Origin of the sequence: Thauera humireducens (genome assembly GCF_001051995.2) — a bacterium.
GTDB classification, from domain to species: Bacteria; Pseudomonadota; Gammaproteobacteria; order Burkholderiales; family Rhodocyclaceae; genus Thauera; species Thauera humireducens.
Map to the genome: position 1 here is coordinate 2,997,348 of NZ_CP014646.1, position 57,671 is coordinate 3,055,018.

Here is a 57,671-nt window from a genome sequence, read left to right on the forward strand (position 1 = left end):
CGCTCGCCGTACCGGCCTTGCGCGTGATCGCGGCAAGGCGCATGGCGAACATCCAGCTTGGCAACACGCACGCCAAGCCGCCCCCTGCGGCAGAGACCGCGCCCCGCATCCCGAAGAGAGCGGCGGAAATCACCACCGCCAGGATCGTTGCGCCCAACTGCAGTAGAACGGCTTTTAGCATCGGTTGTCGCGCCAGCCTGTTGCTGCAGCCGGCGACCGCCCAAAAATCCCGCGAATACTAGGGGTTATCCACAACAAAGTCAAACTTCAGTTGCATTGCAACAATGACCCCCATAGCCGTCGTGTATCTTATACAAGTCGCCAACCGGAAGAGCGCCGGACGAGGCCCCTCGGACTGTTCCGCGGGAGGCTTGGGGGGGCGCCCACGACGCTTACTGACAAGGCATGATCAAGACACGCAAGGCCACGCGCCGGGAGATCCTCGGCTGGAGCATGTTCGACTTCGCGAACCAGGCCTACACCCTGCTGATCGTGACCGTCGTATTCGGCGACGTCTACACGCGACTCGTCGTCGGCGATGCGCCGGATTACCGCGTGGGCAATCTCCTCTGGAGCGCGGCGCTGTGCCTCAGCTACGCCCTGGTGGTCGTTGCCGCGCCGCTGCTGGGTGCCGCGATGGATGGCGGACGGGCGAAGAAGCGCATGCTCTTCGCCAGCTACGTCCTCACCGTGGCAAGTACGGCGCTGCTCTATTTCGTCGGCCCGGGCCACGTCTGGCTCGGCTTCATCCTGATCGTGATTTCGAATGCGGCCTACTCCGCGGGCGAGTCCTTCATTGCCAGCTTCCTGCCGTTTCTCGGCGACAGCGACGAGCTGGGACGGATCTCGGGACTGGGCTGGGCCCTGGGCTATGCCGGCGGACTGGTCTCCGCCGGCTTCGTGCTGCTAGTCCTCGGCGAGGTCGCCGCGGACAACTTCGAGCGCATCCGCTGGGTCGGCCCCTTCGCCGCGGCCTTCTTCCTGCTCGCAGCGATCCCGACCTTCATCTGGGTGCGCGAGCCCGCCATCGGGGACCGCCGTCGCTTCAACGCCGAACTGGTTCGCATCGCCTACAAGCGCGTTGCGACCACGCTTCGCAGCCTTCCGGAATTCCCGGACCTGCGCCGCCTGTTCATCTCGATTCTGTTTGCGATGGCGGGGGTCTACGTCATCGTCGCCTTCTCGTTCATTTACGGCGCGCAGGTCATCGGCTGGAGCGAGGATACGCGGGCGCTGATGTTCGTCGTGGTGCAGATCACCGCCCTGATCGGCGCCCTGGCGTTCGGTGCGCTGCAGTCCCGCCTCGGCGGGCGGCTCACCTACGCGCTGACGCTGACGCTGTGGATCGCCGCCATCCTGGCGATCTATTTCGTCGGCGAACTGACCACGCTGCTCAACCATTCGCTGACCCTCTCGCTGCGCGAGGAACAGGTATTCCTCTTCGCTGGGCTGCTGTCCGGCCTCAGCCTGGGGTCAAGCCAGTCGGTCGGGCGGGCGCTGGTAGGCATGTTCTCGCCCGAGGCCCGCGCAGCCGAACTGTTCGGCTACTGGGGCCTGATGAGCAAGCTGGCCGCCATCTTCGGCATCCTCGGCGTCGGCCTGCTGCAGTGGGCATTCGGGCTGCAGGGCGCAGTGCTGTTCTGCATCGTCCTGTTCGCCGCCGCACTCGTGCCGCTCGCAGGCATCGACGAGGCCCGCGGCGTCGATGCGGCGCGGCGCGCATCAGATCCAAGCTGACGCCACCAACAGCCGACGGATCTTCGGCACCCAAGGCCGTGTCGGAAAATCTGACAGTCTGACAACTCCATAAGCTCAGCTGATCCGGAAAAGTCTTGTTTCGAAAAGACTTCCGTTAAGTGGCATCACTCTTGCTTGCAAGCTTGTTGTAAATACTGGAACGGCTTGCACGAGCACGCGTTGCTCAGCGGCTGCCAACATTCGCAAGGGAGAATAAAAATGCTGTCGCAACAAACTTCCATCGGTACGAAGTGGCTGGCTACGGGCGCTGTCGCATTGCTTGCCTGCGCCGGCTCCGCACAGGCGGCCGTGACCACTTTCGCGCAATCCGCGCTGCAGCCCACCTCCGTTCTCTACACCGACATCATCGGCGGCGGCATCGGTGACGTCGTCGTCATGACCGGTGGCGGCAATGCCAACGGCGCCGGAAATCCGAGCGGTCGCAACGACGACGGTTTTTCGGGCCCGATCAATTTCGGCTTCGACTTCACGTTCTTCGGCGCGACCTACTCGAGCTTCTACGCCAACAACAACGGCAACATCAGCTTCGGCGGCGGCAACTCGGCCTACATCCCGACCGGCCCCACCGGCGCCAGCATTCCGACGATCTCGGCCTGGTTTGGCGACGTTGATACCCGTAACCTCGACAGCGGCGTGCTCCACCTGCGCCAGGACGCTAACCAGACCATCCTGACCTGGCTGAACGTGGGCTATTACAACGGTGCAGCCGACAAACTGAACACTTTCCAGATGATCGTGCGCGGCAACGACTACGCCATTCCCGAAGGCGAGGGCGCAATCGGCTTCTTCTGGCTCGCCATGCCGTGGGAAGTCACCAACACCAGCACGACCGCGGCCGTGGGCTTCGGTGACGGCGCCGGTAATGCCGTGGTGCTGGAGGGTTCGAACGAGCCGGGACTGAACACCGTCGTGGCCTTCAAGAAGACCTGGTTCACGACCGACCTCGACCCGGTTGACCCGAATCCGGTTCCCGAACCCGGCACGCTCGCGCTGCTTGGCCTGGGTCTGGCCGGCCTGCTGGCAGGGCGTCGCAAGCTGTCCTGATCACTGCCGAAACCCGCGCCCTCGGTGCGCGGGTTCGTCGAATGAAAAGGCCGGCCCTATGAGGGCCGGCCTTTTCACGTTAACGATCCGATCGCACCGGATCGCCCGCCACTCGCAAGCGTGGGCCGCTGCGACCCGCGCTGCGGCTCAGCGCAGCCGGCCGAGCAGGCCGTCGAGCTGGTCCAGGCTGCCGAAGCGGATCGAGACCTCGCCAGCGCCCTTCTTGTTCGCCTTGATCTTCACCGAGGCCCCGATGGCGTCCGCGATCTCCTCCTCCAGCCGCAGCAGGTCGCGGTCGGGCTGCGGTGCGGGCTTCTTCTGCCGCGGATTCAGCAGTTGCTGCACGAGGCGCTCGGTGTCGCGCACCGACAACTGCTTGGCCGCGACCTGATTGGCAAGCTGGATCTGGCTCGCGCCATCCAGCGGCAGCAGCGCACGGGCGTGACCCATGTCGATGTCACCCGCCATCAGCAGTTCCTGCACCGGTTTGGCCAGGTTCAGCAGGCGCAGCAGGTTGGACGCGGCCGGGCGCGAACGGCCGACGGCGTCGGCCGCCTGCTGGTGGGTCATCTCGAACTCGTCGATCAGGCGCTGGATGCCGCTGGCTTCCTCGAGCGGATTCAGGTCTTCGCGCTGGATGTTCTCGATCAGCGACATCGCCAGCGCGGCTTCGTCGGGGATGTCACGCACCAGGCAGGGCACTTCGGCCAGACCGGCGATCTGCGACGCGCGCCAGCGGCGCTCGCCGGCGATGATCTCGTAGGCGTCCTCGCCCACCGGGCGCACCATGATCGGCTGCATGATGCCCTGCGCCTTGATCGAGGCGGCGAGCTCCTCCAGCGAGCCCGGGTCCATGCGCGTGCGCGGCTGGTACTTGCCGGGCTGCAGCGCGATCGTGGGCAGCATCTGCAGCTCGCCCTTCTCGGCTTCGTCTTCCTGGTTGGCGGCCAGCAGCGCATCGAGTCCGCGGCCGAGGCCCTTGAGTCTGGGTTTGTTCATGGTCTTGTCCGAATTCAGAAGGTCTTGGCGCGCTCGATCATCTCGTGGGCGAAGGCCATGTAGGCCTGCGCACCCTTGGCGGCCTTATCGAACACCACGCCCGGGATGCCGTGGCTGGGCGCCTCGGCCAGGCGCACGTTGCGCGGCACGATGGCGCGGAACACCTTGTCGCCGAAATGGCCCTCGAGTTGCGCCGAGACCTGTTGCTGCAGGGTCACGCGCGGGTCGAACATCACGCGCAGCAGGCCGATGATCTTGAGGTCGCGATTGAGGTTGGCATGCACCTTCTTGATGGTGTTCACCAGGTCGGACAGGCCCTCGAGCGCGTAGTACTCGCACTGCATCGGGATGATCACGCCGTTGGCGCAGCACAGACCGTTGAGCGTCAGCATCGACAGCGAGGGCGGGCAGTCGATGAGGACGAAGTCGTAATCGGCATCGAAGGCGGCCAGCGCGTTGCGCAGGCGCTTCTCGCGCTGGTCGAGGTTCACCAGTTCGACCTCGGCGCCGGCCAGGTCGCGGTTGGCGGGCAGTACGTCGTAGCCGCCGGTCGGCGAGGTGACGCGCACCCCGGCCAGATCGACCAGACCGACCAGCAGGTGGTAGATCGAGCTCTTCAGGCTGCGCTTGTCGATGCCGCTGCCCATCGTCGCATTGCCCTGCGGGTCGAGATCGATCAGCAAGGTGCGCTGCCCGGCCTGCTGCAGCGCGGCGGCGAGGTTGACGCAGGTGGTGGTCTTGCCCACCCCGCCCTTCTGGTTGGCAACGCAGAAAATCTTGGCCATGGTCGAATCAGGCTATTCCATTTGCAAGGATCGCGCGCATCGCGCGAAACCCGGAGTGTACTTCAATGCGGCAGTGCATCAGCCGGAGTGACGCCCATCGTCACCCCCGCGCAGTGTCACGCGCGCTGGATGACGAGCAGATGACGCTCGGCGCCCAGGTCCGGCACGGCCAGCGCATGGGTCTCCGTGACGCGCCAGCCCGCGGGCAGTCCGGCGATCTCGTCGACCGGATTGACGCCCTTCATCGCGTACAGCGCGCCGCCCTCTGCAACGAGGTGGCCGGACAGGTTCACGAAATCCGCCAGGCTGGAGAAGGCGCGCGAGATCACGCCGTCCGCCGCGCCGCCGGGCAGGGCGTCGGCCTGCACCTGCTCGACGCGCTTGTTGATCACGCCGAAGTTGCCCAGGCCGAGTTCGATCTTCGCCTGCTGCTGGAAGCTCGCCTTCTTGCCCACGGTCTCGATCGAGGTGACGATCAGCCCGGGATGCACGATGGCCAGTACCACGCCGGGCAAACCACCGCCGGAGCCGATGTCGGCCAGCCGGCTCACCGCGCCCAGATGCGGCAGCACCGCCAGCGAGTCGAGCAGGTGGTGAGTGATCACCTCCTGCGGATTGCGGATCGCGGTGAGGTTGTAGACCTTGTTCCACTTCAGCAGCAGTTCGCCGAAGGCGAGCAGGCGATCGACGGTTTCCTGCGGCAGGGCAAGACCGAGCGCGGCGATGCCCTCGGCCAGCTGGCCCGCGTAGGCTTGCAGACGTCCGCTCATGCCGCCGGCCTCCGCACCACCTCATCGCTCGCCGCGCCGCCCGCCCGGGCCGCCAGGTCGCGGCGCTTGAGCCACACCAGCAGCAGCGAGATGGCCGCCGGGGTTACGCCCTGGATGCGACCGGCCTGGCCGATGGTCTCCGGCTTGTGCAGGTTCAGCTTCTGCTGCACTTCCTTGGACAGGCCGCGCACCTGGGCGTAGTCGAGCCCGGCCGGCAGGCGGGTGGCCTCGGCCTGCGCCTGCTTGGCGACTTCCTCCTGCTGACGGTCGATGTAGCCCTGGTACTTGGCGGCGATCTCGATCTGCTCGATCACCTGCGCATCGGTCTCGCGTTCGTCCGGCGCGCCGGGCAGGCTCATCAGCGATGCATAGTTCGTCTCGGGCCGGCGCAGCAGCTCGAAGTAGCGCTGCTCGCGCTCCAGCGCCTTGCCCAGCACGCGCTGCTGATCCTCGGCAGGAATCGCCTCGGGCCGCGCCCACGCCGCCTTCAACTGCGCAGTGCCGCGCTCGATCGCCTCGCGCTTGGCGCAGAAGGCGGCCCAGCGGGCGTCGTCGACCAGGCCCAGCTCGCGGCCCTTCTCGGTCAGGCGCAGGTCCGCGTTGTCCTCGCGCAGCGACAGGCGGTACTCGGCGCGCGAGGTGAACATGCGGTAGGGCTCGGACACGCCACGGGTGATCAGGTCGTCCACCAGCACGCCAAGGTAGGCCTCGTCGCGGCGCGGACACCAGGGCGCGCGGCCCTGCACCTGCAGCGCAGCGTTGGCGCCGGCGAGCAGCCCTTGCGCGGCGGCCTCCTCGTAGCCGGTGGTGCCGTTGATCTGGCCAGCGAAGAACAGCCCGCCGATCGACTTCGTCTCCAGCGAGGACTTGAGATTGCGCGGGTCGAAGTAGTCGTACTCGATCGCGTAGCCGGGGCGCAGGATGTGAGCGTTCTCGAGGCCGCGGATGCTGCGCACGATCGCGAGCTGGACATCGAAGGGCAGCGAGGTCGAGATGCCGTTAGGGTAGATCTCGTGCGTTTCCAGCCCTTCCGGCTCGAGGAAGATGTTGTGGCTGTCCTTGTCGGCGAAGCGGTGGATCTTGTCCTCGATCGACGGGCAGTAGCGCGGCCCCACGCCCTCGATCACGCCCGAATACATCGGCGAGCGGTCGAGGTTGGCGCGGATCACGTCGTGGGTGCGCTCATTGGTGCTGGTCATCCAGCACGGCAGCTGGCGCGGATGCTGCCCGGGACGGCCGAGGAAGCTGAACACCGGCACCGGATCGTCACCCGGCTGGATGCTCATCACCGAGAAGTCGATGGTGCGCGCGTCCAGCCGCGGTGGCGTGCCGGTCTTGAGCCGGCCCTGCGGCAGCTTCAGTTCCTTCAGCCGCGCGCCGAGCGAGATCGCCGGCGGATCGCCCGCACGCCCGGCGGAATAGTGCTGCATCCCCACGTGCACCAGGCCGTTGAGGAAGGTGCCGGCGGTCAGCACCACCGCCTGCGCCTCGAAGCGCAGGCCGATCTGGGTGACCACGCCGGTGACACGGTCGCCGACCACGGTGAGGTCGTCCACCGCCTGCTGGAACAGCCACAGATTGGGCTGGTTCTCCAGCCGGCGACGGATCGCCGCCTTGTACAGCACGCGGTCGGCCTGGGCGCGGGTGGCGCGCACCGCCGGCCCCTTGGAAGCGTTGAGGATGCGGAACTGGATGCCGCCCTCGTCGGTGGCTGCCGCCATCGCGCCGCCGAGCGCATCGACCTCCTTGACCAGATGGCCCTTGCCGATGCCGCCGATCGAGGGATTGCAGCTCATCGCACCGAGCGTCTCGATGTTGTGGGTAAGCAGCAGCGTGGCCGCGCCCATGCGCGCCGCGGCGAGCGCAGCCTCGGTCCCGGCGTGACCGCCGCCGACCACGATGACATCGAAACGGGTGGGGTAGAGCATGGCGCGCTCCGTGCTGCAATGCGTGAACAAGGGGCGGGATTCTACGCGTTCGACACCCGGACGACTAGTGCTCCGCCCCGATGTTTCACGGAATTTCACATTTCAAACAGTGGTTTATGTGCTCCATTCGATTGCCGCCGCAGCGCTGCGGCGGCAATGGCCGATCAGCGCTTCTGCGCCGCCAGCATGCGCTGCACCGCCTCGAGGTGCTCCGGCTCGTTGTGGCACATGCCCTGGAAGGCGGCGCAGAGGTCGAGGAAGTCCTTCAGCTCGGTGCGCTGCGCCATCTTCATCAGGCGCTTGGTCAGGCGCAGGGCCTTGGGCGGCTGGGCGGCAAAGCGGGCGGCCATGGCCTGGGCGCGCGGCAGCAACGCGTCCGGCTCGACGACCTCGAGCACGATCCCCAGCGTCTTCGCCTCCTCGGCACCGACGATGCGGCCCGACAGCGTCAGCTCGAAAGCCTGCTGGTAACCGATCAGGCGCTGCATGAACCAGGCACCGCCGTCGCCGGGGATGATGCCGAGGTTGAGGAAGGTCTCGCCGAACTTCGCCCTGGTCGAGGCGATGCGGATGTCGGCCATGTTGGCGAGGTCGAAGCCGGCGCCGATCGCCGGACCATTGACCGCGGCGATGACCGGCACCTCCACCGCCTGCAGCGCCAGCGGGATGCGCTGGATGCCGCGGCGGTAGCGGGTGGCGACCTCGGCCACGTCGCCGGCGAAGTCGCCGCCGCGTTCGGCCATGTCCTTGACGTTGCCGCCGGAGGAGAAGGCCGCGCCGGCGCCGGTCATCACCAGCACCGATACGTCATCGCAGCGGTTCACCCAGTCGGCCACGGTGCAGATGTCGTCGATCAGCGCCGAGCCGGTCAGCGCGTTGCGCAGGTCGTCGCGGTTGAAGGTCAGCGTGGCGACGCGCTCATCGAGCGTCAGCAGGGCGTCGGTGAGGTGAGGCAGGGAAGGGTTCATCGGGCGGTCTCCTAGACGCTCATCATGGCGCGGTTGATGATGATGCGCGCATCGACGACGGCGAGGCCGTCGGGATACGCGATCACCGGGTTCAGATCGAGTTCGGACAGCTGCGGGTAGGCGCTGACGATGCTCGACACCTTCAGCAGCAACTCGACCAGCGCGGCCTTGTCCACCGCGGCCTCGCCGCGCACGCCGGCGAGGATCTTGCGGCCCTTCAACTGATCGACCATGGCCTCGGCATCGAAGCGCGACAGCGGAATCGCGCGGAAGGCGACGTCTTCCAGGATCTCGACGAAGATGCCCCCCAGGCCGAACATCAGCACCGGACCGAAGATCGGGTCGCGCACCACGCCGACGATGACCTCGGCGCCCTTGCGCGCCATCGGCGTCACCAGCACGCCGCGGATGTCGGCATTGGCATCGTAGGCCCGGCAGCTCGTCATGATCTGATCGAAGGCCGTGCGCAGCGCCGCCTCGCCGACGAGATTGAGCTTGACCCCGCCGGCGTCGGACTTGTGCAGGATGTCCTTCGACACCACCTTCATCGCCACCGGCTGCTCGCCGAACTTCGCCGCAGCCGCCGCCAGCTCGTCCGCATTGTGGGCGACGAATTCCTCGGCCACCGCCACGCCATGGGCGCGCAGCAGGCTCTTGGCCTCGAACTCGTACAGGTCGCGGCCTTCGTTCTGGGCGCGGGCGAACATCGCCAGCATGTCCTCGCGCGGCGCCACGCTCTCCTGCAGCGGCAGGCCGTGCTGACGCTGCAGGTAGAGCCCGCGCTCGGCCAGGGCCTGCAGTACCTTCACCGCGTGCTCGATCGACGCATAGACCGGCAGCCCGGCCTCGTGCAGGCGACGCAGCGCCGGCGGCTTGACCGGCGCGTACAGGCTGTAGATGACCAGCGGCTTGCCGCAGCGGCGGGCGAGTTCGATCATCGCCTCGGCCGCGCGCATCTCGCCGCCCAGCAGGGACTCGGCGAAGCGCGTGTGGTAGCCGCCGAACATGCCGACGAGAAAGACCGCGTCGACGCTGTCGTCCTCGGCCACGATCTCCATGCAGCGTGCCAGCACCTCGGGATCGGCATCCGACGTGCCGGCGACGTCGATCGGGTTCGCCAGCGAGGCCTGCGCGAACAGGATCTCCGCCAGGCGCTTGCGGGTCGCTTCCGACAGGGTCGCCAGCTCCAGCCCGGCGTCGGACAGGCGGTCCGAGGTGATCGTGGCCTGCCCGCCGCCGTCGGCGATCACCGCCACGCGCTTGCCGCGCGCCTGCTGCATCAGCGCCAGACCTTCGGCCACCGGCAGGATCTGGTCGGAATGGCGCACCACGCTGACGCCCACCTGTTTCAGCACATCGACCGTCATCTCGTAGCTGCCGGCCAGCGCACCGGTATGCGAGCTGGCCGCCTTCTTGCCGAGCTCCGTCGCGCCCGACTTGTAGACCACCACCGGCTTCACCGGCGTGATCTCGCGTGCCGCCCGCAGGAAACGCTGGCCGTCGCGGAACCCCTCGACGTACAGGGTGGCGACGCGGGTGTGCTCGTCCTCGCCGAGGTAGCGCAGGTAGTCGTTGAAGCCGATGTCGGTCTGGTTACCCGGGCCGACGTAGGTCGAGAAGCCGACGTGGCCGTTGTGCTCGGCCTCCAGCACCAGCGCCAGCAGCATGTTGCCCGACTGCGAGATGAAGCCGATGTCGCCCGGCTTGACGTTGCGCAGGTCGAGCAGGTTCACGTTCTTGTGCAGGTTGAACATACCCGAGGTATTGGGGCCGATGATGCGCACACCGCCGGCACGCGCGGCATCCAGCACCTGCTGCTCGAGCCTGGCGCCCTCGGGGCCGGTCTCGCGGAAGCCGCTGGCGAGGATCACCGCGCCTTTCACGCCCTTGCGTCCGCACTCCGCCATCAGGCCGGGCAGGGTCGCGGCCGGCGTGCAGATCAGCGCCAGATCAACCGGACCGGGGATGTCGTCGAGCGAAGCGTAGGTGGGCACGCCGAGGATCTCTGGTACCTTGGGGTTGAGCGGAAAGATGCGGCCGCGGTAGTTGCCCTTGATGAGGCCGACCATGGCCTTGTAGCCGCGCTTGGTGGGGTCGGCGGAGGCGCCGATGATCGCGATCGAGTCGGGCGCGAGGAAGTCGTGCAGCGGGCTCTTGTGGCTGGCCGGCATGGATTCGGTACTGCCTGCAGTCATGTCATTCCCCCTTGAAGACCGGCGCGCGCTTCTCGGCGAAGGCATCGACGCCTTCCTGCCAGTCGCGCGTCGTGCCGACGAACATCATGCCTTCCAGCTCCGCGGTCAGGCAGGCGTCCAGCGTGCGTTCGGCCGACAGGTTGAGCTGCTGCTTCGCCAGTTCCATCGAGAACGGCGCCTTGCCCGCCAGCTTGCGCGCGAACTCGCGCGCCGCATCGAGGAAGCCCTCGTCGGCGAACACGCGGGTGGCCAGGCCGATGCGCACCGCCTCCTCGCCCTTGATGCGCTCGCCGAGGAAGACCAGCTCGCGCGCCTTGGCCAGCCCCACCAGGCGGGGCAGCAGCCAGGTCACGCCGCCACCGAGGAAGGTCCCGATCGACACCTCCGGCAGGCCGATCTGCGCGCTCTCGGCCATCAGCACGAAGTCGGAGGCGATCGCGACCTCCGCCCCGGCGCCCAGTGCGAAGCCATTCACCGCGGCGATGACCGGCTTGTTCAGGTGCAGCAGGCGATGGCAGACGTCCTGTTCGCCCTTCAGGTACTGACGGCGGTCGAAGGCGGTACGCCCGACCTTGTGTTCCTTGAGGTCTGCGCCGACGCAGAAGGCGCGGCCTTCGCCGGTGATGAGCACGACGCGCGCATCGCGCTCGGCCTCGGCGCGGGTGAGCGCGTCGTTGAGTTCGTCGTACAGCTGCTGGGTGACGGCATTGAGACGCTGCGGACGGTTCAGCCGGATCTCGGCGATGCCGTCGCGCAGCTCGTACAGGATGGTTTCGTAATTCATCACGACTCCCCGGGGAATTGTTCTTCGGGCTTCAACACGCCAAACGGTAAGGGTAGCGCGTTACGCACGCAGGCTCATCCGTACCGACCGCGAAGCGTGCCCGCCAAAGCGCGAGACGGCGGAAGCCTGTGGCCCGCCGCCGTCCCGATGCAATCCGTGCAGCCCGCTCCGCAGACCGCATCCGACGGGCTTACATCCAGCCCTTCTCCTTGTAGTACCTCACCGCGCCCTCGTGCAGCGGCGCCGACAGGCCTTCCTTGATCATCTGCTGCGGTTCGAGGTTGGCGAAGGCCGGGTGCAGCTTCCTGAACTCCTCGAAGTTGTCGAACACGGCCTTCACCAGCGTGTAGACCATGTCGTCCGAGACCCGCGTCGAGCTGACGAAGGTCGCGACCACGCCGAACGTGTTTGTCGGCTCGGGGTTGTTCGCATACAGGCCGCCGGGCACGGTGGCGTGCGCGAAGTAGGGATACTGCGCGATCAGCTTCTCGACGCCATCACCGGTCAGCGGCACCAGCTTGGCGCCGCAAGTCGTGGTCGGATCCTGGATATTCGCCGCCGGGTGGCCGACCGTATAGGCGAAGCCGTCGATCTTGTTGTCGCACAGCGCGGCACCATGCTCGTCCGGCCGCAACTCGGACGCCAGCGAGAAGTCGGCACGGCTCATTCCCAGGGCCGGCAGCAACATCTCCATCGTCGCGCGCTGGCCCGATCCCGGATTGCCGACGTTGAAGCGCTTGCCCTTGAAGTCCTCCATCTTCGTCGCGCCGACTTCCTTGCGCGCGAGGATGGTGAGGGGCTCGGGGTGCAGCGCGAACACCGCGCGCAGGTCGCCGACCGGGCCCCCATCCTTGAACTGCGCCTCGCCCTTCACGGCGTTGTACTGGACGTCGGATTGCGCGACGCCGAAATCGAGCTCGCCGGCCTTGATCGTGTTGACGTTGTAGACCGAGCCCCCGGTGCTCTCCACCGAACAGCGCACGCCGTGCTGGGCGCGGTCCTTGTTCACCAGGCGGCAGATCGCGCCGCCCGCCGCGTAATACACGCCGGTGACGCCTCCGGTACCGATGGTCACGAACTGCTGCTGCGCGTGGACGGGCGTGGCGCCCAGCGTGCCGATCAGGGCGAACGTTGCCGCGAACGCGGTGAGTTTCTTCTTCATGGCTCCTCCTTGGGAACGAGGCCGAATCGACCTCAGAAGGACCATAGCGCGCTACAAAAGTTCGTACAAATATAAATTCACTTCGGCGCCGGCGTGCGGAAGCGCCACCACGGCAGCACTCGGCTCATCGACAGCACCTCGCCGCATCGCATCGGCACGTAGCCGGGCAGGGCGGCCAGCCGGCGCTGCCATTCCGCGGTGCGCAGCAGTGCGAGCAGCGCCTGGGTCGCGGGGTGCTCCAGGCTGCTCTTGAGACAGGCGAGGAAGTAGTTCTCGTCCACGACCGGCACGAAATCCAGCCCCCGCGCGTTCGCGCTGGCCTCGATGCCGAAACCCGCGTCCGCCGCGCCGGTCGCCACCGCGTGCGCCACCGCCGCATGCGATTGCTCGATCCAGCCGTGGCCACGGATCGCGCCGGGCGCGATGCCCGCATCGGCCAGCAGTTCGTCGAACAGCACCCGCGTGCCGGTGCCCAGCGCGCGGTTGACGAAACGCACGTCAGGGTCGGCCAGATCGTGCAGTGAACGCAGGCCGAGCGGGTTGCCGGGCGCCACGATCAGGCCCTGCGTGCGGCGCGCGAAACCGATCAGCTTGTGCCGGCCCGGGCGCAGCAGCGGCTTGTAGCTGCGCTGCGACAGCGAACCGCGTGCGGGCTCGATGCGGGTATGGAAACCGGCCATCTCGCAACGCCCCTCGTTGAGCGCGCGAATCGCATCGACACTGCCGGTGAAGCGGATGTCCAGATGCAGACGCTGGCCGCGCGCCTGCTCGCTGAGCAGGGTCAGCGCCTCGTCGTGGCTGGCGTAGAAGGTGAGCACATGGGCGGATTCGTCGAAGGCCACGGCGAAGGCGCGCTCCAGGTCGGCCCGCAGCGCCTCGATCTGCGGCAGCAGGCGCGCCTGCGCCTGGCGCTCGGCCCACAGCAGCTTGGCGCCGAAGTCGGTCAACCGCGCCGCCTGGCCCTTCTCCCACAGGATCAGGGGCTGGCCGAATTCGGCGTCCCAGCGCTTGAGCTCGCCCCAGACGTGACGGTAGGAGAGACCGAGCTGGCGCGCCGCGGCCGAGATCGAGCCCTGGTCGCTGACCGCCTGCAGCAGGTCGAGCAGGGGATTGCGCACCAGGGCCGGCACGATGTCGGTGCCCAGCGTGTAGTTGAGGCTGATCCTATGCATTTCTCTTCATATTGCCGATGTGGCGCCGCCTGCCTAGATTCGGCCGCATCGCATTGCGCAGTTCGCCCTTGCGACACCCTGCCCCGAAGTCCCGAGGAGACGCTCCACATGAACCATTCCATCCTGTCGCGCGCCCGTAAGCATCTGGCCGGTATCGCGGCCACGACCGCGCTGGCGCTGTTGCCGCTGGCCGCCCAGGCGCAATCCATCGTCGTCGCCTCGACCACGTCGACCGAGCAATCCGGCCTGTTCGGCCACATTCTGCCGCAGTTCAAGCAGGCCACCGGCATCGATGTGAAAGTCGTCGCGCTCGGAACCGGCCAGGCGCTGGACGTCGGCCGTCGCGGCGATGCGGACGTGGTGTTCGTGCATGACGCTGCGGCGGAGCAGAAATTCGTCGACGAAGGCCATGGCATCGAGCACCGCAAGGTCATGTACAACGACTTCGTGCTGGTCGGCCCCAAGGACGACCCGGCTGGCACCCGCGGCAAGGACATCACCGCCGCGCTGCAGAAGCTGGCGGCCAGCAATGGCAATTTCGTGTCGCGCGGCGACAAGAGCGGCACGCACGCCGCCGAGCTGCGCTACTGGAAGGCCGCCGGTGTCGACAACAAGGGCACGGGCTACAAGGAGTGCGGCTGCGGCATGGGCCCGGCACTCAACATGGCCGCCTCGTCCGGCGCCTACGTGCTCGCCGACCGCGGCACCTGGCTCAGCTTCAAGAACCGCGCCGATCTCGCGGTGCTGGTCGAGGGCGACACCCGCCTCTTCAACCAGTACGGCGTGATGGTGGTGAATCCGGAACGCCACCCGCATGTGAAGACGGCCGAGGCGCGCAAGTTCGTGGAATGGGTGGTGTCACCTGCGGGGCAGGACGCAATCGCGTCGTACAAGATCGAGGGCGAGCAGCTGTTCTTCCCGAACGCGGGCAAGTAAGCGCGACGGACAGCTGAACGACGCAACGGCCGCGGGCAATGTCCGCGGCCGTTGCGTTTCTGCGCAGCCGCTCACCCCCCGACCGGCAGCGCCGTCTTGTCGATCACCCGCCGCAGCACGAAGCTCGAATGCACCCCGGTCACGCCAGGAATGCGGGTGATGCGGTTGAGCAGCAACTCCTGGTAGCCATCCATGTCGGCGACGATGACCTTCAGCTGGTAGTCGGCGTCCTGCCCGGTGATCAGCAGGCATTCGAGCACCTGCGGGATCTTCGCGATCTCGCCCTCGAAGTGCGCGAAACGCTCCGGCGTGTGGCGGTCCATCGAGATGTGGATCAGGGCCATCAGCGACAGGCCCAGCTTGCGCGCATCGAGCAGGGCGCGATAGCCGACGATGAGGCCGGCGTCCTCCAGCGCGCGCAGCCGGCGCAGGCAGGACGAGGGCGACAGGCTGATGCGGTCGGCGAGGTCCTGGTTGCTGATGCGGCCGTCCTGCTGCAAGAGCTCGAGGAGCTGGCGGTCGTAGCGGTCGAGTTGCATGATCGGGCGCTCTATTCTGTCCAGTCGGCAGATTCTTGCATTTCGACACTGAAATGTGAACGTTTCTGCACAAAATCGCCGCATCGCACTGCAACAACGCAATCGTCTGCCGCGACACCCGGCGTAGACTTTCGTCCATCAAATCACGCCATGCCCACGAGGACCGCGCCATGATGTTGCAGAACCCCGCCGCCAAGTACCGCCCCTTCGCCCCGATCGCACTCGCCGACCGCCAGTGGCCGAACAAGGTCATCGACCGCGCCCCGATCTGGATGAGCACCGACCTGCGCGACGGCAACCAGGCGCTGTTCGAGCCGATGAACGTCGAGCGCAAGATGCGCATGTTCCGCACCGTGTGCGACATCGGCTTCAAGGAGATCGAGGTCGGCTTCCCCTCCGCCTCGCAGACCGACTTCGACTTCGTGCGCACCCTCATCGAGGGCGGCCACATCCCCGCGGACGTCACCATCCAGGTGCTCACCCAGGCGCGCGAGGATCTCATCCGCCGCACGATGGAATCCGTGCGCGGGGCGCCGCGGGCGATCGTGCATGTCTATAACGCCACCTCGCCCACCTTCCGCGAGGTCGTGTTCGGCATGGAGAAGCCGCAGGTGGTGGCCCTCGCGGTCTCAGCGGTACGCCTCATCAGGCAGATCGGCGAGCAGATGCGCGCCGAGTGCGGCACCGAGATCGCGCTCGAATACAGCCCCGAGACCTTCTCCGCCACCGAGCTCGATTTCGCCAGGGAAGTCTGCGACGCGGTCACCGCCGAATGGGGCGCGACGCCGGACAACAAGGTCATCATCAACCTCCCCGCCACGGTCGAGGTCGCCACGCCCAACGTGTACGCCGACCAGGTCGAGTGGATGCACCGCCATCTCGCCCGCCGCGACAGCATCGTGCTCTCGCTCCACCCGCACAACGACCGCGGCAGCGGCGTTGCGGCTGCCGAGCTGGGGATGATGGCCGGCGCCGACCGCGTCGAGGGCTGCCTCTTCGGCAACGGCGAGCGCACCGGCAACGTCGACATCGTCACCCTCGCGCTCAACATGTACACGCAGGGCGTGTCGCCCGGACTCGACTTCTCGGACATCAACGCCATCGCGCGCACCGTCGAGTACTGCAACCAGTTGCCCATCCACCCACGCCACCCCTATGTGGGGGATCTCGTGTTCACGGCCTTCTCCGGCTCCCACCAGGACGCCATCAAGAAGGGATTCGCGGCTCAAAAGGCTGGCGCTCCGTGGAACGTGCCCTACCTCCCGATCGACCCCGCCGACGTCGGGCGCAGCTACGACTCAGTGATCCGGGTCAACAGCCAGTCCGGCAAGGGCGGCATCGCCTACCTGCTCGAAACCGAGTACGGCATCGCCATGCCGCGCCGCCTGCAGGTGGAGTTCTCGCGCGAGGTGCAGCAGGTCACCGATGCCACCGGCGGCGAGATGTCGGCGGCGGCGATCTGGGATCTGTTCAGCCGCACCTACCTCGACAGCGTCGCGCCGGTGCGCTACGTCGAGCACCACCTCTTCGAGCATGGCGCGGCGCAGGGCATCCGCCTCATCGTCGAGATCGGCGGCACCCGGCACCTGCTCGTCGGCGAGGGCAACGGCCCGATCGACGCCGCGGTCCACGCCTTGCGCAGCGCCGGCATCGACGTGCAGGTGCGCAGCTTCGAGGAGCGCTCGATCACGGCGAGCGCGGACGGCGGCAACGCCCAGGCCTGCGCCTTCCTCGAGCTGACACCGACGGCGGGCAACGGCGGCGACCGCTACGGCGTGGGCATCGACGGCAACATCGTCACCGCCTCGATCCGCGCCATCATCAGCGGCGTGAACCGCCTGAGTCCGGCGGTCGAGCTTGCCCCGACCGCATGCGCCGCCTGACACCCCCTGCGGCGTCCCGCCCGACCGAAGAGCCGGCCCGCGTGGCCGGCTCTTCCTCGTGCGGCGCACCGTTTCCCGCCTGTCGCAAGCACGGCAGGCGATGCGCACGATCGCGCCGATGAATCTGCCCGACGACGTCCCTGCGTCCTTGTCCGCACGCCCGCTGTTCGAACCGGTTGCGCCCTGGCTGGCGCGCTTTGCCGCGCCCGGCGTGCCAAGCCCGTCCGAACTCGGCGCCCTGCTCGCGGAAGTGGCGCCGGATACGCGCAGCGGCGGCGGCAGACGCTGTGCGGCAGCACACGCTTCCTCGTCTTCGGCCACGGCACCTGGGACCAGCTGCGCGCACCATTCCTCGGTCTGTGTGCGAAGGCGCTCTATCGCCCGGTTGCGCCTGACTGGCACAATCTGGACGCAGCCACCCGCCTCGCCGACACCGATGCCTGGCTCGAACGCCATCTGACCGAGCCCCCTCACCGCATCAGCCCCCGTGCCTTCTCGCCGCTTCCCCTGCTGGGCATTCCCGGTGTCACGCCGGACAGCGAATCCCCCGGCTACTACCGCGACACGCGCCAGTTCCGCCCATTGCGGCGGTCCTGATCACAGGCACTTCTTGCCCATGTTGCGACGCGCCCTGGCCACGCTGGCCCTACTGAGCGGCCCACTGCTGGCGCTTGCCGATACGGTCGGGCCGGTCGCCACCGTGCGCCTGTGCGTCGACCCCGACTGGCCGCCCTACGAATGGCTGGACGAGACCGGGCGCCACCGCGGCATCGCCGCCGACCTCGTGCGCCTCATCGCCAAGCGCGCCGGGCTGAACCTGCAGATCGTGCGCACCAGCACCTGGGACGAAAGCGTGTCGCTGGCGCGGACGGGCCGGTGCGACGCACTGTCCTTCCTCAACCAGACGCCCGAGCGCGACACCTGGTTGCGTTTCACCCAGCCCTACTTCTTCGACCGCAACGTCATCATCACGCACGCCGAGCACGCCGCCATCCCCGATCTCGCGGCACTGCCCAAAGGCACGACCGTGGCCCTGCCGACCGCGACCTCGATCATGGAGCGCATCGGCCACGACTTCCCGCACCTCCGCATCCTGCCCGTCGGCTCGGAGATCGAGGCCTTCGGCATGGTCGAGGCGCGCGAGGCCGACCTGACACTGCGCGCGCTGACGGTGGCGGCCTACACGATCAAGCACGAGGGCTGGTTCAACCTCAAGATCGCGGGCGAGTTGCCGGACTTCGGCAACCGCATGCGCATCGGCGTCAGCGGCGGCAAGACCGAGCTCGTGCGCGCACTGGACGCCGCCATCGCCACGCTCACCCCGGAAGAGATCGACGAGATCGTCAATCGCCACGTCGCGATCGACATGCCCGCACGCACCGATTACACGCTGGTCGCCGAGGTGGTCGCCGGCTTCGCCGTCGTGCTGCTGCTGGCCTACCTGTGGATCCGCCACCTGGGGCGCCTCAACCGGCGGCTGGCCGACCTCGGTGAACGGCTGCGCCAGGACATCGTCGCGCGCGAACAGGCCGAACGCGCGCTGAAGGACAGCGAGCAGCACTACCGCTCGGTGGTCGAGATGGCGCAGGAAGGCATCCTCGTCGTGCAGGACGGCCGCGTGATCTACGCCAACCCGGCGTTCTCCGAACTGCTGGGCTACAGCGGCGAGGAGCTGGCGTAGTTGGATGCCTTCGACGCGCTGATCGCACCCGAGGATCTGCCACGCGCACGCACGAACCACCAACGACGGCTGGCCGGCGAGGAGACCGAGCAACGCTACCCGCTGCGCCTGATGCGCAAGTCGGGCCGCATGCTGTGGGCGGAGACCAGCGGCGTCCGCATCAACTGGAACGGCAGGCCGGCGACGCTGAACATCGTCAACGACATCACCGCGCGCAAGGCGGCCGAGGACAGCATCCGCCACCTCGCGCACCACGACCCGCTCACCGGTCTGCCCAACCGCGTGCTGCTGCAGGACCGGCTCGAGCGTGCGCTGGCGAGTGCGCAGCGCAATGGCACCTCGCTGGCCATGCTGTTCATCGACCTCGACGGCTTCAAGCCGGTCAACGACCGCTACGGCCACGACACCGGCGACGCACTGCTGCAGGCGGTGGCGAAGCGGCTGCGCGGCACGCTGCGCCATTCGGACACCGCGGCCCGCATCGGTGGCGACGAGTTCGTGGTGCTGCTGCCCGTCCTCGCCGAGACCCAGGACGCCGGCCTGATCGCCGCCAAGCTGCGGACTGCGATCGCAAGCCCGTTCGAGATCGACGGCCACCGCATCACGATCTCGGCCAGCATCGGTCTCGCCCTCTACCCGCGGGACGGAGACACGGCAAGCGAGCTGATGCGCACCGCCGACGGTGCGATGTACGCCGACAAGCGCCAGCACGCAGTCTAGGGGGCACCCGCCCCCTCACGACGGGGCGGGCATTTGCACGTATAGTCCGCCCACCGCGCACCTCCCCGTTTTCCCGATTCCCATGTTCCGCTCGCTCCGCTCCCCCGACGTCCTGATCACCACGCTGGCCGCGGCTGGCATCCTGCTGGTGACGATGGGCGCCCGCCAGTCGATGGGCCTCTTCGTCAGCCCGCTCAACACCGCCACCGGCCTCGGCATCGCCACCATCAGCCTGGCGATGGCGGTGGCGCAGTTCGCCTGGGGGGCGATCCAGCCGGTGGCCGGCGCGGTCGCGGACCGCCACGGCGCCGGCCCGGTGCTGGTCGGCGCCCTGCTGCTGCTGGCGCTGGGCAGCGCCATCACGCCCTTCATGGATTCCGGCCTCGGCCTGGTCGTGACGATCGGGCTGATGTCGGCAATGGGTTCGGGCGCGGCCAGCTTCTCGGTACTGATCGGCGCCGCCGCGCAGCGCATGCCGCCCGAGGCGCGCGGCACGGCCTCGGGCGTGATCAATGCCGGCGGCTCCTTCGGCCAGTTCCTGTTCGCGCCGATCCTGCAGAAGCTGATCCAGACCGTGGGCTGGATGGGTGCGATGTGGGGCATGGCGCTGATGACGCTGGCCGCGCTGCCGCTGATCCGCCGCCTGACGCGGCCGGTGGAGAAACCGGTCCACCACGCCGAGACCGACCATGGCGTGATGCGCGCGATCCGCGACGCGATGAAGGACCGCAGCTACCTGCTGCTGCACCTGGGCTTCTTCACCTGCGGCTTCCACATCGCCTTTCTCGTCACCCACCTGCCGGGCGAGGTGGCGCTGTGCGGGCTGCCCCCCACGGTGGCGAGCTGGTCGCTGGCGATCATCGGCCTGGCCAACATCTTCGGCAGCCTGTACGCCGGCGCCTGCGTCGGGCGCTACCGCAGCAAGTACGTGCTGGCCGCCATGTACGGCTCGCGCGCGCTGCTGGTGGGCTGGTACCTGATGATGCCGTCGTCGGAATGGACCTTCTACCTCTTCGCCGCCGGCCTGGGATTCACCTGGCTGGCGACGGTGCCACCCACCGCCGCCATCGTCGGCAAGCTGTTCGGCGTGCGCTACCTCGGCACGCTGTTCGGGCTGACGCTGCTGTCGCACCAGACCGGCGGCTTCCTCGGTGCCTGGCTGGGCGGACTGGCGGTGGTCGAGTTCGGCGACTTCAGCTGGATGTGGTACGCCGACATGGCGCTGGCTGCGCTGGCCGCCGTCATCAACCTGCCGATCCGCGAGGCGCCCGTCGAACGCAAGCTGGCCACGGCCTGAAGCGGGCGCGGCCTGCGAGCGAGCGCGTAGCGTGCCTACAGGGCCTTGAGGAACGTCTCCATGGCAACGAGGGTCTGGTCGCGCAAAGCGTTCAGCCGCGCCAGGCCGGCATGTGCCTCGTCCCTGCGATCGCCGCGGTGCAGGCGCAGCAACTCGATGGCCAGCGCATGGACCTTCTGGTGGAGCTGGTCGAGTTCGGTCAGTCGCTCGCTCCCCAGCTCGTGGGGATTGGCCAGCACGCTGTCGAGCCAGCGACCGAAGGCACACTCGTGGGGGTCGAGCGCCGGTGGCGCGGCGCGCTCGCCCGAGAGGCATTCCTCGATGGCAAGGATCCAGCCGCGGTGTTCGACCGTGGCATACAGCAGCGGCATCGCGTCCGGCCCGAGGCGGCGCTGGCGGGTCCAGCTCTCCGGGGGTCGCCAGCTCGCGGCCCAGCCCGGCAGGGACTCCGGCGGCATCGGCCGCGCAATGCCGTAACCCTGGGCGTATTCGCAACCGAGCCGCAGCAGCAGCTCGCCGTGCGCCTCGGTCTCGACGCCTTCGGCCACGGCACGGCGGCGGAAGGCGCGCGCCAGGCCGAGCACGCCATCGAGGATGGCCAGGTCGTCGGCATCGTGCTGCATGTCGCGCACGAAGCTGCGGTCGATCTTCAACTCCGCCGCCGGCAGCCGCTTCAGGTAGCTGAGGGATGAATACCCGGTGCCGAAATCATCGAGCGAGAAGCCGACGCCCATGCGCGTGCACGTGGCCATGGTCTCGGCGACGTGGTTCATGTCGGCCAGCGCGCTGCTTTCCAGGACCTCGAGCTGCAGCATGTCGGGCGTGATCCCGGGATGCAGCGACAGCAGCAGGTAGAGACGCTCTGCGAAATCCGCCCGCTGCAGGTGATTGGCGGCGATATTGACGCTGACCGGCACGCGCAAGCCCTCCGCCTGCCACGCGGCAACCTGCCCCAGTGCGGCCTCGATGACCCATTCGCCGAGCTGGATGCCGAGGGGATGATGCTCGATCACCGGCAGGAAGCAGTCGGGCGACAGCAGGCCCTGTTCCGGGTGCTGCCAGCGGATCAGCGCCTCGACCCCGATCAGCTCGCCGGAATGCATGTTGACCTTGGGCTGGTAGTACAGCACGAACTCGCCCCGCACCAGTCCGTAGCGGATGCGTTCCAGGCTTTCGTGGTGGCTGCGCAGGTCGTGGTCGTGATCGGTGTCGAAAAGGTGATAGCGGTCCTTGCCGGCGAGCTTGGCCTGATACATCGCCTGGTCGGCCTGGCGCAGCAGCTGGTCGGGCTCGACTTCCTCACGCTGCGGGTAGAGCGTGACCCCGATGCTGCCCGACACCTGGAGCGAATGGCTACCCACCTCCACCGGCTCGGCCACGGTGGCCAGCAGGCGCCGCACCAGCGGCCGGCAGCTGTCGGCATCGGGCAGATCGCCCAGCACGGCCACGAACTCGTCGCCACCCAGGCGCGCCAGTGTGTCGCAGTCACGCATCACCTTGCGCATCCGGCCTGCCAGGGTCATCAGCAGCTGGTCGCCGGCGTCGTGCCCCTGGGTGTCATTGATCGTCTTGAAGCCATCGAGGTCGATATACACCACCGCGAGCCGCTGGTCGCCACGCCGGGCGCGCGCCATGGCCTGGTGCAGGCGGTCGGCGAACAGGACGCGGTTGGGCAGCGCGGTCAGCGCGTCGTAATGCGCGATGTGCTCGAGCTGGCGCTCGTGCTCCTTCTGCAGCGTGATGTCGGAGAACAGGCCGACGAAATGCCGGATCTCGCCGCGCGCGTCGCGCACCGCGCTCACGGTGAGCAGCTCGGCGAACAGCTCGCCGCCCTTGCGCCGGTTCCACACCTCGCCGTACCAGTGACCTTTCTCCAGCAGGCTCTGCCACAGCGCGGCGTGGAACTCCGGGCCGTGGCGGTCGGACTTGAGCAGGCTGGCCTCACGCCCGAGCACCTCATCGCGCGTGTAGCCGGTGATGCGCGTGAAGGCTTCGTTGACCTCGATGATGCGGCCCTGCACGTCGGTCACGATGATGCCCTCGCGCGAATGCGCGAACACCGTCGCCGCCAGACGCGCATCGGCGTCGCGGCGGTGGCGCAGCTGGGCATAGCGGATCGAGCGCCGCAGCGCCTCGCTGTCCCCGCCCTTGGGAAGATAATCGTCCGCGCCCAAGGCAATCGCGAGGCTGGTCGTTGCTGGGTCGTCGAGGCCGGCCAGCACCACGATCGGCGCCTCGGTCAACGCGCGGCAGCGCTCCACGGTCGCGGGGCCGAACGAGTCCGGCAGGTTCAGGTCCAGCAACACCACATCGGGCTGAAAGCCGCCGCCGGCCAGCAGCACCTCCGCCGCGCGCAGCGAATCGGCAACGTGGATGACGAAGTGCTCATGCAAGGCATCCAGCAGCTGCCAGCGGATCAGTTCGACATCGCCCGCCTCGTCCTCTATCAGCAGGACCTGCGCGGGTGCGGGAGAGGGCGCTTCCATCGGTGAGCTCCGTGAGCGATGCATGTGCCGCAAGGCGCCTGGTCAGCGTGCGGAAGGCCGGACCATCATGTTCCAGTATTCCCCAATGTCGCGGGCCCTGGAAATGAATTCATCCACAAGGCGCTCACGTCCGTCCCTGCCGACCGTCCCGAGGTTCGGCAGGCGCACAGGGCATCGAGGCGCTGCGACTCGTCATCGGGAAGGGATGGAGGCTGCATGCACCACAGGTCAAGAAGAAAAATCTATGACGCGATGATTCCGCCTGCGGTTAGCCAAGGCAAGCTGCAGTGCAGCGCACTTGTGCGCTCCGTCACGATGACAGTTGCAAATCCGCGAGCCGCGAATACAGGCCGCCGCGCAGGCGCAGGTCGGCTGGCGTGCCGGTCTCGACGATGCGGCCTTCCTCCATCACCACGATCCGGTCCACCTGCTGCACCGTGGCCAGGCGGTGGGCGATGATCAGCGTGGTGCGGCCCTGCATCGCAGCGGCCAGGCCCTGCTGCACGAGGATCTCGGACTCGGCGTCGAGGGCGCTGGTCGCTTCGTCGAGCAGCAGCACATGCGCCCCCTTCAGGATGGCGCGCGCGATCGCGATGCGCTGACGCTGCCCGCCGGACAGCCGGGTGCCGCGCTCGCCGAGGAAGGTCGCATAGCCCTCCGGCAGGCGGGCGATGAACTCGTCGGCCGCCGCCGCACGCGCGGCGGCGACCACTTCGTCGTCGCGCGCGTCCGGACGGCCGTAGCGGATGTTTTCCAGCGCGCTGGCGGAGAAGATCACCGGGTCCTGCGGCACGATGGCGATGTCGCCGCGCAGTTCGTGCAACGCCAACGCGCGGATGTCCTGGCCGTTGAGACGGATGCAGCCGCCCGAGACCTCGTAGTAGCGCAGCAGCAGCTGGAACAGCGTGGTCTTGCCCGCGCCCGAGGGCCCCACCAGGGCGACACGCTCGCCCGGCGCGATTTCGAGGCAGACATCGTCCAGCGCCCGCACGGTGGGCCGCGCCGGGTAGGAAAAGACGACGTGGTCGAAGGCGATGCCCACCTGCGCCGCGCGCAGCGGCGGCTGCGGCACGGCCGGCTCGCGGATGGCGGGCTCGGCATGCAGCAGCTCCAGCAGGCGCTCGGTCGCCCCCCCGGCGCGCATCACGTCGCCCCACACCTCGGCCAGCGTGCCCGCGCCGCCGGCGACCAGCGCCGCGTACAGCACGAAGGCGCCCAGCTCGCCCACGCTCAGGCGTCCGGCCTGCACCTGCTGCGCACCGATCCACAGCACGAAGATGATCGTGCCCATCACCGCACCGATGACCAGCGCGGTCAGCAGCGCGCGGACCCGCGTGCGGCGCACGGCCGTGCGGAAGCTGGTTTCGCTGCGCTCGGCGAAACGTTGTGCCTCGTTGCGCTCCTGGGTGAAGGCCTGCACCGTCGGCATCGCGTTGAGGATCTCGCCCGCCAGCGCCGAGGCGTCGGCGATGCGGTCCTGCGATTCGCGCGACAGCCTGCGCACGCGGCGGCCGATGGCGACGATGGGCAGCGCCAGCAAGGCCATCAGCCCGAAGATGAGGCCGAACAGCTGCACGCTGGTCACCGCCAGCATCACCATGCCACCGACGAACTGGAACAGGCTGCGCAGGCCCATCGACACCGAGCTGCCGACCACGGTCTGGATCAGCGTCGTGTCGCCCGTCAGCCGCGACAGCACTTCGCCGGTCTGCAAGGTCTCGAAGAACTGCGGCGACTGGCCGAGCACGCGCGCATACACCGCGCTGCGCAGGTCGGCCGTCACCCGCTCGCCCACCCACGACACGGTGTAGTAGCGCGCCGCCACCGTCAGCGCCCACAGGGCCGCCAGCGCGAACAGGCCGAGGAACTGGCCGTCGAGGCTGGCCGTGCCGAACAGGCCGCCGCCCGCCTTCACGCCGCTGCCGAAACCGGAGTCGAGCAAGTCGCGGAAGGCCAGCGGCACCACCAGGATGGTCGCCGACGCCAGGCACAGCAGCACGAAGGCCAGTGCGATGCGCGCGCGGTAGGGGCGCAGGAAGGGCGTCAGGCCACGTAGGGCGGACAAGGGGCGGGGCGGAGGGGGGCGATCGGGGCTTTGGCGGCGCATGCCCGATTATCGTCCACCGGCGGGCCGTGCGCCCTCAGCCTGGACTATGCTTCGACAGAGTCCCCTCGACCCTGGAGCCCCGCATGGAAACACCGGACACGATCCACGCCTTCTGGTTCGGTACGCACCCCGACGACGACGCGGTGATCGCCCGCCAGTCCGCCCTGTGGTGGCGCAAGCAGGCCGACGTCGATGCGGAGATCCGGCGGCGCTTCGCGCCCTGGGTCGCGCGCGCGGCACGCGGCGAGCTGGACGGCTGGCTGGCGGACGTCCGCGGCCGGCTGGCGCTGATCCTGCTGACCGACCAGTTCCCGCGCAACATCTGGCGCGGCGAGGCGGCGGCCTTCGCCTTCGACGTACTGGCCCTGCGCTGGGCGAAGGACACCCTGCGGCTGGGCCTGGACAACGAACTGCGTGCCGTGGAGCGCGTCTTCGTCTACCTGCCGCTGGAGCATTCGGAAGATCTCGGCGACCAGCGCGAGGCCGTACGGCTCTTTGACCGCCTCGCCGCCAGCGTGCCGGCGCCACACCGGCCCAGCTTCGATGGCTATCTCGACTACGCCCGCCGCCACCTCGCCATCATCGAGCGATTCGGGCGCTTCCCCCACCGCAATGCCGCGCTCGGCCGCGAGGCCCGCGAGGACGAAACGGCCTTCCTGCAGCAGCCGGGCTCATCCTTCTGAACCACGGTCGCGCCTGACGCCTGAGGACACCGCCCCCGGCCGCGGGTCGCGGTCCGTGCGCATGTAACTTTCATCGGCAGGGCGGAGGGCGGCCACGCGCAGCCGTCTACAATGGCGCCAGACCTTACCCGACCGGAGCGCGCCTCATGCACACGACCTCCCGTTCCCGCCTTTTCGCGCAATCGCGCACACTGCTGCAGGCGGTGCTGCTGCAGGCGGTGCTGCTGCTGTGCGCGCTGTCGCTGGCCGGCTGCGCCAGCCTGATCCACCGCGAGCCGGTGCGCATCAACGTCGTCGGCCTCGAGCCGCTGCCCGGACAGGGCATGGAAATGCGCTTCGCAGTGAAGCTGCGGGTGCAGAACCCCAACGAGACCGCGATCGAGTTCGACGGCCTGGCGCTCGAGCTCGATCTCAACGACAAGCCCTTCGCCACCGGCGTCAGCGACCAGCGCGGCAGCGTGCCGCGTTTCGGCGAGGCCCTGGTCAGCATTCCGGTGTCGGTGTCGGCGGTCGCCGTGGTGCGCCAGGCGCTCGGCGTGATGGACGGAAAGGCCGTCGACAACGTCCCCTACACCCTGCGCGGCCGGCTGGCCGGCGGCGTGCTGGGCGGCGTGCGCTTCTCGGACAAGGGCACGCTGAGCCTGCCCGACGGGCTGAAGACGCCGCGCTGAGCCGCCCGGCCCCCCTGCACGCATTTACCCCACTCACCCCATTCGCCGCCCCCCGTCGCTCCTGCCCCGGCCAAGACCCATGCCCCCGTCCGTGAATACCGCCCCCTTCTTCGCCCCCGCCCACTTCGACGATGCCGCCGCCGCGCTCGAACGCGTGCGCGAGATCCACGCCACCAGCGTCGACCACCTGCGCGACGCGCTGCAGCGCTACGTGGCCGGCGGCGACATCGGCCGCCATGTGCGCGCCTGCTATCCGCTGGTGCGGGTGCGCACCGACACCGTGGCGCGGGCGGACTCGCGCCTGTCCTACGGCTTCGTCGCCGGCCCAGGCGTGTTCGAGACCACGCTGACGCGGCCCGACCTGTTCGCCGACTACTACCGCGAGCAGTTCCGCCTGCTGCTGCAGAACCACGGCGTGCCACTGGAAGTGGGGACCAGCACGCAGCCCATCCCGGTGCATTTCGCGCTGGCCGAGGACGACCACCTCGAAGGCCAGCTCGGCCCCGACCGCCGCCTGCTGCTGCGCGACCGCTTCGACCTGCCCGACCTCGGCGCCATGGACGACGGCATCGCCAACGGCACCTTCGAGCCAGGCCCGGGCGAGCCGCATCCGCTGGCGCTGTTCACCGCGCCGCGGGTCGATTACTCGCTGCACCGCCTGCGCCACTACACCGGCACCCGGCCCGAGCACTTCCAGAACTTCATCCTGTTCACCAACTACCAGTTCTACATCGACGAGTTCATCAAGCTCGGCCACGAGCTGATGGCCGACGGCGCCTCCGGCCACGGCTACGAGGCCTTCGTCGAGCCCGGCGACGTCCTCACCCGCCGCACCGGCCTGCCGCCGGAGGCGCGCGACGCGCGGGGCACCGTGCCGCCACGCCTGCCGCAGATGCCGGCCTATCACCTGGTGCGCGGCGACCGCAGCGGCATCACCATGGTCAATATCGGTGTCGGCCCGGCCAACGCCAAGACCATCACCGACCACATCGCGGTGCTGCGCCCGCACGCGTGGCTGATGCTCGGCCACTGCGCCGGCCTGCGCAACAGCCAGCACCTGGGCGACTACGTGCTCGCCCACGGCTACGTGCGCGAGGACCACGTGCTCGACGAGGAGCTGCCGCTGTGGGTGCCGATCCCGGCGCTGGCCGAGGTGCAGGTGGCGCTGGAGGCCGCGGTGGAGGAGATCACGCAGCTGTCCGGCTACGAGCTGAAACGCGTGCTGCGCACCGGCACCGTCGCCAGCACCGACAACCGCAACTGGGAGCTGCTGCCCTCGCATGGCATGGCCAGCAGCCCGGAACGCCGCTTCAGCCAGAGCCGCGCGGTCGCGCTGGACATGGAATCGGCCACGATCGCCGCCAACGGCTTCCGCTTCCGCGTGCCCTACGGCACCCTGCTGTGCATCAGCGACAAGCCGCTGCACGGCGAGATCAAGCTGCCGGGCATGGCCAACCAGTTCTACCGCGAGCGTGTCGACCAGCACCTGCGCATCGGCATCCGCGCCCTCGAGCGCCTGCGCGAACAGGGCATCGACCGCCTGCACAGCCGCAAGCTGCGCAGCTTCGCCGAGGTGGCGTTCCAGTAACGTCTGCGGCATCCTCGCGCCCCTTCGCCAGAAAGACCCGCCATGTCCGCCGCCCGCCCGATCCGCGTGCTCTCCGTCATCCCGCCGATGACGCAGCTCAACACGCCCTACCCGTCCACCGCCTACCTCACCGGCTTCCTGCGCTCGCGCGGTATCGATGCGGTACAGGAGGACCTGGCGCTGAAGCTGGTGCTGCGCCTGCTGTCGCCCGCCGGGCTGGACCACATCCGCGCCCGCGCCGAGGCGCTGCCGCGCGCGCAGCGTACGCCGCTGGTGCAGGGCTTCATCGAGCACTTCGCGCGCTACCGCTTCACCATCGGCCCGACCATCGCCTTCCTGCAAGGGCGCGACCCGACCATCGCCCATCGCATCGCCAGCCGGACCTTCCTGCCCGAGGGGCCGCGCTTCGACGCGGTCGACGCCTACGTCGACCCCAGCGACCCGGACGGCGGCGACCCGCTGGGCTGGGCTTTCGGCGCCCTCGGGCTGGCCGATCGCGCGCGCCACCTGGCGACGCTGTACCTCAACGAGCTCGCCGACATCCTGCGCGAGGCGGTCGATGCCCGCTTCGAGTTCGTGCGCTACGCCGAGACGCTGGCGATGAGCCAGCCGACCTTCGAACCGCTCGCCACCGCACTCGCCGCGCCGCCCACCCTGGTCGACGACACCCTGCGCGAACTCACCCTCGAGGCCATCGCCCGTCACGCACCGCAGCTCGTGCTGGTGTCCACGCCCTTCCCCGGCTCGGTGTATGGCGCCTTCCGCATCGCGCAGGCGATCAAGGCCGCGCACCCGGACATCGTCACCGTGCTCGGTGGCGGCTTCGTCAACACCGAGCTGCGCGAGCTGGCCGAGCCGCGCGTGTTCGACTACTTCGACTACGTCACGCTGGACGACGGCGAGCGTCCGCTGCTGGCGCTGCTCGAGCACCTGCAGGGCAGGCGCGGCCGATCACGCCTGGTGCGGACCTTCGTGCGCGACGCCGAAACGCGGGCCGTGCGCTACATCAACCTGGTCGAGCCCGACGTGCCCTTCGCCGAGGTCGGCACCCCGACCTGGGACGGCCTGCCGCTGGACGGCTACCTGTCGGTGCTCGACATGCTCAACCCCATGCACCGGCTGTGGTCCGACGGACGCTGGAACAAGCTCACCGTCGCGCACGGCTGCTACTGGAAGAAGTGCAGCTTCTGCGACGTCAGCCTCGACTACATCGGCCGCTACGACGGCGCCCCGGCCGCCCTGCTGGTCGACCGCATCGAGGCCATCATCGCCGAGACCGGGCAGACCGGCTTTCACTTCGTCGACGAGGCCGCTCCGCCCAAGGCGCTGAAGGCGCTGGCCGAGGAGCTGCTGCGCCGGGGCGTGGCGATCTCGTGGTGGGGCAACATCCGCTTCGAGAAGTCCTTCACCCCCGAGGTCTGCCAGCTGCTGGCCGACAGCGGCTGCATCGCGGTGTCGGGCGGGCTGGAAGTGGCCTCCGACCGTCTGCTCAAGCTGATGAAGAAGGGCGTGTCGGTGGAACAGGTGGCGCGCGTCACCCACGCCTTCACCGAGGCCGGAGTGCTGGTCCATGCCTACCTGATGTACGGCTTCCCGACGCAGACCGTGCATGACACGGTCGATGCGCTCGAGTACGTGCGCCAGCTCTTCGCAGCCGGCTGCATCCAGTCCGGCTTCTTCCATCGCTTCGCGTGCACCGTGCATTCACCGGTGGGCCGGCACCCGGAGGAGTACGGCGTCGAACTGCTGCCGCTGCCGCAGGTGAGCTTCGCCAAGAACGATGTCGGCTTCATCGATCCCACCGGCGTCGACCATGACCGCCTCGGGCGGGCGCTGAACAAGGCGCTGTACAACTACATGCACGGCATCGGCCTGGAAGCCGACGTGCGCGAGTGGTTCGACGAGCGCGTGCCGCGACCGCGGGTCGCCAGGCACTTCATCGCCCGCGCCCTGCATGCGGCGGTGCACGATTAACGCCACGCGTCCGGCCTCCTATACTGCAGGCCTTAGAAGCAACCGGGCCGACACGGCCCCACCCGGATGGACACCCCGCTTCCGCCTGCACCGGACCTGAGATTCGCATTCGATGCGGCAACGCAGACGCTGCGGGCGAGCCTGTCGCCCGGCAGCCTCGTGCCCAGCATCGACCCCCTGTGGCTGCACGACCGGCTCGAGGATGCAGGCTATGCGAAGTTCAAGCTGCGCACGAACGCGGTCACGACCCTGATCACCCAGTACAACGCCGGCGGCAGGGTGATCGACCTGGAGATCGCGGATGCGGTCGATGGTGCGCTGCAGATCACGACCTCGCCCGACAGCATGGAGGCGCGGCTCACGATCACCCCGGCCGAGGGCGGCCGTGCCGTCACCAAGGACGACGTGCTCGAGCAGCTCGCCGGCCGCGGCATCTACGAAGGCGTGCGGGTCGAGGAGATCAACCGCGCGATCGCCGCCGGCGTTGCGCAGGAGGTGGTGATCGCGCGCGGACGCGAACCGGTCGACGGCGAGGACGGCAGGCTCGAATACCTGTTGCCGGAGACGCGCGCCCGCGTGCCCAACATCCGCCCCAGCGGTCGCACGGATTACCGCGACCTCGGCGAGATCCAGGTCGTCCGTGAAGGCGACGCGCTGATGCGGCGCCACCCGCCCACCGCCGGCACGCCCGGCCTCGACGTGACCGGCCGCCCGATCCCGCCCACCCCAGGCCGTGACCAGCGCTTCGCCAGCGGCCTGCGCGGCGTGCGTGCGCAGGCCGAGGACCCCGACCTGCTGGTCGCCGCCAGCGATGGCCAGCCGGTACGGGTGCGCGGCGGCATGATGGTCGAGCCGGTCTACACGGTCGATACCGTCGACATGACGACCGGCAACATCCGGTTCGACGGCACGGTGAAAGTGCGCGGCGACGTCAAGGCCGGCATGCGCATCGAAGCCAGCGGCGACATCGAGATCGGCGGCGTAGTCGAGCCGGCGACGCTGGATGCCGGCGGCAACATCGTGGTCAAGAGCGGTGTGCTCGGTGCCAGCAACAAGAAGGACAGCGCAAACCATCGCATCCACTGCGACGGCAGCTTCTCGGCGACCTATGCGCAGCAGGCCCGCATCGAGGCAGGCGACTCGATCTTCATCGACGACCTGGCCATGCAATGCACGTTACGTGCGAAGAACCACATCCGCATCGGCAACCGCCGCCGCGGCCATGTCATCGGCGGGGTACTGCACGCCACCTTGTCGATCCAGGCCCGCGTGATCGGGGCCCCGAACCGCATCCGTACCGAGCTCGAGATCGGCCCCGACAACACGCTGTCGGGCGCCCTGCGGGACATGGTGCAACTGCGCGACGGCAAGGAAAACCAGCTGCTCGAGATCGGCAAGGTCCTCACCCTGTCAGACCGCCAGCCCGGCCGCATCCCGACCGAGATGCGCGATCGTGCCCAGCAGACGGCGAAGACGCTGTCGTCCGAGGTCGAATCGCTGCGCGAGAACGAGGACGCGGTCCGTTACCTGCTCGACCTGGCAAGGCAGGCGCGCGTCTCCGCCGACCAGGCCATGCATGAAGGCGTGGTCGTGTCGATGGGCGAAGCCCGGCTCGCGATCCAGGGCCACCGGGGGCCGAGCACGGTGCGTCTGGCCGAGCACGGACTCGGCGTTTTCGCCCTCGAGGACGAAGGCGCGCCCGGCAACGAAAGGTGACAATTCCGGGCGCTTGCGGCATGATTATTTTTCCTCAAACAAATCAAGGGTCAGGCGGGGTCAAAAAATTGACTCCGCGCTATGAGTCGTTGCTCCTTGTCGAACACCACCGAGCCGGTCCGCGCCGAGGATGAATCCTCGCCCGATGCGGATGCCGACTCGCCGGGGCGATCTTGCCCGCCCCCACCGCCGGCGGCCCGCTCTGCCGGCGTGTTTCCTGTGCGTGCCTTCCGTGCGCACACCCTTTCCCTGATGCGATCCCCGCGCACGCACCTTGCCGTGCGCGCTGAACACCTGTCGCCCACGCCCATGCGCACCGCACCTGCCGGCCCGCTGGGGCGTGCGCACGCCTGAGCCCTGCCGAAAACTGCCCCCATGGAAATATTCGTACTCATCGCCCTCATCATCCTGAATGGCCTGTTCGCCATGTCGGAAATCGCGCTCGTGACCGCACGCCGCGCACGGCTGGCCAAACTCGCCGAGGATGGCGACAACGCAGCGGCGGTGGCCGTCAAGCTCGGCGAGGAGCCCACCCGCTTCCTGTCGACGATCCAGATCGGCATCACCTCGATCGGCATCCTCAACGGTATCGTCGGCGAGGCCGCGCTGGCCGGGCCGCTCGCGCACTGGCTGCAGTCGCTCGGCGTCGAGCAGCGCGTCAGCGAGATCGGCTCGACCGTGCTGGTCGTGGTGGTCATCACCTACGTGTCGATCGTGATCGGCGAGCTGGTGCCCAAGCGCATCGGCCAGATCAACCCGGAAGGCATCGCACGCCTGGTCGCGCGACCGATGAACATGCTGTCGATCGCCTCGCGCCCCTTCGTCCATCTGCTGTCGAGCTCCACCGCGCTGCTGCTGCGGGTGATGGGCCAGCGCGAGACCGGGGGCCCGAGCGTGACCGAGGAGGAGATCCGCGCCATGCTCGACGAAGGCTCGGAGGCCGGCATCATCGAGAAGAGCGAGCACGAGATGGTGCGCAACGTGTTCCGCCTCGACGAGCGTCAGCTCGGCTCGCTGATGGTGCCGCGCTCGGACATCGTGTGGCTCGACGTGAACCGTCCGCTCGACGAGAACCTGGCGCTGATGGCGGATTCCGCCCACTCGCGCTTCCCGGTGTGTCGCGGCGGCCTCGAGGAGATCCTCGGCATCATCAGTTCCAAGCAGCTCTTCAACCAGACCCTGCGCGGTGCCGAGGTCGACCTGACCGAAGCCCTGCAGGCACCGGTCTACGTGCCCGAGTCGCTCACCGGCATGGAGCTGCTCGACCAGTTCCGCGCCTCCAGCACGCACATGGTGTTCGTCATCGACGAGTACGGCGAGGTGCTGGGCATGGTCACGCTGCACGACCTGCTCGAGTCGGTGACCGGCGAGTTCCAGACCGAAAACGCCGAGGAAGCCTGGGCGGTGCAGCGCGAGGACGGCTCCTGGCTGCTAGACGGCCTGATTCCCATCCTCGAACTGAAGGACCGCCTCGACATGAAGGCCGTGCCGGAGGAGGACAAGGGGCGCTACCACACCCTGTCCGGCATGATGATGTGGCTGCTCGGCCGCCTGCCGAGCACCGGCGACATCGCGGTGTGGGAGGACTGGCGCTTCGAGGTGGTCGACCTCGACGGCAAGCGCATCGACAAGGTGCTCGCCAGCCGGGTGCCCGAACCCAGCGGCGAGGAAACCCCGGAAGGCAGCGAGCCCGGCGCCTGAGCCGTTCGCCACGACCGGCGCAAGATCGGGATAGGGGCGGCCAGGTTACCTGACCGTTCCCCTCCCACACCACCCGGCATGCGGGTCCGCACCGGGCGGTTCGAGTCGTTGAGGTCATGAGAGCCGGGGCACACCGAGCCGATCAAAGTAGGCAACAGGCATTGCGCGGTTCAGCAGGAAGCGGCTGTTACGCCACCACCTTCGACTGTTCGCCGCCACCTGTCGAGCGTCCGTTTCCGAAGCGCCCAGAGCCTTCAATTCCCGGTACATCGTCGTACCCCGACGCCAGTGCTTGAGCTGCACCGCACGCAGCCGGTGTCGAATCCACTCGTCGAGTTCGCGGAACACCTTGGGTGTCTGCGCGAGTTGGAAGTACGCCTTCCAGCCCGGCATGTAGGCCCGCAGCCGTTCGGCAGTCTCGGTCAGGTTGCGCCCGCCCGAGCGACACGTGAATTGCCGGATGCGTTGCTTGAAGGCGTTGAGCGCCTTGTCGGCCACCCTGCACTTGACCTGTCCGCCTGGGCCGTACCAGAAGGCATAGCCCAGAAACTTGCGGCGCGAGGCCGGCGCGACGGCCGTCTTGGCGTCGTTCACCTTCAGGCGGAGTCGCTCGTAGAGCTTGGTCAGGCCCGCTAGCACCCGTTCGCCTGCACGGCGACTGCGCACATACACATTGCAGTCGTCGGCGTAGCGCACGAAGCGGTGCCCCCGCCGCTCCAGTTCCCGATCCACCTCGTCGAGCAGCACATTGGCCAGCAGCGGCGACAGCGGCCCGCCTTGCGGCGTGCCCTCAAACCGCTCCATGACCACGCCGCCACCCATGATCCCGGCCACGAGGTAACAACGGATCAGCCGCAGCACGGCCTTGTCCTCGATTCGCCTCGCCAGGCGTTCCATCAGGATGTCGTGATTGACCCGGTCGAAGAACTTCTCCAAATCCACATCGACCACCACCCGGTAACCGTCCTGCACGTAGCGCTGTGCATCGAGCACCGCGTCGTGCGCACGGCGTCCCGGGCGAAAGCCATAGCTATGGTCAGAGAACGTCGGATCAATCCTGGGCTGCAAGACTTGCAGCAGGGCTTGCTGGATCAGCCGATCCGTCACCGTCGGAATCCCCAGTTCGCGCACCCCGCCATCGGACTTCGGGATCTGGACGCGGCGCACCGGAGAAGGCCGGTAGCTGCCATCCAGCAAGGACTCCCGAATCCGAGGCCAGTGCGCTCTCAGGTAGGCCGCCGTCTCGGCGATCGACAACCCATCCACCCCAGCACTGCCGCGATTGGATTTGACGCGTTTCCACGCCGCCTCCATGTTCGCTTTCGCGAGCGCCTGAAGAAGCAGGCCATCTCGCCCCGGGCTTCCGGTTTCATGCCGCGCCGTCCGTGCTTCATCACGCACCGCTTCGGGATCGGCTTCACCTCGCCCTCCCGCGTTGCGCCCCGGCCTCCCGAGCTTCTGATGCATTGCACGTCCGAGCGACACGGCCTTCGGCCCTCCTACTCGTTCGGCCCTTCCCCGGCGGTCTCCAGCCTCAACGGCCCTACCACCAAGTACTACAGCCTCTGCTGACTTCTCGCTCCGGCTCAGCACCGTCGCCCTTTCAGGCATAAGGCGAGATCTCCCCAGGTAAGAACGCACTCCTTCGCTGCACAACCGCCGGATCTACGCCACTTCGCCTTGATCACGAGAGCTTCCCGATTACGTGCTCGCTCGCCCTGCTCCGCAGCGCCTTCTATCCGATTCTTGTCCATCGGCTCGCAGCTTATGCTCCACGCTTCCTTCCCACGCTCGGTCACCCTCACGCAGTTGCGCTTCACTTCGTTCGCTGTGATCAACTTACGGCGGGACTTCCACCCGCAGGAGTGCGCCCATGCTGGGCGCACACGGAAAAACGCCCCGCAGTCCTGCCGGACGCGGGGCGTTCTGCTGTCGGCGCGGTCGCCAGGCCGCCGCTCGCAGCCCGGCGCCGGACGACTTCAGCGCATCACTTCAGCGCGGCGAGCGCGGCAGCGTAGTCCGGCTCGTCCTTGATCTCGGGCACGAGCTGCGAATACACGACCTTGTCGTTCGCATCGACCACCACTACCGCGCGCGCGGTGACGCCGGCCAGCGGGCCGGAGGTGATGGCGACGCCGTAGTCCTGACCGAAGGCCGGGTTGCGGAAGGTCGACAGCGTCTTCACGTTCTGCAGGCCCTCGGTCTCGCAGAAGCGCTTGGCGGCGAAGGGCAGGTCGGCGGACACGACCAGCACCACGGTGTCGGCCAGGCTGCCGGCATCGGCGTTGAACTTGCGCGTCGAGGTGGCGCACACCGGGGTGTCCAGGCTGGGGACGATGTTCAGCACCTTGCGCTTGCCGGCGAAGGCCTCGAGGCCGACGTCGGCCAGGTCGGCACCGGTCAGCTTGAACGCGGGCGCCTGCTCACCCGCCTGCGGGAAACGGCCGGCAACGTCGATCGGGTTGCCACCAAGGGTCACTTTGCTCATGGGTCTGTCCTCTGTCTCAGGATTGGTTGGGCCGCCGTGCTCTTTCCGGCAGCGGTCGGCGGACCGTCAGCCTACACCAAGGCATGACATCCGGCGACCGCTGCGCTCAGCGCGGCGGCCGGTCCTCGATCTCGACCTCGCGGATCACCTCGCCCTCGATGATCATGCCGCGCCCCGTCGGCGGATGTTCGCGCATCTGCTTGCGCAGCGCGCGCGTCTTCCACCACAGGTAGCCCCACGCCACCGCGCCGACGGTAACGACGACGGCGAACAGCACGACCGAGAACATCAGGGCCACGCCGAACACCGCGATGGTGACGAGCACGGTGACGATCTTCTGCAGCAGGCTGGGCGGCGTGCCGTCACCGCGGCCGAACTGGTTGAAGAAACTGGAGAACTTCGGATCACGATACATGAGGGGTTCCTGGTAGGGATCGGGGCCTGCACGCCCTGCGTGCCTGGACGGGTTGCAGGTCAGAGCCCGCACCGGACAAAAGATTCCGGCCCGCGCCTGTTTCAGCATGAAACGATGCCGCCCCGGCCGTCCGACAGTCCACCAGCAATCCCGGACCGATGCAAGCTGCGCTAGTCTCGGGGGCGTTCGATGCGGAAACCACGTCATGTCATCGCAGCAACGCCCTGCGCGCCGGAACGGGCAGCCCCGGATCCCGCTGATCCTGTTCGGCGCCTTCGACCGCCACAACTTCGGCGACCTCCTGCTTGGCCGCATCGCGGCCCGGACGACAGGACGGGCGGACGCCATCGCCGCAGGCCTCGCGGCGCGCGAGCTGCGCCGCGCGGGTGGCTTTGCGGTGGCGGCGCTCGACGACATCGTGGCGGCACAGGCGGGCCATGCCTTCGACCTGCTGCAGGTCGGTGGCGAGATCCTGGGCTGTTCGCGCTACGAAGCCGCGGTGATGCTGCTCGCGCCCGACGAGGCCGCGCGCATCGTCGCCCGCCTCGACCGCGACACGGCCGCCCGCGATCACTGGGCGGTCGGCCAGCCCGGCACCGCACGTGAGCTACCCTATGTTGCCTCGCGCGCCGCCTTGCCCGGCGTGCGCCGCATCCTGCATGCGGGCATCGGCGGCGTGGAACTCGAGACCCTGCCGGCGATGCTGCGCGACACCGCGCTGGCCCGGCTGCGCGACGCCGACCGCATCTGGGTGCGCGATGCAATAACGCAGGACGCACTGATGCGGGCCGGCCTCCACAGCCGGCTCGCGCCCGACCCGGCGACCCTCGTCGCCCACCTGTTTTCGGCGCGGATCGCCCGCTGGTCCAATGGCGCCGGCATGGCGGCCCTGCGCGCACGCTTCCCGCAGGGCTACCTGGCCCTGCAGTTCAGCGCCGATTTCGGCGACGACGAAACCTTGCGCCAGCTCGCCAACGGGGTCGAAACCTTCGCCGCCGCGCGCGGACTGGGCATCGTCGCCTTCTGCGCAGGGCGCGCGCCGTGGCACGACGACCCGGCGATCTACCGGCGCCTGCGTTACTTCCTCACCGACCCGCAACGTCTGGTATCGAGCCCGGCCCGCAGCCTGTGGGCGCTGTGCGCGCTGATCGCAGAGTCCTACGCAGTGTGCGCTTCGAGCCTGCATGCGCGCATCGTCGGCGAGGCCTTCGCGCGGCCGGTGGTCACCCTGCTGCGCACGCCCCGGGCCGGGCGCAAGCAGTCGGCCTACGCACGGACCTGGGACCCGGACGGACTGAACCGGCTCGCGCGGCCGGAGATGGCGGAGGCGGCGCTGGCAGGCGCGAGCCGTCTCGATCCGGCGCGACGCACGCGACACGCCCGGCAGCTGGCAGACCACGCCACCGAAGCCTGGCAGTGGCTGCTGGCGCCCTGATGCCGACACACGTCAGCCGGGCAAGGACACCGCGACCGTGTCCAGCACCTCCGCCTTGCCCGCGTCGCCCCGCTTTCCGCGCAGACGCAGGAAGGCGGCCAGCATCGCCAGTTGCGCACGAACCGAATCGAGCTCGCGCGCCGACGCGGCGACCGTCGCCAGGGCATCACGATAAAGGTCGCCCAGCACGACTTCCGCGCTGCGCCCCTCGGGCAGCGCGCCACCTGCAAGCCAGGCCGCCACGGTCGCATCGGCCGCCATCGCGGCATCCCAGAACGCAAAGCTGCGCTCGAAGCGCCGCCGGGCCCGCTCCACGCACGCGAGCGCATCGACCCCACCCGCACCGGCGTCACCGAGGACAGCATCGAGCTGCAGGCGGTTGATGCGCGCCTGCGGGTTCCAGTCCGTGGCGCGCGCATCGCCCTCGCCGGCAGCGTAGGCGTCGCGCGCGCGCGACAGGGCTTCACGAACGGCCTGCAGCTCGGGTTCGGGGCCACGCAGCAGGACCATGGCCTTGCGCTTCCAGGCGCTGCCGAAGATACCCTGGCGTTCGGCATTGGGAATGGGTGGGGTCTCCGCGCCACGTGCCGCCGTGGCCGGATGCTCCCCGGACAGGGCCGACAGCGCGCCGGCACGCGCCAGCGCATCGTCGATCAGCGTCGCCGCGGCCTTCAGGTCCTGCCCCTCGCCCGGCCCGCTGAGGCGCTCGGCCTCGCGCGCCTCCATGTTGATGAGCTGCTCGATCGCGCTGATCGGCACCAGTCCCTGCGACGAATCCTCGGCAATCGCCCGCAGCAGCGCGGCGCGTGCCGCCGCGAAGCCTGCGCCGCCGTACTCGGCATAGAGACGCCCCTGCGCCTGCAGCACATCGGTGCGCTCCGCCCAGTGCGGCGGCAGCCGGCCCAGGCGGCGGCGCACGCGCTTCTGCAGGGCGGTGAAGTCACGCGCGCTCCTGCCAGCCGCCGGCAGGCGGGTATCGAGCCGCAGTTGCTCCAGCCAGTCGAGCAGTTGCTCGGGCGCCCGCAGCGGCGTGTCGTCGCGGCTCGCCGGCTCACCCAGTCGGAGCTGGAAAGCCGGATCGCCGTAGGCCTGGTAGGCGCCCCAGGTATTGCAGTCGGGGTAGGTATCGAGGGCGGCAATACGGGCGGCGAAGAGCGCATCCGCAAAGCGTGCGCCGCGAACCGCCATGTGGGTGAAGAAAGTCTCGGCGAAGGTGAGCCCGGCATCGTCGCGGACCTCCCAGCCGGCCGCGACCACGCAGCGCACGCCCATGTCGATCAGCTCGCGCGCGAGGCTGGCCGCCAGGCGCTGGCCGGATTCGCCCTCGCCGATCCGGCCGAGGTGGCAGCAGCTCAGGAACACCAGGTCGGGCACCGTCTCCATCAGGCCGATCTCGGCGGCCGACAGCAGCAGTCCGTCGGACAGCACAACGCCACTGCGATAACGCCCGTCGGCGCCGCGCCTGGCGTAGATGCCGTGCGCGGCGATGGCGAGGATGCGGCAGGGGCGGGCGAAAAGGCGGGCGAACACTTCGGGCGCGCGCGAATCCGGTGGCGCATGGCTGACCGTGTAGCCCGCCGCCTCGAGGATGCGGACCACGGCATCGCCTTCGCGCGCCGCGCCCTCGAGGCTGGGCAGGCGATCGGGACGCGGCTTGCCCTCGGCATCGAGGCGCGGCTTCCAGCCCGGACCGCCGAACTGCGCGTAATAGCCCTCGGTACTGGGGTTGGCGATCACGCACGCGCTGATCGCGTCGGTGCGCACGATCTCGCGGCGGAAGCGCGTGGTCATGAACTGGCGCACCATGCGGGTCGTGCGCACCAGCGGTTCGCCATCGGCTTCCAGAAGCTCCCACGGCAGGTTGGCCGTGCGCTCGTCCACCACCAGGATCAGGTTGTTGGCCTTGCGCGCGGCGGCCTTGAACTCCACCGGCACCAGCAGCTGGAACAGCAGATGACCCAGCGCCTGTTCACCCTGCGCATGGCGCGTGGCGGCCGGACCGGTGAGCGCCTCGGTGGCGAGCTTCTCGACCAGGCCCGGCTGGCGCTGCTGCACCACCGCCTCGGCGCGCGCCTTCTCGCCCATGTAGGTGAAACGCAGGCGCTCGGCATGGCGCAGCACCGGCGGCGAATCCAGCCCTGGCTGCAGCGCGGCGGCATCGACCGCCTCGGCGCCGCAGCCATACAGGCTCAGCCAGCGGCGCAGTACATCCGGCGGCAGCGGGTTGCGCAGGCGGGGCGTCCAGCAATCGGCCGGGCAGTCGCTGTCGTCGTGGTCGGCATCGCCCACCGCCAGGCGCGGCCAATAGTCGGAAAAGGGCGTGACCGTCAGGCGCTGGCGCACGCCCTCGCCGTGGCGAAGTTCGGTGGCGGCCTCGAGTTCGACGCCCAGTTGCGCGAGCTCGCCCGCCAGCGTCTGCCCCAGCGCGCTCACCGCATCGGCCGCGGAGATTGCCGCATCGCGATAGAGCTCGACCAGTTCCAGCTCGACGATGCGCCCCGACGGCGCCTTGCGCCCGCCGGCGCCCTGGGCGAAATCCCGGTTGGCGAGCAGCACGCCACGCACGATCGCCTTCACCGCATCGCCGACTTCGAGCTGGGCCGCGGAGTTGGTGCCGATCAGCAGGCTGGCCAGACGCAGCGGCAGCGTCCCTTCGCCCCCGGCAGCCTGCATGCAGTGCGCCTCGACATTGCGATCGCAGGCGTGCAGCAGATAGCGCAGCGCACCGGCGCGCACCGCCTCGGTGACGCCTTCGGCCCCCAGCCGCCCCATCTCGCCCAGACCGACGACCACCGCGCCGCGCCCGGTTCCGCGCAGACGCTCCTCGCGGCTGCGCGGCATCAGCACCACCGCGGCGCTGCCGAGCTCGGCGGCATGGACGCCCAGGCGCTGGCGATGGCTCAGCGCGCCGCCCACCAGCCAGCGGTCGATCACGCCTTCGGCGCCGGCGATCAGATCGCCGGCGTAATGGCCGCACAGGATCGGCACCTGGACGAAACGCAGGTCCATCGCCCGCACCGACACCGCCAGCGTGGCCCGCTTGCGCCGCGGCAAGGGCTGCAGGTGCCCGCCCAGCACACGGCTGACGATCTCGGCGTCGGTCGGGTAGGCAGGCGGCGGCCCCGCGCGATAGCTCAGCAGGGGCGCGGCCAGTTCCTCGCCGCGGCTCACCGGCAGGCGGCCGAGACGAAGCGGCGCACCATCGGCGAGCAGGGACTCGATGTCGGCGAAGAACTTCGGCGTGCTGGTCAGGCCCATGTGGTCGGCCGGCATCATCCAGTAGCGCTCGTCGGGCAGGCCGGGCAGACGGCCGGACTGCCAGGTCACCGAGCCGTCGCCAAACGGCGTGCCGCGCATCACCACGTTCCGGGGTTTGCCGTCCTCGGTGCGCACGAGAATGCCGCAGGGCGTGTTGTCCGCCTGGCCGAAGACGTAAGCGATCCGCTCGGGCGCCTCGGCCACCCAGTGCGTGTCGGCCACGTCCCGCCAGAAGCCGACGGCGTCGTCGAGCAGGCCCTGCGCCGGCTTGCCGGCGAGGCGGCGACCGAACCAGAAGTCGTCGTTGATCGCCGCCAGTTCGGACCAGGTCTCGGCACGGAAGTAATCCCGCTCCGCCGCGCCGCCGGTGTCCTCGAAGCCCGGCGCCGGCAGCAGATGCACCGCGCCGGGGAAGGCGGCGACGATGTCGAGCACCGACTGCAGGCCGTTCTTCATGTCCAGCCGCGCCAGCATGCGGACCGTGTCCGACTGGCCGAGCAGGGTTTCCACGAACAGGTGGGAGCCGTGGTTGGGCGTGCCCAGCATCAGCAGGCGGCCGCCCGGCCGCGCGACGAGGTCCTGCCACAGACGCCTGTCGGCCGTGAAGGCGGCACGCACCACCAGGCCGCCCATGCTGTGGGCGAGGATGCGCACCGGCTGTTCGGGATGCTTGCGCAGCGCCTCGCGCAGCACGCCGGCAAGCTCGACGCCCAGCGCACGGATGGGCTGGCGCCAGTCGTAATCGTGGCGGATCACGCGGTGGCTGCCTTCGAGGTGCTCGGCCAGCCGGCCGTAGGCCAGCCCGACGAGACCCTGCGCACGCACGGCCCGGCGTCCGCCCATCGCGATGCGCGACAGCCGGCCGCGCGCGAGATCGACGGGGTCGAGCCAGATCCGGTCGCCATCGGCCGCGAGATGACTGCCCATGATGCCGGGCAGCAGCACCAGCACCGGCAGGGTGTTGTCGGCGGGCTCCGCCTCGCCGCGACTGGCACGGCCCCCAGCGGCCTCCAGATCCGGCAGCGTGAGCGGCTGCCAGGGCGCGACCTGCTCCGGCGCGTCGTGCGTCAGCCAGCTGCCGAGCGCCCCGGGCAGCGGCACGCCCGCACTCTTCACGTCGTCGCGGAAGTAGCGGAAGTGGCTGACTTCGGGTCCCTGCACGTAGATCGCGCGGTGCGGTGCGTCCGCATCATCCGCGGCGCGGGCGAGCAGGCCGCCGTACATCGAGTCGGTATCGACCACAAGGTCGTTTCGCGAACGCTCGAAGAAGGCCCAATCGACGAACATCACGCCGATTCGCTGCAACATCCCGCCACCTTCGATGTCACCGGCGATCACCGCCATCCTGACCCGGGGCGCCAGCGCGGCGCGGCCGAGCAGCATGCCCATCGGCGACTCGGGCAGCATGGCCTCGATGCCGGGTACAACCTCGGGCTGCAGGCGCTTGTCGGCGATCTCCAGCACCACGCGCGACAGGAAGGCCAGGCCACGGTCGGCGGCCTTCTTCGCCGCTTCGGCGGCGAGCGGCGAGGCCACCGCGCCGGCGACGACGCCGGTGCTCCAGGCGCCGAAGCGGCGCACCAGATTCAGCAGGGTGGAGAGGAAAAGGTCGAGGTTGTCCGACAGCAGGGCGGTGCCGCGCGCCGGCGCGGCCACGCGCACGTAGCGCTCGACCGTCAGGCTCTTGTCGCGCAGCAGTCCGGCCAGGCGGCGCAGCTTGGCCCGCTCGGCCGCCGCCACGGCGGCCCGCTCCCGCGCCGTGCCGACGCGCGCGGTCGGGGCCGGACGCCAGGCCTCGATCAGTTCGTCGAGCTGCGCATCGTCCGGGTCGAGGCACATCAGGTCGCCCACCAGACCGCCGCGCGAATGCGTGACCAGGCACAGCCGGCTGCGGGCGGGCAGGGTTTCGGCCAGCGCCAGCGCATTGTCGATCGGACTCTCGGAGAAGGTCCGGTGCTCGAAGCCGAACACCCGCTCGCCGAACGCCGCTTCCAGTACGCCCCAGGCGGCACTGCCGGGAAGGTCGCCGAAACCACCGAGGGTGTGCGAGCCCGTGCCGTGGATGAACACCAGCAGACTGCCCGCGCGTGCCGCCTCATGCAGCCGGGCGTCATCCGCCGCGCAGCGGTCGCTGTCGTGCAGCACACCGCCCTTCCAGCGGTAGAGGCCGGGCGGGCCGGCGAGGCGGGCCTCGATGGTCTGCATCAGGGCCTGCGCGCCCTTGCGCGAGGCCCAGGCTGCCGCCCAGTCCTCGGCCTTGCCGGCGAGCTGTTGCCGCAGCGTGTCCTTCGCCTCGGCGCCGATCTCGTCCTCGTCGAGGCTCAGCTCGAGTACGCGGCGCCACACCCAGCCCAGCGCACCGCGCGAGGTGTCGCGGCTGTCGCGGAAACGGGCGAAGTCGATGCATCCGTCGGTGTCGAGCAGTTCGGGGCGGGCCCGCGCGAGCTGCTCGGCCAGCGCATCGGCGCGCATGAATACCGTCGTGCCGTCAGACGCCTCCAGCGCCAGCAGGCGCGGCCCGGCATCGAGCTGCGCCGGTGCGGGCGCGTCGGCGCTGCGGCTGACTTCGGCGAGTTCGAGCGTGCGCACGACCTTGAGGCCGGGCACCAGGGCGATGCCGTCGCTGCCGTCGGCGCGACTGCCGGCGCTGCGCAGCACGCCGGGCAGTGCCGTGCCGGCGCCCGCCTCGGCCTGCACCGGCAGTTTCAGCGCAGGCGCGCCGCGCCGGGTGGATTGACTGTTGGCCACGATGCTCTCCCTTGTTCGACCCGCGGACGACCCGCCCGTCGGAGCGACGATCCTCTCATGCCCATGGAATTTTCAGCGAGCACTGACACCGGCCGTGCGACGGCGCTGCGGCGCAACGTATCATCCACCTTCACCGCTCCGTCACGGGTGGCGCCAGAACGCGAAGGACTGGAAGCGGCGCCCCGTCCACCAGGCATTGCGCGACACCGCGGCGCGCACGCCACGACGGCCGGCCATCGACTCGAGCGGCCGCAGCACCTCGCCATCCGCGCGGCGCAGGGCCTCGGCGCCCGGTTGCTCCGGCACGACCAGCGAGACCTGCCCCGCTTGGTCGATGTCGCGATGGCGCGCAACGATCACGCAGACCTCGCCCGCATTCGCCGCCGCCTGCAGCAGTGTGGGGTCGAGTTCGCGCACCCAGCCGAAGGCCGTGCCCTGGTCGTCGAGCCAGTCGTGAAGCGCATTGATGCCGATCTCGCGCACGGTCTGGTCGAGGACCGCTGCGACCGCCTCGCCCAGCGTCAGGCGGCGCAGCGCGCTGTCGGTCCACCACACCCGCGGCAGATAGACGCCGGCAAGGTCGGCGCAGTCGGCGACATACGCCAGCGCCACGCCCTTGCCATCGAGCGGCCGATAGCGGCGATGCGCGGGGTTGGCGACATCGAGCCAATCCAGGATCGACTGCAGTTCGGCGGCACGCGCCGTCGACACCCGCGCGTTGCGCGCAGGCCGATCGCCCTCGGCGAGCGGATGGATGCGCCCCTCCGCACGGACCCGGCTGGTCGCGGACAGGGCGTCGTGCAGCACCGCGGGCGGCAAGGCCGGAAGCGACGCCGCGCCCTGCAGCGCGGCACGCGCACGGCCGCGGGCACGCGGCTGTGGCGCCACGGCGGCCAGATACTGCTCGGCCACCACGCCCTCACGCATCGTCCCGCCGAGCATCACGCGAACCCGCACCCAGCCCGCGGCCGCGCCCGGCCCGCGCACCTCGACCTCGGTCCCCTGTGCCAGCGAAGCCAGCAAGGTCGCCGGCGACACGCGCGGGGCGGAACGCAGGTTCAGCTGCAGCGGCACCACACGGTGCGTGGGGGCAAACGGCACCGAGGCCGGTGCCACCGAGCCCGCCAGCCCGAGCTCGCGCAGCGCGTGGCGGCCCTTCTCGAGCAGTTCGCGGCGGTCGGCAAAGCCGTTGAGGCCACCGTTGATGCGGCGCGTGATCGCCTTCAGGTCATCGATGTCGGCCAGGTCGTTGAGGGCGTTGCGCTCCCAGAAGAACACGGCGGACTGCACCGCCAGCTCGCCGGCCACGCGGTCGGGCTCGGCCACCACGTCCTGGCCGCACCAGCGCGCCAGGGCGCGGTAGTTGTCCTTGCCGGTGAGCTGGATCAGGCCCCGGCCACGGTAGCGGAAGCCGTCGCCGCTGGCTTCGGGCCCGTTGCCCATGCGCCCGGAATACACGCGGTTGCCGATCCGCTCGGGCTTGCGCGCACAGGCCTCGGCGTCGGCACGGGTAGGGAAATAGCGTGGAAACACCCTCAGCAGTCCGTCCGCCGAGTAGTTCAGGTTCTCCTCCGTCAGGCGCAGGCAGCCCGACTCGTGCAGTGTCTGCGCGAGGAAATGGACGATGCGCGGCGCCGTGTCGATGGCATGCCGGGCCATGGCCGCATCGAGCGCCTCGACATAGCGATCGGCATTGGGACCGGTCGCCCCCATGCGGGTCAGCACCTCGCGCGTGATCAACATGCTGTGTCTCCCGGAAAGCGCGCCCCCGCGGCCGTCGGCGCACTCTCACTAAAGCCCAGGCGCGCACGCTATTCAAGCCGTGGCGCAGCCCATCGGAATGTCGCCTCTACCCTGCGGTCACGCCGCGACCTTCCGCAGCGGCAACTTGCATATCCGGATCGGTTTCGATTAGTCTGCGCCCGCATTCGATCCGGGTGCCTTGTCATGCAGCCGCATGACAGGGTGAAACGGGAAGTCCGGTGACGTCGTCCGCCCCGCGCGTACGACCAGTCCGGCGCAGCCCCCGCTGCTGTGAGCCTGACGACTCCGCCACACGCCACTGAGCCTTGCGCTCGGGAAGGTCGGCGGACGAGGAAGAAGGCAAGCCAGAAGACCGGCCCGATCGAGTTTGGTTGATGTGAGCCCCGGGGTGAGGGTTCGATCCGACTGGTTTTCCGCCGGCTGCCTGCGTGCGCCGGAAGCTCCAGCCGATTCGTATTGCATGCGTCCGCACGTCCTTGGCGAGGCCAGGGTGCGCGCACGTACGCACACTCCGCCTGCGTGGCTCCCATCGTTGATTCGAAGCACTCGTGGGGAGTCATCATGCATATCGAACCCGGCATCCTTTCCGGCGCCAAGATCGCCGCCGCCAATCTCACCGCCATCGGCCTCGCCGCCGCCCAGGCACCGCAACTGCTCAAGCAGCCACAACTCGTCCTGCGTACGCTGCTCGCGGCGCTGTTCTTCTCGGTCTTCATGCAGAGCTTCCACCTGCCCGCCGGCGCGTCGGAACTGCACTTCATCGGGGCGATGCCGATCTACCTGACGCTGGGCTTCGTGCCCACGCTGCTCGGCTTCGGCCTGGGCCTGCTGCTGCAGGGCGTGATCTTCGAGCCCGCCGACCTGCTGCACCTGGGCGTCAACTTCCTGTCGCTGGCCGTGCCATTGCTTGCGCTGCATCTCGGCCTCGGTCGCAGGCTCGCCGCCGGGGCAGCGACCGAGATCAGGTCGGTGCTCAAGCTCGATGCCGCCTATTACGCCGGCGTCGCGATCATGGTCGGCTTCTGGCTGTCGATGGGCGAGGTTGCCACCCCCTTCGCCGAGTGGATGACCTTTGCCGCCGCCTACCTGCCGGTGGTGCTGATCGAGCCGGTGCTGACCGTGGCCGTCGTCAGGCTGCTGCAGTCGCAGGCGCATCGCCCGCTGGTCCAGCTCTGCTTCGCCGTCCCGGCGAGCCGCTGATGACCGGGACGCCCGGCACGGTCTGGTTCGTCGGCGCAGGGCCCGGCGACCCGGACCTGATCACCGTGAAGGGCCGCCGCCTGCTCGAGCAGGCCGGAGCGATCCTGTTCGCCGGCTCGCTGGTCGACCGCACGGCCACGCAGTACGCGCCGGCCGACTGCGAGATCCGCGACTCCAGGGACATGACGCTCGAGGCCATGAGCGCCTGGCTGCTCGACGCCTGCGCCCGCCATCGCACCGTGGTGCGCCTGCAGACCGGCGACCCCGGCCTGTATGGCGCGCTGGTCGAGATGACCCGCCCGCTCGATGCGGCGGGCATCGCCTGGCAGGTGGTGCCGGGCGTGTCCTCGGCGATGGCCTCGGCCGCCGCCGCCGGTGAGACCCTGACCCTGCCGGAAGTGACGCAGACCGTGATCCTCACCCGCGTCGCCGGCCGCACGCCGATGCCGCCGGGCGAAGACCTGGCGGCGCTCGCCGCGCACCGCACGACGCTGTGCATCTTCCTGTCGATCACGCTGCTGCACGAGGTGCAGCGCGCGCTGCGCGCCGCCGGCTGGCCGGAGGAGGCGCCCATCGTTGTGGTGCAGAAGGCGAGCTGGCCGGGCGCGGAGAAGATCGTCCGCGGCACGCTGGCCGACATCAAGCGCCGCTGCCAGGACGAGAAGATCGCCAGCCAGGCCATGATCATCGCCAGCCCCGCGCTCGGCGCCCGCCACTGGCCCGACATCGCCCGCTCCAAGCTCTACGACCCGGGCTTCGGCCACCGTTTCCGCAAGGCCTCGGCGCCTGCCTCCGAAGCCGGCCTGCCCACCGGAGAATCCGCATGAACGACACCGCCATCCTCCTCGTCGGCCACGGCTCGCGCAATCGCGAGGGCAACCAGGAGATCCTGCATTTCGCCGCCCAGTGGCGCGATCGCCACCCCGGCTGGCGCATCGAGACCTGCTTCATCGAGCATGCCGAGGTCTTGCTCGACGCGGGCCTCGACCGTGCCGCGCACGGCGCGCGCCGGGTGGTCACGATTCCCTTCATCCTCAACGCCGCCGGCCACGTCAAGATGGAGCTGCCGGCCGCCATCGAGCGCGCGCGCCAGCGCCACCCCGGCGTCGCCTTCGCCTGCGCCCGCCACCTCGGCATGGGGCGCGAGATCTTCAGCGTGCTCAAGGGCCAGCTCGACCGCCTGCTGAAGCAGCTCGACATGCCCGACCCGCGCACCACCGGCGTGGTGCTGCTCGGCCGCGGCTCGTCGGACGCGGGCGCCAACGGCGAGCTGGCCAAGATGGCGCGCTGGCTGTTCGAGGACGGCGACCACGAACTGGTCGACCTCGCCTTCACCGGCGTCACCTGGCCGCGACTCGAAACCGTCGTCCAGCGCCAGGCGCGGCTGGGCATGACGCAGATCTGCGTCGTGCCGGTGTACCTCTTCACCGGTGTGCTGATGGAACGCATCAAGGCCCAGGTCGAGCGCCTGCAGCGCCAGTACCCGCAGATCGCCTTCGCCCTCGGCACGCACTTCGGCTTCGACAAGGGCATCTTCGATCTGCTCGACGCCAAGGTCGGCGGCCAGGAACTGCCCGAAGGCGCGCTGCTGGAGTGCGACGGCTGCAAGTACCGCCTCGCCGCTGAGGCCGAGCATCTGCATGACCACAGCCATACACACGTCCATCACTCGCACGTCCATCACACGGACCACGACCATGGCCATCACCACGGTTCCGACCATGCCCACGCCCATGAACATGCTCACGCCTGAGGCCGGCGCCGCGATGAACACCAACACCGTCACCGAACAGCTGACCGCCGCCGGTCGCGCGATCGAGCACGACTCCTTCGCCATCATCGACGCCGAGGTCGGCACCCATGCCTATGGCGCCGGCCAGTGGCCGGTCGTGCGCCGCATGATCCACGCCAACGCCGACTTCGATTTCAACGGCCTCACGGACTTCCACCCGGACGCGGTGGAAGCCGGCCTCGCCGCCCTCCTCGGTGGCGGCACGAACATCGTCGCCGACGTCGAGATGATCTGCGTCGGCCTGTCGGCCTCGCGCCTGGCGCACTTCGGCATGCGCACCCATCAGTTCATTTCCGACGCCGATGTCATCGAACGCGCCCGCGCCGAGGACACCACGCGTGCGGTGCAGGCGATGCGCAAGGCCCACCGGCTCGGCCTGCTCGACGGCGCCATCGTCGGCATCGGCAACGCACCCACGGCGCTGATCGAGCTGGTGCGGCTGATCCGCGACGAGGGCGTGCGCCCGGCGCTGGTCGTCGGCATGCCGGTCGGGTTCGTGTCGGCGGCCGAATCCAAGGACCTGATGGCCGGGGTCGACGAAGTGCCGTGGATCGTCATCCGCGGCCGCAAGGGCGGCTCGACCCTGGTGGTGGCGGCGATCCACGCCCTGCTCGGGCTGGCCGAGGCTCGCCAGCTGCAGGCCCTGCAGGGCTGAGGACCGGCCATGGCGGCAGGACACGCATTGCCGGAGAAGGTGCGCAAGGGCGATGCCCGGCGCGACCGTGGCAACCGCACCGGCTTCTCCACCGGTGCCAACTCGGCCGCCGCAGCGGCCGCAGCCACGCTCGGCCTCGTGCGGGGCGCGGTACCGGACGCGGTGGAGTGCGTGCTGCCCAACACGATGCGGGTGCGCTTTGCGATCACCGACGGCCATGTCGACGGCGATCACGCCCACGCGGTGTCGGTCAAGGACGCCGGCGACGACCCGGACGCCACCCATGGCGCCCACCTCACGGCGGACGTACGCCGCATCCCCGGCGGCGGCGGCGAAGTGATCCTCCTGGGCGGCCCCGGCGTGGGTGTGGTGACGAAGCCCGGCCTCGGGCTGGACGTGGGCGGTCCGGCGATCAACCCGGTGCCACGGCGCAACATCGTCGACAACGTGCGCGCCGCGGGCGCCCCCCTCCTCGACGCCGGGGACAGCCTGGCGGTGACGATCTCGGTGCCGGGCGGCGAAGAGATGGCGAAGAAGACGCTCAACGCCCGCCTCGGCATCGTCGGCGGCATCAGCATCCTCGGCACCACCGGCATCGTCCGCCCGTATTCGACCGCCGCCTTCCGCGCCAGCGTGATCCAGGCCATCGATGTCGCCGCCAACCAGGGCCAGACCAGCGTGGTGTTCACCACCGGCGGGCGCACCGAGAAATGCGCGATGCGCGAGTTCCCGCAACTGGACGAAGCCTGCTTCGTGCAGATGGGCGACTTCGTCAAGGCCGCCTTCACCACCGCGGTGAAGCAGGGCATGCAGCACATCATCGTCGGCGCCATGGTCGGCAAGCTCACCAAGATCGCCCAGGGTCTGTCGGTCACGCACGCCTGGCGCGAGGAAGTGGACCGCGCGCTGATCGCCGGCGCCGCCGCCGAGGTCGGTGCGCCACCCGCACTCGTGGCCGAGATCCGCGCCGCCGAGACCGCCCGCTTCGCCGCCGAACGCTTGGCCGGACTCGGCCTGGCCGTGGCCTTCCACCGCGCGCTGGCCGAGCGCGCCATCCGCAGCCTGCGCCAGCGCTACCCCGGCCCGCACCGGCTCACGGTGCTGGCCTGCAACTTCGAGGGCGTGCCGATCGTGACTGTCGATGAGGCCGACCTGATGGAGACCACGCATGCCTGAATCCACCACGCCCGCCTGCAGCATCGTCGGCCTGCTCGACGACGGCTGGGACGGCCTCGGCGCTGTGGCGCGCCAGCGCATCGAAGCCGCTGCCTGCGTCATCGGTGCCGGACGCACGCTGGCGCTGATCGCGCCACACGCGCCGGCCGCCCGCCTGCTGGACATGGACGGCGCGCTGAGCCGCGTGCCGGGCTGGATCGAGGAGGTTGCCGGGCAGGGTGGCCACGCCGTGGTGCTCGCCACCGGCGACCCCTTGTGCCACGGCATCGCCGGCTTCCTGATCGGCAAGCTCGGCGCCGCGCGGATCGAGGTGCTGCCCGCGCCGTCCACGCTGCAGCTCGCCTTCGCCCGCCTGAAGAGGCCGTGGCAGGAGGCCCGCTTCACCTCCTGCCACGGCGCCGATGCCGGCGAATGGCAGGCCGACCCGCTGCAGCCCGGGCCGACGCCGGAGCACGGCCTGTACCGATTGGTCCGCGCCGTCGCCGAGCATCCGCTGGTCGCCAGCTTCACCAGCCCGGCCAACAGCCCCGACCGCATCGCCCGCGCCTTGCTGGCGGCCGGCTATGGCGAGCCGGGCGGCGGCGAGGACCTGCGCCTGTCGGTGGTCGCCCGCCTGTGCCTGGACGACGAGGCCGTCTTCGAGGGACTGAGCCTGCACGAGGCCGCCACCCGGCGTTTTCCGGAGCCCAACATCCTCGTGATCGAACGCTCGCACTCCCCCGAGCGACGAGACGGGGCGGCGGCGGGCAGGGAGACGGCGACTGCAGCCGATGCCGCGCTCCGCGCCCTGCCCGCCGATACCCCCCTGTTCGGCCTCGACGATCTCGACTACGTGCAGCGCAGCCCCGAGAAGGGCCTGATCACCAAGCTGGAGGCGCGCGCGGTGTCGCTCGCCAAGCTGGCGCTGCGCGCCGACAGCAGGGTATGGGACATCGGCGCCGGTTCCGGCTCGGTCGGCCTGGAGGCGAGCCGGATCGCCCGCCATGGCCATGTGTGGGCGATCGAGAAGAACGCGGGCGATGCCGCCAACGCGCGCGCCAACGCCCGTCGCCTGCGCGCGAGCAACTACAGCCTGCACGAAGGCAAGGCCCCGGCCGGGCTGGACGCCTGGCCCGACCCCGACGCGGTCTTCATCGGCGGCTCGGGCGGCGAACTGGGCGAACTGATCGGCCTCGTACTTCGCCGGCTCAGACCCGGCGGCCGGCTGGTGATGAACTTCGTCACCCTCGAGAACCTCGCCACCGCCACATCCGCACTGGCTGCAAGCGGCGCTGCCTGGGACGTGACCATGCTGTCGGCCGCGCGCAGCCAGCCCATCCTCGACATGCACCGGCTCGCTGCGCAGAACCCGGTGTGGATCGTCACCGCCCGCAAGGAGACCGCATGAACGCGCCCACACTGACCCCCCATCGTTTCGGCCGCCTGATCGGCGTCTCGCTCGGCCCCGGCGACCCCGACCTCATCACCCGCCGCGGCTGGACCGCACTGCAGTCGGGCGCGCGCTGGGCCTATCCGGTCAAGCGCGCCGCGGAATCCTCCTACGCACTGGACATCGCCCGCCGTGGCGGACTGGCGGTTCCGGACGACGCCGTCGAACTGGTGTTCCCGATGACGCGCGACGCGATCGCGCTCGCCAGGGCCTGGGCACGCGCCGCGGCGCAGACGCTGCAGTTGCTGGCCGAAGGCCGCGACCTCGCCTTCCTGGTGGAAGGCGACGCGTCCACCTACTCCACCTTCCGCCACCTGGCCCGCGCCGTGCGCGAGCTGGCACCCGAGGTCGAGGTCGAGACCATCCCCGGCGTCAGCTCCTTCGCTGCCGCCGCGGCCGTGGCCGACCTCGCACTGGCGGAAGAGGACGAGACGATGGCGGTGATCCCCGCCGCCTACGGCACCGCCGTCATCGACCACCTGCTCGACGAGTTCGACACCCTGGTGCTGATGAAGGTGAAGCCGCTGCTCGACGAGGTGCTCGACCTGCTCGAACGCCGCGGCCTGCTCGCCAGCAGCTGCTTCGTCGAGAAGGTGGGAGCGCCCGCACAGCGCGTCGTGCATGACGTGGCCAGCCTGCGCGGCGCGAAGGTCAATTACCTGTCGCTGCTGCTGGTACAGAACCCCAAGCGCCAGCGCGGCGAACTGCGCCGTGGCTGCCGCAAGCGCGCCGAACAGCAGGCCGAAGCCACCATTTCCTGAGATCCCGCCCGATGTCGCCAACGATGACCCAACACCTGCCCTTTCCCAACACCCGCATCGCCGTCGTGTCGATCACCCGCCACGGCATCGCGCTGGCCGGTCGCGTCATCGCGGCGCTGCCCGGCGCCATGCTGTTCGCGCCACAGAAGTTCGGCGTGGAGGCCGAAGCCGCCGCACCCGGCGCCTTCGCCTGCTACGAAGGCAAGGTCGGCGACCAGGTGCCGGCGCTGTTCGCCGGCTTCGACGGCATCATCGCCATCGTGTCGCTGGGTGCGGTGGTGCGTCTGGTCGCACCGCACCTGAAGAACAAGGAGACCGACCCCGGCGTGGTGGTGCTCGACGAAGCGGGGCGCTGGGCGATTCCGGTGCTGTCCGGCCACCTCGGCGGCGCCAACGCCATCGCCGGCGTGCTGCAACAGGCAGTGGGTGCCACCCCGGTGCTGACCACCGCGTCGGACGCACGCGAAACGCTGGCGGTCGACCTGCTCGGCCGCGAGCTGGGCTGGACCTTCGAGGCCAGCCACGACGAGATCGTGCGCGCCAGCGCCGCAGTGGTGAACGACGAACCGGTGGCGCTGGTGCAGGAGGCCGGCAGCACCGATTGGTGGTCTCGCCACGCCAACGGTCGCAGCGGCCCGCTGCCGACCAACATCCAGCGCTTCGAGCGGCTGGAGGACGTCGATCCCGAGCACTTCGGCGCGGTGCTGTGGATCAGCCAGCGGCCGCTGCCCACCGGCTATGCCGCTCGCCTCGCCGGCAAGCGGGTGATCTACCGCCCCGCGGCGCCGGAGGCGGCTTGAGCGCGGCCGGGGGCGCCGGCCCGGGTCCTCAGAGACTCGCGCTCGGCCTCGGCTGCGACCGCGGCACGCCGGCCGCGACCATCGCACAGGCCATCGACACGGCGCTCGCCGGCATCGGCGCGTCGCGCCGCGATGTCCTCGCCGTGGCCAGCATCACGCTCAAGGCGGACGAAGCCGGCCTGCTCGAGGCCGTCGCCGCGGCGGGCTGGACGCCACGCTTCTTTCCGCCACAGCTGCTGGCCGCGGTCGCCGTGCCCAACCCGTCGGAAACGGTGCGCAAATACACCGGCACACCCTCGGTGTCCGAGGCTGCCGCACTGCTTGCCGCCGGAACCGATCTCGCCACCGACCCCGGCGCTCTGCGCGTCGAAAAACACAAGCTGCGCGGCCCCGACGGCCGCAACGCCACCGTCTCCATCGCAAGGATGCCCGCATGAACGCGCCCGAACCCCTCCGCCCCGCCGCTCCCGGCGGCAAGATCATGCTCGTCGGCCTCGGCCCCGGGGCCCACGCGCACCTCACGGCGCGCGCGCGCGCCGCGATCGCCGAGGCCGACACCGTGATCGGCTACGTCACCTACATCCGCCTGGTTGCCGACCTGCTCGAAGGCAAGGAGGTCATCAGGAAGTCGATGACCGAGGAACTCGACCGCGCCATCGAGGCGCTCGAGCGCGCGCGCCAGGGCCGCAAGGTCGCGCTGGTGTCCTCCGGCGACGCCGGCGTCTATGGCATGGCCGGCCCCACCTTCGAGGTGCTGTTCCAGGCCGGGTGGACGCCGGATTCGGGCATCGAGGTCGAGATCGTCCCTGGCGCCTCTGCACTGAACACCTGCGCCGCGCTGGTCGGCGCGCCGCTGACGCACGATTTCTGCGCGATCTCGCTGTCGGACCTGCTCACACCGTGGCCGACCATCGCCCGCCGCCTGGATGCCGTCGCCTACGCCGATTTCGTCGTCGCCCTCTACAACCCCAAGAGCGGCCGCCGCACCCGCCAGATCGTCGAGGCCCAGCGCCTGTTCCTGCGCCACCGCCGCCCCGACACACCGGTCGCCATCGTCAAGTCGGCCTACCGGCCGAAGCAGCGCATCGAATTCACCACGCTGGCGCGCATGACCGAGGCCGATATCGGCATGCTGACCACCGTGCTGATCGGCAACTCCAACACCTTCGTGCGCGACGGCCTGATGGTGACGCCGCGCGGCTACAGCAACAAGTACGAGGTCGCCGCAGGCGAACGCGCCACTCGCGACGGGGAACGGGCGGGCCGCTCGCTGTCGACCGGCCTGGAAGGGTGGCTGCAGGCGATTCGCGCCAGCGGCGCCGACGCAGCGCAACTCGCCGCCGAGTACCGCTTGCCGCAGGACTACATCGCCACCTTGCTGGCGGAACCGGCGGACGAGGCGACAGGCGCAGCCGAAGCACCGCCCGAAGCTGCGGTGTAAGCGCCGTGGCTCAGATCAGCCCGCCGCTGCGCAGCAGCATCACGCCCAGACTCGTCGTCAGCAGCGAGCCGAGGGTCGTCAGCGCGATGATGTTGGCCGCCAGCGCGGCGTTGCCGCCCATCGCGCGCACCATGACGTAGCCGGCTGCGGCCGAGGGCGAGGAGGCCATCAGCATCAGGATGCCGAGCTCGATGCCGCGGAAGCCGAGCGCGACGGCGCCCGCCGTCAGCACCAGCGGCACGAGCACCAGCTTGCCGACCGTCGCCAGCGCGGTGCTGGCGATCTCCGAGCGCAGGCTGCGGAAGTTCAGCGACGCGCCGGTGCACAGCAGCGCCAGCGGCAGCGTCATGTCGGCGACGTATTGCGCCGACTGCAGGGCCAGCGCCGGCAGGCGGATCTCCAGCGCCGACACCGGCAGCGCCAGCAGGATGCCGATGATGAGCGGATTGGTCGCGATGCCGCGCGCGATGCGGCCGGCGCCCTGGCTGCGATGCAGCGAACGGCTGAGCGTGATGACGCCGAGGATGTTGACCAGGATCGTCACCAGTCCGAGGTAGAGCGAGGCTGCCGCCAGGCCCGCATCGCCGTAGGCATTGACGCAGTAGGCCAGGCCGATGACGCCGAAATTGGAGCGGAAGGCGCCCTGCACCACCACGCCGCGGTCGCGCTCGGGCCGGACGATGTACTTCGCCACCCACTCCAGCGCGAGGTAGATCGCCAGCGTCGCCAGCAGGCCGTAGGCGATCATGCCGGCGTTGGCCGACTCCGCGATGCGCGTGCGCGCGATGCTGATGAAGAGCAGGGTGGGCAGGGCGATGGTGAACACCAGCTTCGAGCCGCCCTCGATGAAACCGTCGGTGAGCATGCCGGTACGGCGCAGCAGCACGCCGAGGCCGAGCAGCACGAAGATCGGTCCGGTGACCGAGAAGGAGAAACCCAGGATGGAGAGGAAATCGGTCATCGGCGCGCGTCAGGGTCGCAGCAGGAACAGCAGTCCGGACAGCGTGAACACCGACAGCACGGTCGACAGGAACACGGCCGAGGCGACGGTCGACTGGCAGGCGTTGTAGCGCTGAGCGAACAGGTAGGGCGTGATCCCCGCCGGCAGGGCCGCGAGCAGCACGCCGGTCATCATCCACAACGGGGGCACGTCGAACACCTGCGTGGCCAGCAGCCACACCAGCAGCGGATGCACGACCGTCTTGAGGGCCACCAGCACGGCTGGCTCGCGCAGGTTGCCACCCAGGCTGTAGCGCGTCAGCGAGGCGCCGAGCGCGAACAGCGCGCAGGGCGTGGCCGCACCGCCCAGGCCCTTGGCCACGGCATCGACCGGGCCGGGAATCTCGATGCCCGACAGCGCGAAGGCCAGCCCGCAGGAAAGGCCCCAGATGATCGGCGTGCCCAGCACGCTCCTGCCTAGGTTCAGCAAGGTCGCCGCCGCCGACTGCTTGCCGCCGCGCGCGGCCTCGATCAGCGCGGTGGTGGGCGGCAGCATCAGCAGGCTGTGGCAGGCAATCATCACGAACAGGGGCAAGGCCGCAGACGGACCGTAGGCGGTCATCACCAGCGGGATGCCGAGCATGCCGGTATTCGAGAAGCCGGCGCCGAGGCCCAGTACCGCCTGCTCGTCGGTACGGCGCGCGAACAGGGCGCGCGCCGCCACCATCGCCATGCCGAACACGCCAAAGGCGCCGATGTAGTAGGACAGCAGGTAGCCCCAGGGCATCGCCTCCGGCAGATCGGCTTGGGCGATGGCACGGAACAGCATCAAGGGCAGGGCGAAGTTGAACACGAACAGGGACAGCCCGCGATTGGCCGCCTCGTCGAACACGCCGAGGCGCGCCGCGGCATAGCCAAGCGCGAGCGTGCCGAAAACCGGCAGGATGATGCCGAAGATGATGTCCAAGACCCTTCCTTGCTCAGATGGCCGACCGCGCCCACGCGGCACTCAGGCCGGCGGACGCTCCGCCTCTTCCTGCACACGCACGAGACGCTCGCGGCTGTTGGACAGGTGGGTGCGCATCGCCGCCCGCGCCGCCTCGGTGTCCTGCCGGCGAATCGCGTTGTAGATGTCCTCGTGCTCGCGATTGACGCGGTACAGGTAGGCGGCGAAGTCGTCGCCCGCCAGCCGGGCGGTGTTGACCCGGGCACGCGGAATGATGGCTTCGCCCAGGTGCTTCATGAAGTCGGAAAAGTGCGGATTGCCGGTGGCCTTGGCGATTGCGAGGTGGAAGCGGATGTCGGCGCCGACACAGTTGCCCTGGTTGCCCACCGCGTCCTGGAAATCGTCGAGCGCCGCGCGCATCTCGTCGAGCTGGGCGTCGGTGCGGCGCACGGCCGCCAGCGATGCGGCCTCGGTCTCGAGCGCGATGCGCAGTTCCAGGATGGAGATGATGTCACGCACCGTGTGCAAGGTGGCGGGGTCGATGCGCAAGGTGCCCTGCGGCGCGCGGGCCGGCGCCAGCACGAATGAACCGATGCCGTGGCGCGTCTCGACCAGGCCGGCGGCCTGCAGTCGCGAGATCGCCTCGCGTACCACCGTACGGCTGACACCCCGTTCGCGCACGATCTCGGATTCGGTCGGCAGCTTGTCGCCGGGTCGGAGTTCGCCTGTCTGAATGCGCTGCGTCAGGTCGGCCACCACGTCGTGCGCCAGACCGCGGGCGGGGCGGCGCGGTTTCGATGCGGAAGGAAGGGGGTCGGGACTCATGTCGTATCGCGCAGCGCGCCCTCGTCAGTGATCGGCGAGGCGGCAGGCGAGC

45 protein-coding genes, 1 pseudogene and 1 riboswitch (1 of these 47 only partly in view) are annotated in these 57,671 nt (G+C 69.4%); of the genes and pseudogenes, 25 read left to right on the forward strand and 21 right to left on the reverse strand.

The window, feature by feature from the left end; all coding sequences use genetic code 11:
* Positions 1-181, reverse strand: partial view of an ATP synthase subunit I gene (locus tag AC731_RS14100; RefSeq protein ID WP_048706995.1) — the 5' portion only. 161 nt of this gene lie to the left of the window's left edge; 181 of the gene's 342 nt are visible here — the first part of the coding sequence; it begins with the start codon at positions 179-181; its stop codon lies beyond the left edge, outside the window.
* 224 nt (positions 182-405) lie between these two features.
* Here AC731_RS14100 and AC731_RS14105 point away from each other — a divergent pair, with 224 nt between their 5' ends.
* Positions 406-1,737, forward strand: a complete 1,332-nt coding sequence (locus tag AC731_RS14105; protein ID WP_048706997.1) for an MFS transporter — start codon at positions 406-408, stop codon at positions 1,735-1,737.
* 219 nt (positions 1,738-1,956) lie between these two features.
* Positions 1,957-2,802: a nidogen-like domain-containing protein gene (locus AC731_RS14110; protein ID WP_048706999.1), complete on the forward strand. Its 846-nt coding sequence runs from the start codon at positions 1,957-1,959 to the stop codon at positions 2,800-2,802.
* A 147-nt stretch (positions 2,803-2,949) separates the two neighbouring features.
* On the opposite strand, the gene AC731_RS14115 is transcribed toward AC731_RS14110, so the two are convergent.
* The 9 genes from AC731_RS14115 to AC731_RS14155 all read right to left on the reverse strand — a co-directional run bounded on the left by AC731_RS14115 (position 2,950) and on the right by AC731_RS14155 (position 13,565).
* Positions 2,950-3,801 (reverse strand): ParB/RepB/Spo0J family partition protein, encoded by an 852-nt coding sequence (locus AC731_RS14115; RefSeq protein ID WP_004261856.1) that lies wholly within the window; start codon positions 3,799-3,801, stop codon positions 2,950-2,952.
* 14 nt (positions 3,802-3,815) lie between these two features.
* Entirely contained in the window at positions 3,816-4,586 is a 771-nt protein-coding gene (locus AC731_RS14120) for a ParA family protein (RefSeq protein WP_004261854.1), read from the reverse strand.
* 116 nt (positions 4,587-4,702) lie between these two features.
* Positions 4,703-5,356, reverse strand: a complete 654-nt coding sequence (rsmG, locus tag AC731_RS14125) for a 16S rRNA (guanine(527)-N(7))-methyltransferase RsmG (RefSeq protein WP_004261852.1) — start codon at positions 5,354-5,356, stop codon at positions 4,703-4,705.
* On the reverse strand, positions 5,353-7,284 hold the full coding sequence (mnmG, locus tag AC731_RS14130) for a tRNA uridine-5-carboxymethylaminomethyl(34) synthesis enzyme MnmG (RefSeq protein ID WP_048707001.1): 1,932 nt from the start codon (positions 7,282-7,284) through the stop codon (positions 5,353-5,355). The genes rsmG and mnmG overlap by 4 nt, the downstream gene beginning before the upstream one ends.
* Positions 7,285-7,448: 164 nt before the next feature.
* Positions 7,449-8,252, reverse strand: coding sequence for an enoyl-CoA hydratase-related protein (locus AC731_RS14135; protein ID WP_004261846.1), 804 nt, complete (start codon positions 8,250-8,252; stop codon positions 7,449-7,451).
* Between the two features lie 11 nt (positions 8,253-8,263).
* Complete coding sequence (locus AC731_RS14140; protein ID WP_048707003.1) at positions 8,264-10,447, reverse strand: acetate--CoA ligase family protein; 2,184 nt, start codon at positions 10,445-10,447, stop codon at positions 8,264-8,266.
* Position 10,448: 1 nt separating this feature from the next.
* Positions 10,449-11,231 (reverse strand): enoyl-CoA hydratase/isomerase family protein, encoded by a 783-nt coding sequence (locus AC731_RS14145; RefSeq protein WP_048707005.1) that lies wholly within the window; start codon positions 11,229-11,231, stop codon positions 10,449-10,451.
* A gap of 190 nt (positions 11,232-11,421) precedes the next feature.
* Positions 11,422-12,393, reverse strand: a complete 972-nt coding sequence (locus AC731_RS14150) for a TAXI family TRAP transporter solute-binding subunit (RefSeq protein WP_048707006.1) — start codon at positions 12,391-12,393, stop codon at positions 11,422-11,424.
* A gap of 77 nt (positions 12,394-12,470) precedes the next feature.
* Positions 12,471-13,565 carry a substrate-binding domain-containing protein gene (locus AC731_RS14155; RefSeq protein ID WP_048707007.1) on the reverse strand — a complete coding sequence of 365 codons (1,095 nt, stop codon included), beginning with the start codon at positions 13,563-13,565 and terminating at the stop codon, positions 12,471-12,473.
* Between the two features lie 108 nt (positions 13,566-13,673).
* On the opposite strand from AC731_RS14155, the gene AC731_RS14160 reads away from it, so the two are divergent.
* Entirely contained in the window at positions 13,674-14,501 is an 828-nt protein-coding gene (locus AC731_RS14160) for an ABC transporter substrate-binding protein (RefSeq protein WP_004261835.1), read from the forward strand.
* Between the two features lie 71 nt (positions 14,502-14,572).
* Here the strand turns inward: AC731_RS14160 and AC731_RS14165 are convergent, their stop codons facing one another.
* The gene (locus AC731_RS14165; RefSeq protein WP_205626598.1) at positions 14,573-15,040 is read right to left on the reverse strand and encodes an Lrp/AsnC family transcriptional regulator; all 468 of its coding nucleotides are present in this window, start codon (positions 15,038-15,040) and stop codon (positions 14,573-14,575) included.
* Positions 15,041-15,210: 170 nt separating this feature from the next.
* On the opposite strand from AC731_RS14165, the gene leuA reads away from it, so the two are divergent.
* The 5 genes and pseudogenes from leuA (at position 15,211) to AC731_RS14185 (ending at position 20,621) form a co-directional block, all read left to right on the forward strand.
* The gene (gene leuA / locus AC731_RS14170; protein ID WP_048707010.1) at positions 15,211-16,923 is read left to right on the forward strand and encodes a 2-isopropylmalate synthase; all 1,713 of its coding nucleotides are present in this window, start codon (positions 15,211-15,213) and stop codon (positions 16,921-16,923) included.
* A gap of 285 nt (positions 16,924-17,208) precedes the next feature.
* A complete protein-coding gene (locus tag AC731_RS20270; protein WP_237266641.1) occupies positions 17,209-17,520 on the forward strand; it encodes a DUF3025 domain-containing protein in 312 nt (103 codons plus the stop codon).
* 19 nt (positions 17,521-17,539) lie between these two features.
* A pseudogene (locus tag AC731_RS14175) lies at positions 17,540-18,775 on the forward strand (transporter substrate-binding domain-containing protein); the annotation flags it as partial.
* A gap of 111 nt (positions 18,776-18,886) precedes the next feature.
* Positions 18,887-19,324 (forward strand): GGDEF domain-containing protein, encoded by a 438-nt coding sequence (locus tag AC731_RS20275; RefSeq protein WP_237266642.1) that lies wholly within the window; start codon positions 18,887-18,889, stop codon positions 19,322-19,324.
* Positions 19,325-19,406: 82 nt separating this feature from the next.
* Positions 19,407-20,621, forward strand: coding sequence for an MFS transporter (locus AC731_RS14185; protein ID WP_048707012.1), 1,215 nt, complete (start codon positions 19,407-19,409; stop codon positions 20,619-20,621).
* A 35-nt stretch (positions 20,622-20,656) separates the two neighbouring features.
* Here AC731_RS14185 and AC731_RS14190 read toward each other — a convergent pair whose 3' ends face one another.
* Both AC731_RS14190 and AC731_RS14195 read right to left on the reverse strand, forming a co-directional pair.
* Entirely contained in the window at positions 20,657-23,107 is a 2,451-nt protein-coding gene (locus tag AC731_RS14190) for an EAL domain-containing protein (RefSeq protein ID WP_048707014.1), read from the reverse strand.
* Between the two features lie 310 nt (positions 23,108-23,417).
* Positions 23,418-25,214 carry an ABC transporter transmembrane domain-containing protein gene (locus AC731_RS14195; protein WP_048707016.1) on the reverse strand — a complete coding sequence of 599 codons (1,797 nt, stop codon included), beginning with the start codon at positions 25,212-25,214 and terminating at the stop codon, positions 23,418-23,420.
* An 83-nt stretch (positions 25,215-25,297) separates the two neighbouring features.
* Here AC731_RS14195 and AC731_RS14200 point away from each other — a divergent pair, with 83 nt between their 5' ends.
* The 6 genes from AC731_RS14200 to AC731_RS14225 all read left to right on the forward strand — a co-directional run bounded on the left by AC731_RS14200 (position 25,298) and on the right by AC731_RS14225 (position 33,547).
* Positions 25,298-25,897 carry a DUF924 family protein gene (locus AC731_RS14200; RefSeq protein WP_048707017.1) on the forward strand — a complete coding sequence of 200 codons (600 nt, stop codon included), beginning with the start codon at positions 25,298-25,300 and terminating at the stop codon, positions 25,895-25,897.
* 146 nt (positions 25,898-26,043) lie between these two features.
* A complete protein-coding gene (locus AC731_RS14205) occupies positions 26,044-26,568 on the forward strand; it encodes an LEA/WHy family protein (protein WP_048707018.1) in 525 nt (174 codons plus the stop codon).
* A gap of 79 nt (positions 26,569-26,647) precedes the next feature.
* A complete protein-coding gene (locus AC731_RS14210) occupies positions 26,648-28,156 on the forward strand; it encodes an AMP nucleosidase (RefSeq protein ID WP_048707020.1) in 1,509 nt (502 codons plus the stop codon).
* A 42-nt stretch (positions 28,157-28,198) separates the two neighbouring features.
* Positions 28,199-30,130 (forward strand): B12-binding domain-containing radical SAM protein, encoded by a 1,932-nt coding sequence (locus AC731_RS14215; protein WP_048707021.1) that lies wholly within the window; start codon positions 28,199-28,201, stop codon positions 30,128-30,130.
* A gap of 66 nt (positions 30,131-30,196) precedes the next feature.
* Positions 30,197-31,846, forward strand: a complete 1,650-nt coding sequence (locus AC731_RS14220) for a DUF342 domain-containing protein (RefSeq protein WP_048707023.1) — start codon at positions 30,197-30,199, stop codon at positions 31,844-31,846.
* A 375-nt stretch (positions 31,847-32,221) separates the two neighbouring features.
* Positions 32,222-33,547 carry a hemolysin family protein gene (locus AC731_RS14225; protein ID WP_004261793.1) on the forward strand — a complete coding sequence of 442 codons (1,326 nt, stop codon included), beginning with the start codon at positions 32,222-32,224 and terminating at the stop codon, positions 33,545-33,547.
* Positions 33,548-33,661: 114 nt separating this feature from the next.
* Here AC731_RS14225 and ltrA read toward each other — a convergent pair whose 3' ends face one another.
* The 3 genes from ltrA to AC731_RS14240 form a co-directional block, all read right to left on the reverse strand.
* Positions 33,662-35,014 carry a group II intron reverse transcriptase/maturase gene (ltrA, locus tag AC731_RS14230; RefSeq protein ID WP_156480721.1) on the reverse strand — a complete coding sequence of 451 codons (1,353 nt, stop codon included), beginning with the start codon at positions 35,012-35,014 and terminating at the stop codon, positions 33,662-33,664.
* 520 nt (positions 35,015-35,534) lie between these two features.
* Positions 35,535-36,035: a thiol peroxidase gene (tpx, locus tag AC731_RS14235; RefSeq protein WP_048707025.1), complete on the reverse strand. Its 501-nt coding sequence runs from the start codon at positions 36,033-36,035 to the stop codon at positions 35,535-35,537.
* Between the two features lie 106 nt (positions 36,036-36,141).
* Positions 36,142-36,450 carry a hypothetical protein gene (locus AC731_RS14240; RefSeq protein WP_004261785.1) on the reverse strand — a complete coding sequence of 103 codons (309 nt, stop codon included), beginning with the start codon at positions 36,448-36,450 and terminating at the stop codon, positions 36,142-36,144.
* A gap of 205 nt (positions 36,451-36,655) precedes the next feature.
* Here AC731_RS14240 and AC731_RS14245 point away from each other — a divergent pair, with 205 nt between their 5' ends.
* Positions 36,656-37,885 (forward strand): polysaccharide pyruvyl transferase family protein, encoded by a 1,230-nt coding sequence (locus AC731_RS14245; protein ID WP_048707027.1) that lies wholly within the window; start codon positions 36,656-36,658, stop codon positions 37,883-37,885.
* A gap of 12 nt (positions 37,886-37,897) precedes the next feature.
* On the opposite strand, the gene AC731_RS14250 is transcribed toward AC731_RS14245, so the two are convergent.
* Both AC731_RS14250 and AC731_RS14255 read right to left on the reverse strand, forming a co-directional pair.
* Positions 37,898-43,891 carry a CHAT domain-containing protein gene (locus tag AC731_RS14250; protein ID WP_048707028.1) on the reverse strand — a complete coding sequence of 1,998 codons (5,994 nt, stop codon included), beginning with the start codon at positions 43,889-43,891 and terminating at the stop codon, positions 37,898-37,900.
* 141 nt (positions 43,892-44,032) lie between these two features.
* Positions 44,033-45,634, reverse strand: coding sequence for a glycoside hydrolase family 19 protein (locus AC731_RS14255; RefSeq protein WP_048707030.1), 1,602 nt, complete (start codon positions 45,632-45,634; stop codon positions 44,033-44,035).
* Positions 45,635-45,808: 174 nt separating this feature from the next.
* Positions 45,809-46,030, forward strand: a riboswitch (cobalamin riboswitch).
* A gap of 186 nt (positions 46,031-46,216) precedes the next feature.
* Here AC731_RS14255 and AC731_RS14260 point away from each other — a divergent pair.
* From AC731_RS14260 to cobJ, 10 genes are read left to right on the forward strand one after another with little or no spacing between them, the layout of a single operon-like run.
* Entirely contained in the window at positions 46,217-46,855 is a 639-nt protein-coding gene (locus AC731_RS14260) for an energy-coupling factor ABC transporter permease (RefSeq protein WP_048707031.1), read from the forward strand.
* Entirely contained in the window at positions 46,855-47,682 is an 828-nt protein-coding gene (gene cobM / locus AC731_RS14265; protein WP_048707032.1) for a precorrin-4 C(11)-methyltransferase, read from the forward strand. Before AC731_RS14260 ends, cobM begins: the two co-directional genes overlap by 1 nt.
* Entirely contained in the window at positions 47,679-48,608 is a 930-nt protein-coding gene (locus AC731_RS14270; protein ID WP_048707034.1) for a sirohydrochlorin chelatase, read from the forward strand. The genes cobM and AC731_RS14270 overlap by 4 nt, the downstream gene beginning before the upstream one ends.
* Before the next feature lie 13 nt (positions 48,609-48,621).
* The gene (locus AC731_RS14275) at positions 48,622-49,302 is read left to right on the forward strand and encodes a precorrin-8X methylmutase (RefSeq protein WP_048710167.1); all 681 of its coding nucleotides are present in this window, start codon (positions 48,622-48,624) and stop codon (positions 49,300-49,302) included.
* A gap of 9 nt (positions 49,303-49,311) precedes the next feature.
* On the forward strand, positions 49,312-50,478 hold the full coding sequence (locus AC731_RS14280; RefSeq protein WP_048707035.1) for a cobalt-precorrin-5B (C(1))-methyltransferase: 1,167 nt from the start codon (positions 49,312-49,314) through the stop codon (positions 50,476-50,478).
* Complete coding sequence (locus AC731_RS14285) at positions 50,471-51,865, forward strand: bifunctional cobalt-precorrin-7 (C(5))-methyltransferase/cobalt-precorrin-6B (C(15))-methyltransferase (RefSeq protein ID WP_048707036.1); 1,395 nt, start codon at positions 50,471-50,473, stop codon at positions 51,863-51,865. Before AC731_RS14280 ends, AC731_RS14285 begins: the two co-directional genes overlap by 8 nt.
* A complete protein-coding gene (cobI, locus tag AC731_RS14290; protein WP_048707038.1) occupies positions 51,862-52,668 on the forward strand; it encodes a precorrin-2 C(20)-methyltransferase in 807 nt (268 codons plus the stop codon). Before AC731_RS14285 ends, cobI begins: the two co-directional genes overlap by 4 nt.
* Positions 52,669-52,691: 23 nt before the next feature.
* The gene (locus AC731_RS14295; RefSeq protein ID WP_082794417.1) at positions 52,692-53,468 is read left to right on the forward strand and encodes a cobalamin biosynthesis central domain-containing protein; all 777 of its coding nucleotides are present in this window, start codon (positions 52,692-52,694) and stop codon (positions 53,466-53,468) included.
* On the forward strand, positions 53,465-53,905 hold the full coding sequence (locus tag AC731_RS14300; RefSeq protein WP_048707043.1) for a cobalamin biosynthesis protein: 441 nt from the start codon (positions 53,465-53,467) through the stop codon (positions 53,903-53,905). The genes AC731_RS14295 and AC731_RS14300 overlap by 4 nt, the downstream gene beginning before the upstream one ends.
* On the forward strand, positions 53,902-54,909 hold the full coding sequence (cobJ, locus tag AC731_RS14305; protein WP_082794337.1) for a precorrin-3B C(17)-methyltransferase: 1,008 nt from the start codon (positions 53,902-53,904) through the stop codon (positions 54,907-54,909). Before AC731_RS14300 ends, cobJ begins: the two co-directional genes overlap by 4 nt.
* Before the next feature lie 10 nt (positions 54,910-54,919).
* Here cobJ and AC731_RS14310 read toward each other — a convergent pair whose 3' ends face one another.
* The 3 genes from AC731_RS14310 to AC731_RS14320 are packed head-to-tail and all read right to left on the reverse strand — an operon-like array spanning position 54,920 to position 57,619.
* Complete coding sequence (locus AC731_RS14310; protein ID WP_048707046.1) at positions 54,920-55,870, reverse strand: AEC family transporter; 951 nt, start codon at positions 55,868-55,870, stop codon at positions 54,920-54,922.
* A gap of 9 nt (positions 55,871-55,879) precedes the next feature.
* A complete protein-coding gene (locus AC731_RS14315; RefSeq protein WP_048707048.1) occupies positions 55,880-56,815 on the reverse strand; it encodes an AEC family transporter in 936 nt (311 codons plus the stop codon).
* Between the two features lie 42 nt (positions 56,816-56,857).
* Positions 56,858-57,619 carry a FadR/GntR family transcriptional regulator gene (locus tag AC731_RS14320; protein ID WP_004263401.1) on the reverse strand — a complete coding sequence of 254 codons (762 nt, stop codon included), beginning with the start codon at positions 57,617-57,619 and terminating at the stop codon, positions 56,858-56,860.
* Positions 57,620-57,671: the final 52 nt, after the last annotated feature.

Excerpts from the sequence above, each read along its gene's own strand:
- AC731_RS14145 (WP_048707005.1), bottom strand. The coding sequence starts at position 11,231 with ATGAATTACGAAACCATCCTGTACGAGCTGCGCGACGGCATCGCCGAG.
- AC731_RS14115 (WP_004261856.1), bottom strand. The coding sequence starts at position 3,801 with ATGAACAAACCCAGACTCAAGGGCCTCGGCCGCGGACTCGATGCGCTG.
- AC731_RS14245 (WP_048707027.1), top strand. The coding sequence starts at position 36,656 with ATGTCATCGCAGCAACGCCCTGCGCGCCGGAACGGGCAGCCCCGGATC.
- AC731_RS14255 (WP_048707030.1), bottom strand. The coding sequence starts at position 45,634 with ATGTTGATCACGCGCGAGGTGCTGACCCGCATGGGGGCGACCGGTCCC.
- AC731_RS14260 (WP_048707031.1), top strand. The coding sequence starts at position 46,217 with ATGCATATCGAACCCGGCATCCTTTCCGGCGCCAAGATCGCCGCCGCC.
- AC731_RS14225 (WP_004261793.1), top strand. The coding sequence starts at position 32,222 with ATGGAAATATTCGTACTCATCGCCCTCATCATCCTGAATGGCCTGTTC.
- AC731_RS14105 (WP_048706997.1), top strand. The coding sequence starts at position 406 with ATGATCAAGACACGCAAGGCCACGCGCCGGGAGATCCTCGGCTGGAGC.
- AC731_RS14240 (WP_004261785.1), bottom strand. The coding sequence starts at position 36,450 with ATGTATCGTGATCCGAAGTTCTCCAGTTTCTTCAACCAGTTCGGCCGC.
- cobM (WP_048707032.1), top strand. The coding sequence starts at position 46,855 with ATGACCGGGACGCCCGGCACGGTCTGGTTCGTCGGCGCAGGGCCCGGC.
- ltrA (WP_156480721.1), bottom strand. The coding sequence starts at position 35,014 with ATGCATCAGAAGCTCGGGAGGCCGGGGCGCAACGCGGGAGGGCGAGGT.
- cobJ (WP_082794337.1), top strand. The coding sequence starts at position 53,902 with ATGAACGCGCCCGAACCCCTCCGCCCCGCCGCTCCCGGCGGCAAGATC.
- AC731_RS14215 (WP_048707021.1), top strand. The coding sequence starts at position 28,199 with ATGTCCGCCGCCCGCCCGATCCGCGTGCTCTCCGTCATCCCGCCGATG.
- leuA (WP_048707010.1), top strand. The coding sequence starts at position 15,211 with ATGATGTTGCAGAACCCCGCCGCCAAGTACCGCCCCTTCGCCCCGATC.
- AC731_RS14185 (WP_048707012.1), top strand. The coding sequence starts at position 19,407 with ATGTTCCGCTCGCTCCGCTCCCCCGACGTCCTGATCACCACGCTGGCC.
- AC731_RS14295 (WP_082794417.1), top strand. The coding sequence starts at position 52,692 with ATGACCCAACACCTGCCCTTTCCCAACACCCGCATCGCCGTCGTGTCG.
- AC731_RS14210 (WP_048707020.1), top strand. The coding sequence starts at position 26,648 with ATGCCCCCGTCCGTGAATACCGCCCCCTTCTTCGCCCCCGCCCACTTC.
- AC731_RS14190 (WP_048707014.1), bottom strand. The coding sequence starts at position 23,107 with ATGGAAGCGCCCTCTCCCGCACCCGCGCAGGTCCTGCTGATAGAGGAC.
- rsmG (WP_004261852.1), bottom strand. The coding sequence starts at position 5,356 with ATGAGCGGACGTCTGCAAGCCTACGCGGGCCAGCTGGCCGAGGGCATC.
- tpx (WP_048707025.1), bottom strand. The coding sequence starts at position 36,035 with ATGAGCAAAGTGACCCTTGGTGGCAACCCGATCGACGTTGCCGGCCGT.
- cobI (WP_048707038.1), top strand. The coding sequence starts at position 51,862 with ATGAACGCGCCCACACTGACCCCCCATCGTTTCGGCCGCCTGATCGGC.
- AC731_RS14140 (WP_048707003.1), bottom strand. The coding sequence starts at position 10,447 with ATGACTGCAGGCAGTACCGAATCCATGCCGGCCAGCCACAAGAGCCCG.
- AC731_RS14220 (WP_048707023.1), top strand. The coding sequence starts at position 30,197 with ATGGACACCCCGCTTCCGCCTGCACCGGACCTGAGATTCGCATTCGAT.
- AC731_RS14165 (WP_205626598.1), bottom strand. The coding sequence starts at position 15,040 with ATGCAACTCGACCGCTACGACCGCCAGCTCCTCGAGCTCTTGCAGCAG.
- AC731_RS14270 (WP_048707034.1), top strand. The coding sequence starts at position 47,679 with ATGAACGACACCGCCATCCTCCTCGTCGGCCACGGCTCGCGCAATCGC.
- AC731_RS14280 (WP_048707035.1), top strand. The coding sequence starts at position 49,312 with ATGGCGGCAGGACACGCATTGCCGGAGAAGGTGCGCAAGGGCGATGCC.
- AC731_RS14320 (WP_004263401.1), bottom strand. The coding sequence starts at position 57,619 with ATGAGTCCCGACCCCCTTCCTTCCGCATCGAAACCGCGCCGCCCCGCC.
- mnmG (WP_048707001.1), bottom strand. The coding sequence starts at position 7,284 with ATGCTCTACCCCACCCGTTTCGATGTCATCGTGGTCGGCGGCGGTCAC.
- AC731_RS14160 (WP_004261835.1), top strand. The coding sequence starts at position 13,674 with ATGAACCATTCCATCCTGTCGCGCGCCCGTAAGCATCTGGCCGGTATC.
- AC731_RS14135 (WP_004261846.1), bottom strand. The coding sequence starts at position 8,252 with ATGAACCCTTCCCTGCCTCACCTCACCGACGCCCTGCTGACGCTCGAT.
- AC731_RS14205 (WP_048707018.1), top strand. The coding sequence starts at position 26,044 with ATGCACACGACCTCCCGTTCCCGCCTTTTCGCGCAATCGCGCACACTG.
- AC731_RS14310 (WP_048707046.1), bottom strand. The coding sequence starts at position 55,870 with ATGACCGATTTCCTCTCCATCCTGGGTTTCTCCTTCTCGGTCACCGGA.
- AC731_RS14150 (WP_048707006.1), bottom strand. The coding sequence starts at position 12,393 with ATGAAGAAGAAACTCACCGCGTTCGCGGCAACGTTCGCCCTGATCGGC.
- AC731_RS14195 (WP_048707016.1), bottom strand. The coding sequence starts at position 25,214 with ATGCGCCGCCAAAGCCCCGATCGCCCCCCTCCGCCCCGCCCCTTGTCC.
- AC731_RS14155 (WP_048707007.1), bottom strand. The coding sequence starts at position 13,565 with ATGCATAGGATCAGCCTCAACTACACGCTGGGCACCGACATCGTGCCG.
- AC731_RS14275 (WP_048710167.1), top strand. The coding sequence starts at position 48,622 with ATGAACACCAACACCGTCACCGAACAGCTGACCGCCGCCGGTCGCGCG.
- AC731_RS14200 (WP_048707017.1), top strand. The coding sequence starts at position 25,298 with ATGGAAACACCGGACACGATCCACGCCTTCTGGTTCGGTACGCACCCC.
- AC731_RS14110 (WP_048706999.1), top strand. The coding sequence starts at position 1,957 with ATGCTGTCGCAACAAACTTCCATCGGTACGAAGTGGCTGGCTACGGGC.
- AC731_RS14120 (WP_004261854.1), bottom strand. The coding sequence starts at position 4,586 with ATGGCCAAGATTTTCTGCGTTGCCAACCAGAAGGGCGGGGTGGGCAAG.
- AC731_RS14285 (WP_048707036.1), top strand. The coding sequence starts at position 50,471 with ATGCCTGAATCCACCACGCCCGCCTGCAGCATCGTCGGCCTGCTCGAC.